This is a genomic window from Streptomyces sp. NPDC087300 (assembly GCF_044744425.1).
GTDB lineage: Bacteria > Actinomycetota > Actinomycetes > Streptomycetales > Streptomycetaceae > Streptomyces.
Genome location: NZ_JBIUYI010000001.1, coordinates 677,100 through 733,655, shown reverse-complemented (window position 1 = coordinate 733,655; position 56,556 = coordinate 677,100). Strand labels below are relative to the sequence as shown.

49 protein-coding genes (2 of these 49 running past the window's edge) are annotated in these 56,556 nt (G+C 71.2%); 16 read left to right on the top strand and 33 right to left on the bottom strand.

Features of this window, described 5'->3' with window-relative positions:
* From ACIO9J_RS03100 to ACIO9J_RS03050, 11 genes are all read right to left on the bottom strand, one after another.
* Window positions 1-171 carry the beginning of an ABC transporter ATP-binding protein gene (locus tag ACIO9J_RS03100; RefSeq protein WP_401991578.1) on the bottom strand. Its footprint begins 1,740 nt before the window's first position, so only the first 171 of its 1,911 coding nucleotides appear in the window; the start codon lies at window positions 169-171; its stop codon lies beyond the left edge, outside the window.
* The gene (locus ACIO9J_RS03095; RefSeq protein WP_401991575.1) at window positions 168-1,901 is read right to left on the bottom strand and encodes an ABC transporter ATP-binding protein; all 1,734 of its coding nucleotides are present in this window, start codon (window positions 1,899-1,901) and stop codon (window positions 168-170) included. Before ACIO9J_RS03095 ends, ACIO9J_RS03100 begins: the two co-directional genes overlap by 4 nt.
* A 61-nt stretch (window positions 1,902-1,962) precedes the next feature.
* The gene (locus ACIO9J_RS03090) at window positions 1,963-3,459 is read right to left on the bottom strand and encodes a carotenoid oxygenase family protein (protein WP_401991572.1); all 1,497 of its coding nucleotides are present in this window, start codon (window positions 3,457-3,459) and stop codon (window positions 1,963-1,965) included.
* 172 nt (window positions 3,460-3,631) lie between these two features.
* Complete coding sequence (locus tag ACIO9J_RS03085; RefSeq protein WP_401993032.1) at window positions 3,632-6,604, bottom strand: AfsR/SARP family transcriptional regulator; 2,973 nt, start codon at window positions 6,602-6,604, stop codon at window positions 3,632-3,634.
* A gap of 1,166 nt (window positions 6,605-7,770) precedes the next feature.
* Window positions 7,771-8,613: a serine protease gene (locus tag ACIO9J_RS03080; protein ID WP_401991570.1), complete on the bottom strand. Its 843-nt coding sequence runs from the start codon at window positions 8,611-8,613 to the stop codon at window positions 7,771-7,773.
* A complete protein-coding gene (locus ACIO9J_RS03075) occupies window positions 8,610-8,921 on the bottom strand; it encodes a CU044_2847 family protein (RefSeq protein WP_401991567.1) in 312 nt (103 codons plus the stop codon). The genes ACIO9J_RS03080 and ACIO9J_RS03075 overlap by 4 nt, the downstream gene beginning before the upstream one ends.
* A 131-nt stretch (window positions 8,922-9,052) precedes the next feature.
* Window positions 9,053-9,484, bottom strand: a complete 432-nt coding sequence (locus tag ACIO9J_RS03070) for a VOC family protein (RefSeq protein WP_401991564.1) — start codon at window positions 9,482-9,484, stop codon at window positions 9,053-9,055.
* Between the two features lie 41 nt (window positions 9,485-9,525).
* The gene (locus ACIO9J_RS03065) at window positions 9,526-10,341 is read right to left on the bottom strand and encodes an SAM-dependent methyltransferase (RefSeq protein WP_401991562.1); all 816 of its coding nucleotides are present in this window, start codon (window positions 10,339-10,341) and stop codon (window positions 9,526-9,528) included.
* A gap of 147 nt (window positions 10,342-10,488) precedes the next feature.
* The gene (locus ACIO9J_RS03060) at window positions 10,489-11,370 is read right to left on the bottom strand and encodes a geranyl diphosphate 2-C-methyltransferase (RefSeq protein WP_401991559.1); all 882 of its coding nucleotides are present in this window, start codon (window positions 11,368-11,370) and stop codon (window positions 10,489-10,491) included.
* 17 nt (window positions 11,371-11,387) lie between these two features.
* The gene (locus tag ACIO9J_RS03055) at window positions 11,388-12,728 is read right to left on the bottom strand and encodes a family 2 encapsulin nanocompartment cargo protein terpene cyclase (protein WP_401991556.1); all 1,341 of its coding nucleotides are present in this window, start codon (window positions 12,726-12,728) and stop codon (window positions 11,388-11,390) included.
* Window positions 12,729-12,773: 45 nt separating this feature from the next.
* Entirely contained in the window at window positions 12,774-14,186 is a 1,413-nt protein-coding gene (locus tag ACIO9J_RS03050) for a family 2B encapsulin nanocompartment shell protein (RefSeq protein ID WP_401991553.1), read from the bottom strand.
* A 433-nt stretch (window positions 14,187-14,619) separates the two neighbouring features.
* Here ACIO9J_RS03050 and ACIO9J_RS03045 point away from each other — a divergent pair, with 433 nt between their 5' ends.
* Window positions 14,620-16,086: an FAD-dependent oxidoreductase gene (locus ACIO9J_RS03045; RefSeq protein ID WP_401991551.1), complete on the top strand. Its 1,467-nt coding sequence runs from the start codon at window positions 14,620-14,622 to the stop codon at window positions 16,084-16,086.
* Window positions 16,083-16,877: an SAM-dependent methyltransferase gene (locus ACIO9J_RS03040; RefSeq protein WP_401991548.1), complete on the top strand. Its 795-nt coding sequence runs from the start codon at window positions 16,083-16,085 to the stop codon at window positions 16,875-16,877. Before ACIO9J_RS03045 ends, ACIO9J_RS03040 begins: the two co-directional genes overlap by 4 nt.
* 50 nt (window positions 16,878-16,927) lie before the next feature.
* Here ACIO9J_RS03040 and ACIO9J_RS03035 read toward each other — a convergent pair whose 3' ends face one another.
* Entirely contained in the window at window positions 16,928-17,728 is an 801-nt protein-coding gene (locus ACIO9J_RS03035; protein WP_401991545.1) for an SAM-dependent methyltransferase, read from the bottom strand.
* Window positions 17,729-17,846: 118 nt separating this feature from the next.
* Between ACIO9J_RS03035 and ACIO9J_RS03030 the strand changes: the two genes are divergently transcribed.
* A complete protein-coding gene (locus ACIO9J_RS03030) occupies window positions 17,847-18,287 on the top strand; it encodes an OsmC family protein (protein ID WP_401991542.1) in 441 nt (146 codons plus the stop codon).
* A 67-nt stretch (window positions 18,288-18,354) separates the two neighbouring features.
* Here the strand turns inward: ACIO9J_RS03030 and ACIO9J_RS03025 are convergent, their stop codons facing one another.
* The 9 genes from ACIO9J_RS03025 to ACIO9J_RS02985 form a co-directional block, all read right to left on the bottom strand.
* A complete protein-coding gene (locus ACIO9J_RS03025; RefSeq protein WP_401993030.1) occupies window positions 18,355-21,378 on the bottom strand; it encodes a family 16 glycoside hydrolase in 3,024 nt (1,007 codons plus the stop codon).
* Window positions 21,379-21,546: 168 nt separating this feature from the next.
* Complete coding sequence (locus ACIO9J_RS03020; RefSeq protein ID WP_401991539.1) at window positions 21,547-22,332, bottom strand: SAM-dependent methyltransferase; 786 nt, start codon at window positions 22,330-22,332, stop codon at window positions 21,547-21,549.
* Between the two features lie 97 nt (window positions 22,333-22,429).
* Window positions 22,430-23,563, bottom strand: coding sequence for an alpha/beta hydrolase (locus ACIO9J_RS03015; RefSeq protein WP_401991536.1), 1,134 nt, complete (start codon window positions 23,561-23,563; stop codon window positions 22,430-22,432).
* Window positions 23,564-23,721: 158 nt separating this feature from the next.
* Window positions 23,722-24,759, bottom strand: a complete 1,038-nt coding sequence (locus tag ACIO9J_RS03010; protein ID WP_401991533.1) for a sulfotransferase family protein — start codon at window positions 24,757-24,759, stop codon at window positions 23,722-23,724.
* Between the two features lie 65 nt (window positions 24,760-24,824).
* Window positions 24,825-25,604 (bottom strand): hypothetical protein, encoded by a 780-nt coding sequence (locus ACIO9J_RS03005; RefSeq protein ID WP_401991530.1) that lies wholly within the window; start codon window positions 25,602-25,604, stop codon window positions 24,825-24,827.
* A gap of 95 nt (window positions 25,605-25,699) precedes the next feature.
* Complete coding sequence (locus tag ACIO9J_RS03000; protein WP_401991528.1) at window positions 25,700-26,269, bottom strand: CGNR zinc finger domain-containing protein; 570 nt, start codon at window positions 26,267-26,269, stop codon at window positions 25,700-25,702.
* A gap of 42 nt (window positions 26,270-26,311) precedes the next feature.
* Window positions 26,312-27,991 (bottom strand): ABC-F family ATP-binding cassette domain-containing protein, encoded by a 1,680-nt coding sequence (locus ACIO9J_RS02995; protein ID WP_401993027.1) that lies wholly within the window; start codon window positions 27,989-27,991, stop codon window positions 26,312-26,314.
* Between the two features lie 102 nt (window positions 27,992-28,093).
* Window positions 28,094-29,728: a ribosomal protection-like ABC-F family protein gene (abc-f, locus tag ACIO9J_RS02990; RefSeq protein WP_401991525.1), complete on the bottom strand. Its 1,635-nt coding sequence runs from the start codon at window positions 29,726-29,728 to the stop codon at window positions 28,094-28,096.
* Between the two features lie 303 nt (window positions 29,729-30,031).
* The gene (locus ACIO9J_RS02985; protein ID WP_401991523.1) at window positions 30,032-31,264 is read right to left on the bottom strand and encodes a cytochrome P450; all 1,233 of its coding nucleotides are present in this window, start codon (window positions 31,262-31,264) and stop codon (window positions 30,032-30,034) included.
* Window positions 31,265-31,601: 337 nt separating this feature from the next.
* Here ACIO9J_RS02985 and ACIO9J_RS02980 point away from each other — a divergent pair, with 337 nt between their 5' ends.
* Window positions 31,602-32,021, top strand: a complete 420-nt coding sequence (locus tag ACIO9J_RS02980; RefSeq protein WP_401991520.1) for a cupin domain-containing protein — start codon at window positions 31,602-31,604, stop codon at window positions 32,019-32,021.
* Window positions 32,022-32,076: 55 nt separating this feature from the next.
* Here ACIO9J_RS02980 and ACIO9J_RS02975 read toward each other — a convergent pair whose 3' ends face one another.
* The 3 genes from ACIO9J_RS02975 to ACIO9J_RS02965 form a co-directional block, all read right to left on the bottom strand.
* Entirely contained in the window at window positions 32,077-32,565 is a 489-nt protein-coding gene (locus ACIO9J_RS02975; RefSeq protein ID WP_401991517.1) for an SsgA family sporulation/cell division regulator, read from the bottom strand.
* Between the two features lie 123 nt (window positions 32,566-32,688).
* Window positions 32,689-33,177, bottom strand: coding sequence for a TetR/AcrR family transcriptional regulator (locus ACIO9J_RS02970; RefSeq protein WP_401993024.1), 489 nt, complete (start codon window positions 33,175-33,177; stop codon window positions 32,689-32,691).
* Window positions 33,178-33,348: 171 nt separating this feature from the next.
* Window positions 33,349-34,431 carry an alpha/beta fold hydrolase gene (locus tag ACIO9J_RS02965; protein WP_401991514.1) on the bottom strand — a complete coding sequence of 361 codons (1,083 nt, stop codon included), beginning with the start codon at window positions 34,429-34,431 and terminating at the stop codon, window positions 33,349-33,351.
* 208 nt (window positions 34,432-34,639) lie between these two features.
* Here ACIO9J_RS02965 and ACIO9J_RS02960 point away from each other — a divergent pair, with 208 nt between their 5' ends.
* Window positions 34,640-36,082 (top strand): aldehyde dehydrogenase, encoded by a 1,443-nt coding sequence (locus tag ACIO9J_RS02960; RefSeq protein ID WP_401991511.1) that lies wholly within the window; start codon window positions 34,640-34,642, stop codon window positions 36,080-36,082.
* Window positions 36,083-36,103: 21 nt separating this feature from the next.
* On the opposite strand, the gene ACIO9J_RS02955 is transcribed toward ACIO9J_RS02960, so the two are convergent.
* Window positions 36,104-36,463: a hypothetical protein gene (locus ACIO9J_RS02955; RefSeq protein ID WP_401991508.1), complete on the bottom strand. Its 360-nt coding sequence runs from the start codon at window positions 36,461-36,463 to the stop codon at window positions 36,104-36,106.
* Window positions 36,464-36,726: 263 nt separating this feature from the next.
* Between ACIO9J_RS02955 and ACIO9J_RS02950 the strand changes: the two genes are divergently transcribed.
* On the top strand, window positions 36,727-37,695 hold the full coding sequence (locus ACIO9J_RS02950; RefSeq protein ID WP_401991505.1) for an alpha/beta fold hydrolase: 969 nt from the start codon (window positions 36,727-36,729) through the stop codon (window positions 37,693-37,695).
* A 69-nt stretch (window positions 37,696-37,764) separates the two neighbouring features.
* The gene (locus ACIO9J_RS02945) at window positions 37,765-37,962 is read left to right on the top strand and encodes a hypothetical protein (protein WP_401991502.1); all 198 of its coding nucleotides are present in this window, start codon (window positions 37,765-37,767) and stop codon (window positions 37,960-37,962) included.
* Here the strand turns inward: ACIO9J_RS02945 and ACIO9J_RS02940 are convergent.
* Window positions 37,929-38,750 (bottom strand): MBL fold metallo-hydrolase, encoded by an 822-nt coding sequence (locus ACIO9J_RS02940; RefSeq protein ID WP_401991499.1) that lies wholly within the window; start codon window positions 38,748-38,750, stop codon window positions 37,929-37,931. The genes ACIO9J_RS02945 and ACIO9J_RS02940 overlap by 34 nt on opposite strands.
* Window positions 38,751-39,236: 486 nt before the next feature.
* Here ACIO9J_RS02940 and ACIO9J_RS02935 point away from each other — a divergent pair, with 486 nt between their 5' ends.
* Entirely contained in the window at window positions 39,237-39,977 is a 741-nt protein-coding gene (locus ACIO9J_RS02935; protein ID WP_401991496.1) for an alpha/beta hydrolase, read from the top strand.
* A 288-nt stretch (window positions 39,978-40,265) separates the two neighbouring features.
* Here ACIO9J_RS02935 and ACIO9J_RS02930 read toward each other — a convergent pair whose 3' ends face one another.
* Complete coding sequence (locus tag ACIO9J_RS02930; RefSeq protein WP_401991494.1) at window positions 40,266-40,835, bottom strand: TetR/AcrR family transcriptional regulator; 570 nt, start codon at window positions 40,833-40,835, stop codon at window positions 40,266-40,268.
* Window positions 40,836-41,020: 185 nt separating this feature from the next.
* Between ACIO9J_RS02930 and ACIO9J_RS02925 the strand changes: the two genes are divergently transcribed.
* Window positions 41,021-42,442, top strand: coding sequence for an MDR family MFS transporter (locus ACIO9J_RS02925; RefSeq protein WP_401991492.1), 1,422 nt, complete (start codon window positions 41,021-41,023; stop codon window positions 42,440-42,442).
* 164 nt (window positions 42,443-42,606) lie between these two features.
* Here the strand turns inward: ACIO9J_RS02925 and ACIO9J_RS02920 are convergent, their stop codons facing one another.
* A complete protein-coding gene (locus ACIO9J_RS02920) occupies window positions 42,607-42,852 on the bottom strand; it encodes a hypothetical protein (protein WP_401991489.1) in 246 nt (81 codons plus the stop codon).
* 110 nt (window positions 42,853-42,962) lie between these two features.
* On the bottom strand, window positions 42,963-43,709 hold the full coding sequence (locus ACIO9J_RS02915; RefSeq protein ID WP_401991486.1) for an SDR family oxidoreductase: 747 nt from the start codon (window positions 43,707-43,709) through the stop codon (window positions 42,963-42,965).
* Window positions 43,710-43,886: 177 nt separating this feature from the next.
* On the opposite strand from ACIO9J_RS02915, the gene ACIO9J_RS02910 reads away from it, so the two are divergent.
* A complete protein-coding gene (locus ACIO9J_RS02910; protein ID WP_401991483.1) occupies window positions 43,887-44,375 on the top strand; it encodes an RrF2 family transcriptional regulator in 489 nt (162 codons plus the stop codon).
* 289 nt (window positions 44,376-44,664) lie between these two features.
* Window positions 44,665-45,438, top strand: a complete 774-nt coding sequence (locus ACIO9J_RS02905) for a polysaccharide deacetylase family protein (RefSeq protein ID WP_401991480.1) — start codon at window positions 44,665-44,667, stop codon at window positions 45,436-45,438.
* A 55-nt stretch (window positions 45,439-45,493) separates the two neighbouring features.
* On the opposite strand, the gene ACIO9J_RS02900 is transcribed toward ACIO9J_RS02905, so the two are convergent.
* Both ACIO9J_RS02900 and ACIO9J_RS02895 read right to left on the bottom strand, forming a co-directional pair.
* A complete protein-coding gene (locus ACIO9J_RS02900) occupies window positions 45,494-47,995 on the bottom strand; it encodes an ABC transporter permease (RefSeq protein ID WP_401991477.1) in 2,502 nt (833 codons plus the stop codon).
* A gap of 11 nt (window positions 47,996-48,006) precedes the next feature.
* A complete protein-coding gene (locus ACIO9J_RS02895) occupies window positions 48,007-48,771 on the bottom strand; it encodes an ABC transporter ATP-binding protein (protein ID WP_401991474.1) in 765 nt (254 codons plus the stop codon).
* Window positions 48,772-48,925: 154 nt separating this feature from the next.
* On the opposite strand from ACIO9J_RS02895, the gene ACIO9J_RS02890 reads away from it, so the two are divergent.
* Together ACIO9J_RS02890 and ACIO9J_RS02885 are read left to right on the top strand one after the other, a co-directional pair.
* Window positions 48,926-50,188, top strand: coding sequence for a sensor histidine kinase (locus ACIO9J_RS02890; protein WP_401991472.1), 1,263 nt, complete (start codon window positions 48,926-48,928; stop codon window positions 50,186-50,188).
* Window positions 50,185-50,832 (top strand): response regulator, encoded by a 648-nt coding sequence (locus ACIO9J_RS02885; RefSeq protein WP_401991469.1) that lies wholly within the window; start codon window positions 50,185-50,187, stop codon window positions 50,830-50,832. Before ACIO9J_RS02890 ends, ACIO9J_RS02885 begins: the two co-directional genes overlap by 4 nt.
* 25 nt (window positions 50,833-50,857) lie before the next feature.
* Here ACIO9J_RS02885 and ACIO9J_RS02880 read toward each other — a convergent pair whose 3' ends face one another.
* Window positions 50,858-51,808 (bottom strand): hypothetical protein, encoded by a 951-nt coding sequence (locus tag ACIO9J_RS02880; RefSeq protein WP_401991466.1) that lies wholly within the window; start codon window positions 51,806-51,808, stop codon window positions 50,858-50,860.
* A 290-nt stretch (window positions 51,809-52,098) separates the two neighbouring features.
* On the opposite strand from ACIO9J_RS02880, the gene ACIO9J_RS02875 reads away from it, so the two are divergent.
* The 3 genes from ACIO9J_RS02875 (at window position 52,099) to ACIO9J_RS02865 (ending at window position 55,994) form a co-directional block, all read left to right on the top strand.
* Complete coding sequence (locus ACIO9J_RS02875; protein WP_401991463.1) at window positions 52,099-52,764, top strand: alpha/beta fold hydrolase; 666 nt, start codon at window positions 52,099-52,101, stop codon at window positions 52,762-52,764.
* Between the two features lie 226 nt (window positions 52,765-52,990).
* A complete protein-coding gene (locus tag ACIO9J_RS02870) occupies window positions 52,991-54,400 on the top strand; it encodes a VCBS repeat-containing protein (protein WP_401991460.1) in 1,410 nt (469 codons plus the stop codon).
* Window positions 54,401-54,593: 193 nt separating this feature from the next.
* Entirely contained in the window at window positions 54,594-55,994 is a 1,401-nt protein-coding gene (locus tag ACIO9J_RS02865; protein WP_401991457.1) for an aminotransferase class V-fold PLP-dependent enzyme, read from the top strand.
* On the opposite strand, the gene ACIO9J_RS02860 is transcribed toward ACIO9J_RS02865, so the two are convergent.
* Window positions 55,960-56,556, bottom strand: partial view of an ABC transporter permease gene (locus tag ACIO9J_RS02860; RefSeq protein WP_401991454.1) — the end only. 1,059 nt of this gene lie beyond the right edge of the window; the window shows 597 of its 1,656 coding nt (coding positions 1,060-1,656); its start codon lies beyond the right edge, outside the window — the gene reads right to left on this strand; it ends in the stop codon at window positions 55,960-55,962. The two genes, ACIO9J_RS02865 and ACIO9J_RS02860, sit on opposite strands and share 35 nt — an antisense overlap.

Genomic DNA, 56,556 nt, shown 5'->3' with positions numbered 1-56,556 from the left:
CTTCGGACCGGCCACGTTGAGGGTGACGCTGGTCAGGCCGAGGGCCAACATGCCGTAGAACAGGCCGCGTTGTTGCCTCACCCGGGCCAGCAGGCGGCGGGCCGCGCCCTGGAAGTCCGCGGCCCGCGCCGCCGTCCGCTTCTCGGGCTCCGCCACGGACGACGCCCTCATGCGACGACTCCGTCCGGCGACTGGGAGCGCACGATCGCCCGGTACGTCGGGCTGCTCTCGCACAGTTCCTCGTGGGAGCCGGTGCCCGCGACCCGGCCGTCGTCGAGTACGACGATGCGGTCCGCGTCACGCACGCTGCTCACGCGCTGCGCCACCATGACGACGGTGGCATCGGCCGTCTCCACGGCGAGCGCCGCACGCAGCGCGGCCTCGGTGCGCTGGTCGAGCGCGGAGAACGCGTCGTCGAAGAGGTAGACGTCAGGACCGGCCACCAGCGTCCTCGCGATCGCGAGCCGCTGGCGTTGGCCGCCGGAGACGTTGCTACCGCCCTGGCTGATCGGCGCCCGCAACTGATCCGGCATCCGGGCCACGAAGTCACGGGCCTGCGCCACGTCGAGGGCCCGCCAGAGTTCGTCGTCGGAAGCGTCCGGCCTGCCGAACCTGAGGTTCGAGGCGACCGTCCCGGAGAACAGGTACGCCTTCTGCGGGACCATGCCCACGGTCCGGGTGAGGGCGGCGGGGTCGAGGTGGCGTACGTCCTGGCCGCCGACCCGCACCGTCCCCGCCGTGACGTCGAAGAGGCGCGGGACCAGTCCGAGCAGGGTGGTCTTGCCGCTGCCCGTCGGGCCGATGACCGCAGTGACCGCGCCCGGCTCCGCCGTCATGGTGAGCCCGCTCAGCACAGGTACCTCCGCGCCCGGATACCTGAGCTCCACCCCGCGCCACTCCACCCGCGCGGGCCTGGCAGGCCGGGGCGCGACGCCGACCGGTGGCCCGATCTCCGGTTCCGTGCCCAGTACGTGAGTGATGCGCTCCGCACTCACCTCCCCGCGCGGCAGCACCATGAACAGACCGGCAACGGTCAGCACGGACGTGAGGATCAGCGTGAGATAGGTGATCAGCGCGGTGAGAGCGCCGATCCGCATGCTGCCGTTCTCGATCCGTGGTGCGCTCAGCCACACCACCGCGACGCCGAACAGATTGACCGTCGTCGCGCCCAGCGGAAGGAGCAGCGTGGTCATCCGCCCCACCCGGGTCGAGATGTCGGTGAGGGTGTCGTTGGACCGTGCGAAGCGGCGCTGCTCGTAGGCGTCTCGCACGAAGGCGCGCACGACGCGCACGCCGGTGATCTGCTCCCGGAGCGTGCGCGCGACGTCGTCGACGAGCTCTTGGAGGGACCGCACCAGAGGGCGCAGCCGTCGCAAGATCAGCGCGGCCTGCACCACCAGTACGGGGACCAGGAGCAGCAGGACCGAGGAGAGCGGCACGTCCTGGCCGAGCGCCATGATCACGCCGCCCGCGCACATCAGCGGAGCGGCGACCAGCAGGGTGAGGACGGTGAGGAGGAGCGTCTGGACGTTGTGTACGTCATTGGTGGTGCGGTTGACCAGCGACGGAGTGCCGAACCTGGCCACCTGGCGTACGGACAGGCGCTGCACATGGGCGAAGACGTCCTCCCGAAGATCACGCCCCACGGCCAGCGCCGTGCGTGCCCCGAAGTGCAGGGCGCCGAGCGCGCACAGCACCTGGACCAGTGTGACGGCCAGCATCTGCCCGCCGACGCGCATGATCACCCCGGTGTCACCGCGCACCACTCCCTGGTCGATGATCACGGCGTTGAGCGCGGGCAGCCACAACAGGGCGCTGGTCTGGGCGACTTGGAGCAGTACGGTCAGCGCCACCGCCGAGCGGTAGGGCGCAAGGCGGTGTAACGCGAGTCTGATCAGCACGGAGCGAACCTACTTCGCCGTTCGCTCCGAGGCCACGGGGTGCCGGTCGGCCATGGGCCCGCTACTGGTCCGCCACCCAGCTCCCGTGGAACCCCAGCGGCACCCGTCCCGGCAGGTGCACACGGGCCAGCGGGTGTCCCGTGAAGTCCTGGGCGGAGAGGACCAGCAGGTCGGTCGCGCCGCGGTCGGGGTCGTGGACGTAGGAGAGGATGTAGCCGTCGTCCTCGTCGCGTGCGCCGCGCCGCGGCACGAACACGGGCTCGCTGGCCGCCGACCCCTTCGGGAAGCGGCACACCTGCTTGCTGTCGCGCAACATGTCGTGCTTGACCAGGCAGTTGGTGAACTTGGTGTCCGGCGGCACCCCGTCCAGGGTCTCGTACGCACGCCACATCTCCGCCGCGCTCGCCGTGTACGCGAAGCGGTGCCTGCGGGAGACGAGTGACTCGTTGACGCGGGGGAACTCCTGCGCCTGATCGTCGATTCGGGTGCTGCGCACCCGGCCCGCGCGCAGGTCGACCGTCCAGCGGTTCAGCGTCGGCGCGCCCGTCGTGGAGGGGCCGCCGTTGCCCCGCCCAGCGGCGTAGAAGGGCGCGGGCATCGAGGTGTGTTCGAGGATCAGCTCATCGCCCTGGTCGTAGGCGTTGAGCGTGTGCGAGAAGTACACCGGATCGATCTCGAACCACCGGGTGGTGCCCCCGGTGCGCGGCATGACCCCGATGCGCATCGGGTGCCGCTCGTTCCAGACGTACGGCACGATCGCACCCGCCTCGGCGGCCGCCGGGTCGAACGTGACGGGGACATCCACGATCACCACGTACTTCCGGGTGAGCGCGAAGTCGTGCATCATCGGCGCGTCCGCCACCGGGATCTTGCTGGTGCGGGCCACCCGCCCGGTCCGGTCGATCATGATGTGCCGCACGTGGTCCCACGTCGGGTAGTACGCCACCGCGTGCAACTCGTCCGCCGCCGCGTCGTACTTGGTGTGCGCGGTGAACGCGCCCTCCAGCGTGCCCCGGAAGTCGTAAGGGCGCACCGTGCCGAGTTCGCCGTCCATCTCGTACGGCAGCGGACCGCTCTCCTGGAGCGCCAGGATCCGCCCCTTGTACGGGATCACGTGCGTGTTGCACGGGAAGTCGTCCGGTGGCACCGGGCCCGGGTACGGCTCGCCGAGCTTCTTCGCCACCTGCGAGGAACGCACCCACCGGTTGCGGTACCACTCGGCGCGTCCGTCGCGCAGCCGCACCCCGTGCACCATGCCGTCGCCCAGCATCCAGTGGTGTGCCCGCGGGTCCTCCAGGCCGAGGGGGTTGGGTCCCGTGCGCAGGTAGCGGCCGTCCAGGTCGCGCGGCACGCGGCCGGTCACCCGCAGGTCGAACTCGGTCAACTCCTCGCTCACCGGGGCGAACGCGCCCTCCAGGAACGGCAGGGACGTTCCGCCGCCGCCCGCCGCGGCCCGCGCGGTGGTGGCGCCGGGCCCGAGCCCGTAGCCGCCGACCACGCTGCCCGCGGCGGCGAGCGCCGCACCCTGGAGGATTCTCCGTCGCGTATGACTGGTCATCACATCTCCCGTTCGCCGTCGGTGTCCGGCGAGGAGAGCCGGAGTGTTCGCTGGTGACGGGAACAAGCCTGCTCCGGCGGGCGGTTCGGCACAGGAGGCCTGGGGCCCGGACACGGGGTGGCGCTGACACCACCCCCGGGGCGGGGGACCGGTGAGCGCGCGGCGATGCCGGTCAGGCCCCCTCGCGCCCGCCCGGCCGGTGTCGTGTGCCCGCGCCGTGCAGATACCTCGCCGCCCTGCGGCGCAGCTCGTCCGTCTCGGCTGTGCCCGCGGAGCCGGTCCTGTCGAGCAGGGACAGCACCTCCTCCCAGCAGGCGCGGGCCCGGTCGGTGTGCCCGATGCCGTGCAGCGCGCTGCCGAGGACCGTGAGCACCCCGGCCCGGTGGCGCGTCCTCTCCGAATCGGTCAGCAGGGAGAGCGCGAGTTCCGCGTCGGACGCGGCGTCCGCGAACCGGCCCGTCGCCAGGTGCGCCTCGGCGAGCCTGTACAGGGTCTGCCCCTCCCAGATCCTGTTCCCCTGCTGTCTGAACGCCCTTAGCGCGGAGCTCAATTGGAACACCGCGTCGTCGAACTGCTCGCTCTTGGTGAGTGCGAGCCCGAGTACGTAGTGGGCGCCGGCCACGCGCTCGGTGCGGCCCGTGCGGTCGTGGATGTCGAGGGACCGGCGGGCGAGGTCGACGGCGCTCGCGGGCTTGCCGAGGGAGAGGCGGATGCGGGACAGATTGCCGAGGGCGTCGGCCTCGCCGGGCAGATTGCGCAGGGTCCGGAAGCTGCTGACGGCCTCCGCCAAGTACCGCTCACCGTCCGCGTGGCGGCCCTGGAACATCGCGATCACGCCGAGGTCGTGCACGGCCAAGCAGTGCGGCAGCGGGTCGCCGGTCCGCTCGGCGAGGCGGACGGCGCGCCGCGCCTCACCGTCCGCCTGCTCCAGGCGCCCGGCGAGCAGCAGCACACCGGCGAGCGCCGTCCTCGCCCGAGCCTCGGCCCAGGGGTCATCGCCCTCCCGGGCCGCGGCGCACGCCGCTTCGGCCACGGACTCGTACAGCCCCGGATTGGCTCCGGAGTCGGCGAGTTCCCTGGCCGCGAGGAGCAGGTCCACACCGCGGCGCGCGGAATCCGTCGGCAGGGACTGCTGCACGCAGGCCAGGACGCAGTCGGACTCGGCGTGCAGCCAGCGCCTGGCGGATGCGGCGGTGTCGAAGCGCAGGCCCTCGGTGCGCCCCGGCTGGAGGTAGGAGACGGCGGTGTCGCCGGGACGCGTGAGCGCGTACGCCCCCGAGGCCGTCATCAAGTAGAAGTCCATGAGCCGCGACAGCGAGTCGGCCCGCTCGCGCGGCGGCTGTTCGTCGCGCTCGGCACACGCCCGCGCGTACAGGCGTACCAGATCGTGATAGCGGTAGCGGCCCGGTGCCGCCGACTCCAGGAGGGACGTGTCGACCAGGGACTCCAGCAGGTCCTCCGTGGCCTCCACCGGCTGGTCGAGCATGGCGGCCGCCGCGCTCAGCGAGATGTCGGGCCCCTCGGCGAGGCCCAACAGGCGGAAGGCGCGCGCCTGTTGTGCTTCGAGCGCGCCGTAGTCCAGCTCGAAGGTCGCCTTGACCGCGAGGTCGCCCGCCTGGAGTTCGTCGAGCCTGCGCCGCTTGTCGGCGAGCTTCGCCGCGAGGGTCGAGACCGTCCACGTGCGCCGGGCCGCGAGGCGGGAGGCCGCGATGCGGATCGCCAGCGGCAGGAAGCCGCACGCCGCGACCACGTCGAGCGCCGCATGCCGCTCCGGCGTCACCCGCTCCGCACCCACGATCCTGGTGAAGAGGAGCAGCGCCTCATCGGGCGACATCACGTCCAGGTCGACGAGATGGGCCGCGGGCAGGTCCACCATCCGCCCCCGCGACGTGATCAGCGCCGCACACCCGCCGCTGCCCGGCAGCAGCGGCCTGACCTGCGCCACGTCCCGGGCGTTGTCCAGGACCACGAGGATCCGGCGGTCGGCGAGCACCGAGCGGTACAGCGCCTGGCGCTCCTCCAAGGTGTCGGGGACGCCCTGATCGGGTGTGCCGAGGGCCCGCAGGAACGCGCCGAGCACGGTCTCCGGGTCGGCTGCCCGCTCTCCCACACCCTGGAGGTCCACGTAGAGCTGACCGCCCGGGAAGAGCGCCCGTGCCTGGTGGGCCACGTGCACCGCGAGCGTCGTCTTTCCCGCCCCGCCGATGCCCGCGATCGCCGCGACGGTCAGGCCCCGGCTCTCGGCGGCCGAGAGCACCTCAAGCAGCTCGCCGACATGGGCGCTCTTGCCGGTGAAGTCGGGGACGGTGGCGGGTAGTTGTTCCGGACGCACCGTCACCGGTGCTACATGGGACGGCGGTGACGCGGGCCCTTTGAGCGTCGCGTCGGCCGTCAGGATGCGCCGCTGGAGGATCCGCAGCTCGGGCCGGGGTTCCACGCCCAGCTCGGCGGCGAGCAGCCGCCGCGTGTCGGCGTACACGGCCAGGGCCTCGGCCTGCCGGCCCGCGCGGTAGAGGGCGAGCATCAGCAGCTCCCGCAGCCGTTCCCGCAGCGGGTGCGCGGCCGTCAGCGCGGTGAGCTCCGAGACCGCCTCGACGTGGCCGCCCAGATCCAGTTCCATGTCGAGCCGCTGCTCCCGCAGTTGGAGCTGCCACTCCGTGAGCCGTGCGCGTTGCGTCTCGGCGTACGGGCCCGGCACACCGGCCAGCGGCTCTCCGTGCCACAAGGAGAGAGCCCTGTCGAGCAGTCTCTTGGCAGAGTCGAGGTCCCCCGCCGTGCGTACCTTCTCGGCCTCGGCCGCCAGGTATTCGGCGGTCGTCAAGTCCAGTGCGTCAACAGGGGAGTTGACCCTGATCGCGTAGCCGCCCGAGACGCTCGCCAGCAGTCCCGGCGGGAACATCTTGCGCAGCCGCGAGGCATAGGTGCGCACCGCCGCGAGGGCCTGCGACGGCGGGTCATCGCCCCAGATCGCCTCGATCAGCTCGGCGGCGGTCGCCACGCGCCCGTCCCGGAGCAACAGGGCGGACAGGAGCGCCCGTTGCTGCGGGGATCCGGTGGCGAGACTCTCCCCGTCGCGCCAGGCCCGCACGGGGCCCAGCACGGAGAAGCGCACCGTCTCGGTGTCCTGCTCGTGCCGCTCGGGCACCCTGGGATGCTCCTGGGCGGGGCGGCGAACGGCCGGCCCGGGAACGAGGACCGGTGCGGCCCACGGCTCGACCTTCGGCACGGTCCACGGCCGGATCGTCGGAGTGGCGGTCCGGGGGGCGGGCCCCGGGCCGGACCAGGGCGGGGTTCGCCGCTCGGCGATCCGCGCGGGCGGCTCGCCCGCCAGGTTCCCCGACCGCTCCTGGGTCCCGGCCGGTCGGGCGGCCCCGGCCGGTCGGACGTCCTCGGCCGGTACGGCGCCCCCGCCAGGACCGGACGCGGCCCGCACCACGCTCCGCGCGTCCCCGATCCTGCGCACGGGCCCCAGCACCTGCGCCGCCTCGAACTCGGTGCCCGCGAGCGTACGCAGCGACGACAGCGACTGCGGATGGCGCGTGCCCAGCGTCGCCGACGTCTTCTGCGCCACCACGGCCAGGACGTCGGCGGCCCGCTCCATCCGGTCCCGTGCGCCCGCCGAACGCGCCGACTCGAACTCGGCCGACGCCAGCGCCACCACGGCCGCGAGCGACCGGGGATGGCCCTCGCCCAGGAGTCGCACCAACTGGCGTACGACCTGTTCCAACGGGCCGAGCAGTTCGTCCGCCTCGGCGGTCGAACCCTGCTGCCGCACCCCTTCGACCAGGACCGTGAGCGCCAGGAGCCGTACGTTCAGGAGGGCTTCCGTGCCTTCCTCGTCGCTCACCATGTCCAGGGCGTGCCGGGCCGCGGGCACCGCCTCCTCGTGGTCGCCCTTGCGCATCTTGACGGCGGCCAGATTCGCCAGCGTACGGGCGGCGGCGACGCCGGTCCGCGCGCGTGAGCCGGGGGCGTGGTCGAACGACAGGAGCACCGAAGCCGCCGCGAGCTTCCCTCGGTTCGCCAGCGTGACGGCGAGCTGATTGCGCACGGCACTGTCCAGGTCCCGCAGTTCTGGATCCCCGAGCGCCCGTGCCGACACCTGGTCCACCAGCGCGGACGACGCGTCCCCGAGGCCCAGCGCGTCGAGCAGGGCGGTGAGGTACGCGAAGTGCTTGCCCGCGGCGGGCGCGAACAGCGCGCGCGGGTCGGCGCGCAGCCCGTCGAGCGCGATGGTCAGCCCGGCCGCACCCGCGGACCCACCGGCGAGGGCGCTCTCCGCCCGGGAAATGGCCTCCTGCCAGGAGCCGGTCACCCGCCACCCCCTCCGAAGTCGTTCTCGATGGCCCGCCGGGCCGCGATGAACTTCAGCTCCGCGATCTGCGTCGGATCCAGCTCACCGGAGTCGGCCCACTGCTGGAGCCGGTGGAACCACTCCTCGACCTTGGCGCCGCTGGTGACGGCGACGGGTTCCACCACGCCGCCCACCTCTTCCACGCCCGCCCCCTGCGGACGCAGGACGTCGATCAGGTGGTTGAGCTGGAGGTGGTCGAAGCGGGACACGGCCTCCGCGATGGTCGCGGCGAACAGGACGTTGGCCGCGCGCCGTCCGTCCGCGCGGTCCAGGCCCTGTTCGAGCAGGATGCCCACGACGACCGGCTCCTGCTCCGCGGCACACTCCACCGGGCCGCCGGAGTACCCCGAGTAGTCGCCGAGCACCTGATCCACCGTCAATTGCAGTGCCTCGATGGCCGCACCGCCCTGGCAGGCGTAGTCGTCGGACTGGGCGTCGATGTTCCCGCGCAGCTTCGCCTCGTCGAGGGCCGGCCGGTAGGGACCCTCCCAGCGGCCGCCGACGAGCGCGCGCCCCGCCTTCCTGATCATGCTGAGCGGTACGTAGTGCGCCGCCCCGATCTCTATCAGCGCCAGATCGGCGCTGTCGTCCTGCCGGCACACCCGGCCGTCGATCCGGCTGCCGTCGGCCAGGACGATGTGTACGCTCCCGTCGGGCGTGCTCAGGCCCCGCAGGCAGTGCAGCGCGGTGAGGATGTAACGCGGCGTCAGCAGGAAGCCACCGCCGAGACGTTGCCGCGCCTGGTACAGATCGACCCAGTAGTCGGGGATCGTGCCGTAGTCGGGGATCGGGCTCGTCATGGCGTACCGGAAGTCCGCTCCACGGTGAGCGTGACCTCGAACGACGCCTCGGCCGACGCCTTGGAGAGGATCACTCCGGCCTCGGCCGCGAGCGTCAGACCGAAGGTGACCTCCATGCTGGAGACCTGCCAGCCGTCCCGGGCCGGGGCCTGCGTGAGGGCCTGCTGCGCGATGCCCGCGGCCTGCACGATCGCCTCCTCGACCTCGGCGGAGCGGTCGGCGAGCGGCGACGTCGTCCGGGTCCTGGCGGCGATCTGCCGGTTGCCGCCGGCGTCGAGCGCCACCGTCTCCACCCTGACCCGAGTCATGTGCTGTGTCGCCCCTGTATGTGCTTGCCGCGCGCGGCAGTTGAGTGATCCGGCCGGCGGACCGACCCCCATGAAAGCTTGTACGCCATTTCGGCGGCAAGAGTTCCCGGAAAGCGGGCCCGGTCCTCCGGTCAGGGCGCGAAGACCTGGGAGTCGTCGGCGAAGGCCTTGAACTCCAGTGCGTTGCCCGCCGGATCGAGCAGGAACATCGTGTGCTGCTCGCCGGTCTGCCCCGCGAAGCGGACGTAGGGCTCGATGACGAACTCGGTCCCCGCCGCGCGCAGCCGCCCGGCGAGCTCCTCGAAGACGGGGACGGTCAGGATCAGCCCGAAGTGCGGTACGGGGACGTCGTGTCCGTCGACCGGATTGTGGACGCGCCGGGCGCGCTCGGGTGCGAGGTGCGTGACGAACTGGTGGCCGTGCAGGTTCCAGTCGATCCAGGTCTCCGCGCTGCGGCCCTGCGGCAGGCCGAGGACGCCGCCGTAGAAGCGGCGCGCCGCTTCGAGGTCGTCGACCGGCACCGCCAGGTGGAACCGGGGTATCGGAGAGTCGGGAACGCTCATGACGTTGTCCTTCCTGTCGGTGCGGCGGAGCGGTAGTACGCCTAGCGCTTGCGTCCGACCCCGCCGAACATCGCCACCTCGTCCGGCTCCCCGTCCGCGGTGTCCTGCGCACGCCAGCGCGAGCAGGAGACCACGCCGGGGTCGAGGAGGTCCAGACCGTCGAAGAAGCGGGTGACCTGCTCGGGGGTGCGCTGGTTCAGCCTCGGGGTGCCGTTCTCGTTCCAGAACGCCACGGCCGCGTCGACGTCCGGCATGGCCGGGCTCGTGATGGTGTGCGACAGCACGAGATGGCTGCCGGAGGGCAGCGCGTCGAGCAGCCTGCGCACCACGCCGTAGGGGTCCTCGTCGTCGCCGACGAAGATGACCACACCGAGCAGGACGAGCGCGACGGGCTGGGTGAAGTCCAGTGTCCCCGCGGCCTGTTCCAGGATCTGCGGCACGTCGCGCAGATCGGCGTCGATGTAGTCGGTCCTGCCCTCGGGCGTGCTGGTGAGAAGGGCCTGGGCGTGGCGCAGGACGAGCGGGTCGTTGTCGACGTAGACGACCCTGGCGTCCGGCGCGGTGCGCTGCGCGACCTCATGGGTGTTGTCGACCGTGGGCAGGCCCGTGCCGATGTCCAGGAACTGGCGGATGCCCGCGTCGGCGGTGAGATGGCGCACCGCGCGCCCCAGGAAGGCCCGGTCGGCGAGGGCGTAGTCGACGATGCCCGGGTGGAGTCTGCGGATCTGCTCGCCCGCGGCCTCGTCGACGGGGTAGTTGTCCTTGCCGCCCAGCCAGTAGTTCCAGATCCGCGCCGTGTGCGCCCGGCTGGTGTCGATCCGGCCGAGGTCTCCGCCGCCGTACGCCTCGCTCGTCATGGGCCTTCTCCCGCCGTCCGTCGATCACGCTCGCGGCACTCACCCTAGTGCTCGGCGCCCGGCGGTTTCGGCGGGTCGGCCCCAACGGCCCTACGGGGAGGGCCCGTTCCTCGCGGAGCGGGCCCTCCCCATCGGCGGGACCGGACGTCAGACCCGGTCGGCCGCGATCAGCAGGTACTGGAACGAACCGTCCTTGTAGGAGTTGATGAACGCCTCCTCGATCCCCGTGACCAGCGAGGACGTGGCCCGCAGCTCCCAGTAGGGCAGCGTGTCGGGGGTGAGGTCGACGACGGCCTGCGGCACGAGGCGGTTGTCGGCCATGGCGCGCAGATACTCACGGCGCGAGTGGATGTTGCACTCGAAGTGCGCGTTGATCTGGGAGACCCACTTCGAGGGCTGGCCGTAACGCGGGTTCCAGCAACCGGTGATGGTCACATAGCGGCCACCGACCTTGAGGATGCGGGAGTGCTCGGCGAACAGGTCCTGGAGGTCGACGTACATGCTCGACTCGTTGTTCCACGAGCCCGCGGCCTTGCCGGTCTCGAAGGGCGTGGCGAGCATGTTGCAGACGCGGGCCCGGACGTGGTCCTGGATGCGGAGTTCCTGGGCGCGCCGGTTGGCGAACTCGGCCTGCTTGGCCGAGAGCGTGACACCTTCGACGGAGCATCCGAAGCGCTGGTGCGCCATGACCATCGAGCCGCCGCGCCCGCAGCCCGCGTCCACCAGGGTGTCGTCGCCGCCGATGTCACCGAGGTGTCCGAGCAGGCACTCGGCCTGCGCCGACTCCAGCCTGTGGAGCTCGGCGATGAGCTTCTTCTCGCTCTCGCTGTCCTCGGGGTCGCCGAGGGCGGTGCGGTCGACCTCACCGATGCCGTAGTGGTGGTGGTAGAGACCGTCGACATCGCCGAGACGCAGGTTCACGGGCCTGGCCTCCCCGTCCCAGTAGCGGGCGATGTCCCCCTGATAGGGCGTCGCGGGACCGGGGATGCGCACGGGGGCGTCGGTGGCGGTGAGTTCGGTGCTGGTCACAGATGAGTCCATTCTTCCTACCAGAAGTCGGGCAGGCTGTAGCGATAGGTGTTGGTGCGGTGCCAGTGGTGGTTGCCGTCGACCCATGCGGCGACGCCGCGCAGGAAGCGCTGCACGTTCGGCAGGGGGCAGTCGGCGGCCAGGGCCGCGGCTTCGGTCTCGAAGTCGTGCATGAGGTCGTTGTGGACCTCGACCGACTTCAGATAGGCGTCCCGGTCGGAGAGGCCCTCTCGTTCGGCGATCACGACGGGCAGGTTCAGGTGCCGGCCGGGGGCGTCGAGTTCCTTGGTGTAGGAGTAGAGGTCGTTGACGATGGTCGTCGCGTTTCCCGCGAGTGCGATGACCTTCTGCATGTCCGGTCGGGCGTGCAGGTCCGCGGGCAGTTCGTAGCCGCCCACGGTGTCGGTGATGGTCGGGCAGGGGCGGAAGTTGTTGAACTGGCGCATCGCCAGGTACTCCCACACCTCGGGCACCCGGTCCTCCTGGGCCCAGGAGGCCTCGGCGAGATAGCCGAGGTGCAGCCGGGCCATGTCGTGCCTGAACCGGTCGGCCTGGGCGGGGCTCGCCGCCTGGAGCAGGTACTCCATGGCGGAGCGGTAGGCGCGCCGCGGCGCGTCCGAGTACAGCGACTCGGCCCACTGCGGCTGGTACTCCCGCGTGGTGTACAGCGGGTCGAGGGCGGTGTGCGCGAGGAGCAGGCGTTCGCCGAGACCTACGGGTGAGCCGCCGTGGTCCTCGCAGTAGCAGTCGTCCACCGCGTTCTCGGCCACCATCAGGCGGGTGGCGATCATCAGGTGGTCGATCGTGGGCGCGTCCGGATGGCAGCCGACCATGTAGCGGCCCACGGAGAAGCCGTCGAACTGCTCCTCCCAGTCGTCGGGATACAGGGAAACCTCGTCCAGCGCCCAGGACTTGATCCTCCGGCTGATCTCCTCGACCCGCACGGGGTCGGGTTCGGGCACCGGGTGGTGGTAGAGGCCCGGGATGGGCTTGCCCTCGGCGGCCGAGGGTTCGGTGGTCGCCGGGAGTTCCGCGGGCTGCGGCTCCTCCCGCAGACTCAGCCGCAACCCCGCGGTCCCCAGTCCGGTGGGGCCCCGCAGGATCCGGTCCAGGTCTGCCTCGGGTGCCGGCGCCCCGGCCTGGGCGGGCACGGACGGCGTGGGCAGCTCGGGCGGCTCGGGCGGCTCGGGCACGAGAAGTGCGGGTGGTTCCGGTACCGCGGGCGCACTGGGCGCGCCGCCGGTCACGGCCTTGATGTCGCAGGCGCGGGCCACGGCGTCGGTGAGGACGTCGGTCCCGAAGCGGGCTGCCGTCTCGGGCAGGCTCGACTGCGGTGGTGTCGGCTCAGGCGCGGACATCGATGGCTCCTCGGCACCGTGGGGGAGTTGGGCGGCGGCCATCCGCTACCTGGGCCAGCGGGCGATCTGCACGTTCTCCAGCACGCCGACCGCGTCCGGCACGAGGATGGCGGCGGAGTAGTAGGTGCTGACGAGGTAGGAGGTGATCGCCTGCTCGTTGAGGCCCATGAAGCGGACCGAGAGCCCCGGCTCGTACTCGTCGGGGAGGCCGGTCTGGTGGAGACCGATGACGCCTTGGTTCTCCTCGCCGGTACGCATGCAGAGGATCGAGCTGGTCTTCTCCTCCGTGATCGGGATCTTGCCGCACGGCAGAATCGGTACGCCACGCCAGGCGGGGACCTGCTGGCCACCGAGGTCGACGTGGTCCGGGTAGATCCCGCGCGCGTTGAACTCGCGGCCGATCGCCGCGATCGTCTTGGGGTGCGCGAGGAAGAACTTGGAGCCGCGGCGCCGGCAGAGCAGCTCGTCCAGGTCGTCCGGCGTGGGCGGCCCCGAGTGCGGCTGGAGCCGCTGCTTGAAGTCGGCGTTGTGCAGCAGGCCGAACTCCCTGTTGTTGACCAGCTCGTGCTCCTGGCGCTCGCGCAACGCCTCGATGGTGAGCCTGAGTTGCTCCTTGGTCTGGTTCATCGGCCCGTTGTAGAGATCGGCGACCCTGGTGTGGATCCGCAGGATGGTCTGCGCGACCGAGAGCTCGTACTCGCGCGGCTTGAGCTCGTAGTCGACGAACGCGCCGGGCAGCGCGTGCTCGCCGGTGTGGCCCGCGGACATCGCGATCTCCGCCTCGCCCCGGTGGTTCTGCCGGCGCTGGGAGCGTGCGGCGAACTCCTCGAGGTGCTCGCGCAGGCCCGGGGCCGTGGACCGTACGGCGGCGAAGTCGGCGCGCGACAGGGTGAGCAGGGTGCCCGAGGTCTCCGCGGTGGCGGTCTGCTCCCACCGGGCGTCCTCGTCGAGGAGCGTGTGCTCGCCGAACTGGTCGCCGTCGGCGAGTACGTCCAGGTCGACCTCGTCGCCGTAACCGCCCACGGACTTCTGGCTGATGCGGCCGTGGGCGATCAGATGGAGCTGGTCCGCGGGCGCGCCGCGCTCGACCAGCGTCTCACCGGCGCGGAAGTCGCGCTGCACGCACCGGTCCGCGATGGCGGTGAGGACGTCCACGTCGTCGAAGCCGCGCAGCAGGGCCAGTTCACCGAGCTCACGCGGGATCACCCGGACCGTGGCACCGTCCTGGACGAACTCCACGGTCCCGTCGCCGACGGTGTACGACAGCCGGCGGTTCACCCGGTACGCGCCGCCCTTGGTCTCCACCCAGGGGAGCATCCGCAGCAGCCAGCGAGAGGTGATCTCCTGCATCTGCGGGGCGGATTTGGTGGTGGTGGCGAGGTTGCGGGCCGCCGCCGTGCCCAGGCTGGATTGCCGGGGAGGTTCCAGTCGCGCTTCCGGGCTCGAGTCAACAGTCATCGGGCGAGCTCTCCTTGCTCAGGGCGTGCGCGTATATGTGTGTTATGGGTCAACGGAAAGAAAAGGGGCATCCGAGCGGGAATCCGTCCAGATCCAGGGGGACACTAGTGGCCGAGCCACCCTCGAAGCCCAGGAAAACGGGTGACATTAACTCGATACGATGATCGCGACTCCGCGATGTTTGCCCGGGTACCGACGGGATTCAGCCGTTGACGGGCGGCGCGGTCGGGGCGGAATGGGCGGGCGGGGGCGGCCTCACACGGTCACCTGCCGGTGTACGCGGCGCGACGACGGGTGTACGGGGCGCGACGGACCGCGCGGCGCGCCGTCACAAACGCGACAGAACCCGGTCGAGCCACGGAACGGCAGGGGCGATACTCCGTGGCGCACGCTGTAGCGGCGGGGAGCCGAACGCGGAGGAACGGGACCGGTCATGGCCAAGATCCAGCACAGTTCGTCCCCCGGCACCCGCTGGGGCCGGGCCGTCGTCATCGGCGGCGGTTACGCGGGGCTCGTCACGGCGAGAGTCCTCGCCGACCACTTCACCGAGGTGCTCCTCCTGGAGCGCGACCCGGTCGACTCCGGCACCGGGGTGCACCCGCACGTTCCGCAGGGCTACCACGCCCACGCGCTGCTGGCCCGGGGAGGCGACGCCCTCGAGGGCCTCTTCCCCGGCCTCCGCGCCGAACTCGCGGAGCTGGGTGCGCCCGTCTTCGACTACGGCGAGCGGATCAACTTCCTGCTGCCGACCGGCTATGCGCCGTCCGCCACGGTCGGTGTCTCCGTGCAGACCTTCACCCGGGACGAGCTCGAACGCCGCCTGCGCCAGCGGGTGTTGGCGCTGCCCTCCGTACGCCTGCTCGCGGCGACCCGCTGCGAGACGGTGACGTCGAGCGCCCCCGGCAGGCTCGACCGGGTCCGCTACCGGACGGTCGGCGCGGATGAAGGGGCGACGGAGAGCGGCGAAACTACCGAAGCCACGGAAGTCACCCAGGCCACGGAAGCCACCCAAGCCGCCGATGCCACTGCCGCCGAGGCCACAGAGGTCACCGCCGACCTGGTCGTCGACGCCTCCGGCCGAGCCACGAAGGTCGACGGCTGGCTCCGGGACGCGCGGCTCCCGGTGTCCGCCAAGTCCCTGATCAAAGCGAAGATCACCTACACCTCCGCGTGCTACGAACGCCCGCCGGGGGACCGGCAGGATTTTGACGTCGCCTACCAGATGGCCTTCGCGCCCGGGGTGCCGCGCGGCGGGGTGATCCTCGCGGTGGAACGGCACCGCTGGATGTGCTCGCTGTTCGGCGTCGACGCCCATGTGCCGCCCACCGACGACGACGGCTACCTCGACTTCGCGCAGAGCCTCGGCAACCCGCGCCTCGCCGAACAGATCAAGCGCGGCACCCGGCAGGGGGAGATCCACCGTTACACCAACCCCGGCGACGAGTGGCGCCTGCACCACAAGAACACCCGCTGGCCCGAACGCCTGATCGCGGTCGGCGACGCGCTCTGCGTCTTCAACCCGGTGTACGGACAGGGGCTGACGGTCGCGGCGCTCGAAGCGCAACTGCTCGACGGGCTGTTGCGGCGGCGCAGGGCCGACGGATCAGGGCTCGACGGCCTCAGCCGCACCTACCTGCGCGGTGCGGCCCAGGTCATCCAGGTCCCCTGGACCATGGCCACCAGCTCCGACCTCATGTGGTCCCCCGAAGGCCAGCCGCTCTCCGCCCGCTTCGCCCACTGGTACAACCGGCACGTCTTCGCACTCGCGGTGCACGACACGGACGTCTGGGCGCGCTTCGTCCGCGTACTCAACATGACGGCCCCGCCGACGCTGCTGTTCCGGCCACGGGTGCTGGCAAGGGTCCTGGGACGCGCGCTCTCATCGAAGTCATCGAAATGAGCGAACCGGCTCACATCGACGGGATAGACACTTCGGTTCCGCACAGCGCACGCGTCTGGAACTACTGGCTGGGCGGAAAGGACCATTACGAGGCCGATCGGGCGGCAGGAGACGCGTACAAGGACACGTTCCCCCTGATCGTCCCCATGGCCAGAGAGTCACGCGATGTACTGCGACGCACCGTCGGCTGGATGACCGGACAGGGCATCAAGCAGTTCCTCGATGTGGGCGCGGGCCTGCCCACGGCCAACAACACCCACGAGATCGCCCAGCGCGTCGTGCCCGACGCCCGCGTCGTCTACGTGGACCACGACCCGCTGGTGCTGTCGCACGTCGACACGCTGCTGCGCAGCACGCCCGAAGGCGCCACGGACTACCTGCTGGCGGACATGCGCGACACCGCCACCGTCCTCCGGGGCGCGGCCAGGACCTTGGACATGTCCCGGCCTATCGGCCTGGTCATCAACGATGTGCTGGGCCACATCGAGCCTTGGGAGGACGTCCTGACGCTGGTGCGCGGGCTGACGGCCGGTCTCCCTTCGGGCAGCTACGCCGCGCTGAGCCACGCCGACGCCGATGACGAACTCCACCGCAGCGTGCAGGAGGAGTACAACAACTCCGGCGCCATTCCGTACGTGCTGCGCGGGCCGGAGCAGACCATCCGCCTCTTCGACGGCCTGGAGCTGACCGACCCCGGCTTCGTGCCGTGGCCGCGGTGGAAGCCCGACGCGGCCATGCCCGGATCGCTTACCGTCCGAGCCGGCTGGGTCGGCGTGGCGCGGGTTCCCTGACCTCACCCGCAGGGAACCCCGGACCCCGGCCGGGGCCCGCCCGCCCCGGCTCACGGCTTGCGGGCGACCCCGACATACAGCGGGATCTGTTCCCGGCAGGTCTCCGTGCCGGGGACGGGGTGCCACTGGGTGGAGACGGTGATTCCCGGCTCGCACAGGTCGAGTGCGTGGAAGAAGGCGGCGAACTCCTCGCGGGATCGCGCCCGCACGGAGTCGGGGCCCCGGCGATAGATCGCGTCGATGCGCTCCCAGATGGCGGGTTCGAAGTCGGACGTGACGTGCGACAGCACGAGGTAGCTCCCCGGGGCCAGGGACGCGACGAGCTCGTCGACGATGCGGTAGGGGTCGTGGGGACCTGAGACGAACTGGAGCACGGAGACGATCGACAGCGCGACGGGCCGCTGGAAATCCAGGTGCTCCCGGGCGAACGCGAGGATCTCGCGAGGCTTCTTGAGGTCGGCGTGGAGGTACTCGGTGCGGCCCTGCGGTGTGCCGCCGAGCAGGGCCCGCGCATGCCGCAGGACCAGCGGGTCACGGTCCGCGTACACGACGCGTGCGCTCGGAATGATCTCCTGTACGACCTGGTGGAGATTCGGCTCGGTGGGGATTCCCGTCCCGATGTCCAGGAACTGATCGATCCTTTCCAGCGCCATGTACCGCGAGGCCCGGTGCATGAACGCCCGGTTCGACCGGGCGGTCTCCCTGACGTGCGGAAAGATCTCCCGGATGTCCTCGCCGGCCTTCCGGTCGGGAGGGTAGTGGTCCTTGCCGCCGAGGAAGTAGTCGTAGATACGGGCTGAATGCGGGGTGCCGGTATCCATCTCGTCGGCACCGAATCCCTGTTCCCTCACGCCAGTCCTCCCATGCGGTACGTCATCACACGGACGTCAGATCGTGCTCGACCCAACACCTGACACGCGCCGGACCGGCCTCCGCGGCGCCGGGCCCGCCCCTGGTTACCGTTCCGGCATGGCCGACTACCGTATCGAGACCGTACGCAACGGCGAACGCGACTGGACCGCCCGCAACGACCGCGGTGCCGAGGTCCGGATCGCCGCCGCCGACAATCCTGACGCCCAGCCCTCCTTCACCCCCGTCGAACTCCTCCTCGCCGCGCTCGGCGGCTGTGGCGGGCTCGTCGTGGACCGCATCGCCCGCACCGTCGAACACGACGGGCTGCGCATCGTCGTGGACTCGTTGGCCAGGCCCGAGGACGAAGGCCGCGTCGGCGTCCTCAGGGTCGCCTACGAGATCGACCTGCCCGAGGGCGAGGACAAGGCCGGGGAGACGCTGGAGCGCGCCATCCGGCTGACCCACGAGAAGTACTGCACGGTCAGCCGCACCGTCGAACACGGGGCGCGCGTCGAGGCGCGCGGACCCGACGGGAGCACGCTCTTCGCCGCCCGATGACCGGGGCACCCCTGCCGACGGACGCCACGCCGTCGGCAGGGGACCGGCCGGAGCCGGGAAGCGTCGGTCAGGACAGCGGCTCCACCCACACATCGCGGAAGCGGACCTTGTTGCCGTGGTCCTGGAGGCGGATCGCGCCGGCCGCGGCGGACTCCGGGTCGCCCGCGCCCGTCGGCCCGTCGACGGCCACGTCGTCGTGGACCTTCCGGCCGTTCCACACCACCGTGACCCTGGCGTCCGACGTCTTCTTCCCCGCCCCGTCGAACCGCGCGGCGCGGAAGGTGATGTCGTACGTCTGCCAGGTCTCCGGCGCCGTGGACGCGTTGAGGTCGGCGGCCTTCTTCTGGTAGATCGCCCCCGCCTCGTTGTTCGCGAGCTTCTCCACGCCGTACGAGTCCAGGATCTGCACCTCGTACCGCTCCTGGAGGTAGACCCCGCTGTTGCCGCGGTCCTGCCCGGTGACGTCGTCCGGGAGCTTCGGCACCCGGAACTCGACGTGCAGCTTGAAGTCGCCGAAGTGCCGCTTGGTGCGCAGATCGCCGCAGCAGACCTCCATCGACTTCTCCGCGGTGTGCGGCCACTCGGCGCTGCGCCCGTCGGAGTGCTGCCAGGCGGTCGAGACGCTGCCGCCCGAGAACAGGTCGATCCGGGCACCGGGTCGGGTGACGTCCAGCGCGTCGAGGTTCACATGACCGGTGTCGCCGGGCCCGACCGCGTACGTGATCGTGTTGTGGCCCTTGCGCAGGTCGAGCCGCTCGGTCTTGGTGGACCAGCGTTTCCACTCGTCGGTGGACGGCAGACTCGTCCGCCGCGCGGCGCCGCCGTTGACGCTGACCCCGATCGTCTTGGTGCCGGGCGCCGGATGCGGGCCGTTCGCGTAGCGCAGGCCCACGTCGTACGCGCCCTTCTTGTCGACCACGACGTCGAAGGACGCCTTGGCGCCCTGCGCGCCGAAGCCGTCCACGAACCCGCCGCCGGTGAATCCGGCGTGCTCGGTGGCGATGCCCGCGCCGCCGGAGAGCCGGGCGGACTCGGCGTCATACGTGGTCACGGGCTCCGGCGGCCCCGGCTTGGCGTTCAGCGTGTACCAGGCCTCGGTGGACCACAGCTGCTCGCCGCCTACGGCCGAGAACGGGCGGGGCGAACGGACGTGCACCACCCGGTCCGACTTCAGTCCGGGGATGGTCAGCCGCACCTTGCGGCGGTCCTCGGAGAGCGTCGCGGCCGCCACCGGCAGCGACTCCTCGTCGACCTTCGGACCGCCGTAGGCGGGCGTCGGCACATAGCGCCACTGCTCGACGGAGTACGCGCCCTTGGTCAGCTTGGCCGCGGTCTCCTCCGACAGGGGCTTGGTGTAGGTGAGTTCGAAGCCGTCGCGGGTGGCGCGCATCGTCTTGATGTCGAAGGCCGTCGTGCCGTTCGGCGTCAGTTTCTGGAGGCCGAAGCGGAGCTTGCCCGCCTGGCCCCAGTTGCCGTCGGCACCGAGTCCGCCGGTGTAGATCGCGCCGTCGGGCCCCTCGCTGATTCGGGTGATGCCCGACTCCAGGCCTTGCGTGTGCCGGAACACCGCGCCCTGGTACTCGCCGCCGACCTTCTCCAGATCGGCCCGCTGGAGCCCGCCGTACGTGACGTCTCCGAAGACCATCTGCCCGGCGAACGGGCCCTTCTTCAAGCGCATCGGCGTACTGGGCGAGTTGGCGATCTCGTTCTGCGGCAGCCAGAGCGCCGGCTTGGTGACGGGCTCGTCGTCGTACGGTCCTCGCGGGTTCATGCGGTGGTTGAAGAACCGGTCCTGTTTGACGTGCACCAGCTTGGACGCGGGCAGCCAGCCGCCCTGGTTGTCCGCCACGAACAGATCGCCGCCGGGACCGCGCCCGATGCCGTTCGGGGTGCGCAGGCCACCGGCCAGGTAACTCACCTTCCCCGTCGCCTTGTTGACCTTGATGGTCGTGCCGCGGTTCGGCGCGGGCTGGGGATCGGTGGTGGCGCCGCCGTAGTTGATGGCGACGGAGAGGTTCAGATAGAAGTCGCCCTTGTCGTAGAGCAGTCCGAAGGCGAACTCGTGAAAGTTGCCGCCGTACGGCCACTCGGCGATCTTCCGCTTCTGGTCGGCGACGTCGTCACCGTTCGTGTCGTTCAACTCGGTGAGCTGGTGCTTCTCCGACACGTACAGCTTTCCGTCCACGTACTTGATGCCCATCGGCTCCTTGAGCCCGTCGGCGATCTTCTCGTACGTGACCTTGTCGGGCCCGGTGTCACCGGTGACGTGGTCGAGGAGGTACACCTCGCCCTTCGTCTCCGTGCTGCCGCCCCAGGTGGAGATCGCGAGCCGCCCGTCGGGCAGCCAGTCCATCGCGGTCACCTGCGGTTCGAAGCCCTTGGGGCGCAGGTCGGTCAGGTCGTACCCGGGGTTGACGTCGGTGAGCGGCAGGCCGTCGCCGGGGGTGTCGAGCGTTCCCTCGCACTCCTTGCGGCCCGGCGCCGTGACCCGTACGACGTCGGAGTCCGTGCTGAGCACGGAGTTGGGCACGGTGCTGAACCCGTCCGCCCCCGGCGGCTTCCACTGGAGGGTGACCTGCTGGTCGCCGCCAGCGTCGAAGTGGTCGATGCGCAGCGGCTGGTAGCCGGCGGTCAGCGTGACCGAGCCGTCCTTGGGTTCGGCGCCGTGCAGCCCGTCGTGGTCGATGACGCGCCGGTCGCCGAGGAAGAGCCGCGAGCCGTCGTCGCTGATCAGCCGGAAGTCGTACGAACCGGCTGCGGGCACGTTCAGGTTGCCGGTGATCTGCGAGACGAAGTTGTCGTCGAACCCGAAGCCCTCGGTCGACTTCCAGTCGGCGGCCGGGATCAGCTTGTCGACGTTGGGGGTCTGCGCGGGCTTGAGGTCGCAGAGCTTCTTGAGGGGGGTCCGGACGTCGAACACCCGTAAGGTGACGCCGGGTTCCTGCGGCGGCAGATCGGCGAAGGGTTTCGGACCGCCCTCGGCGGACGCGGCGCCGGCGGGCGTGAGGAGCCCGCCGCAGAGGAGGGCGGCGAGAAGCACTCCGGTGGACCCGGTGGATCTTCGGCCTCTGCGGCGGGGCGGGCCTGACATCGGCCTGGGACGTGGCTTCACTCTTCCTCCTGCGTGGTTCCGGGATTCCGGCATGGGTTACGCAGATCTCTGTGGCAAAGCGACGCTCAGCGTAGGGATGACCCCGGAGCGCGTCCATACTTTGTCCTCAGAAAGGAAGAACTGAGGTGGGCCGGGTGCGGCGCCGGACTACGGAACGCGCGCGACGCCCACGTAGAAGCCGCTCAACTCCTCGACGGGCGCGGGCGATTCCTTGTACCACTTGGTCGCGGTGACCAGACCCGGGTCGAGCAGTTCGAGCCCCTCGAAGAACGGCTCGACCTCCGCGCGCGTCCGCATCCGCAGCGGGATCTCGCCCTTGCGGTACGTGGTCGTCACCGACTTCACCAGGTGCGGGTGCTCGTCGGTGGTGCCGTGCGAGAACATCAGGTAACTGCCCGGGGGCAGCGCGTCGACCAGCGTCCGCGTCAGGGCGTAGGGGTTCTCCTCGTCCGTGATGAAGTGCATCAGGGCGATCATCGAGAGCGCGACGGGACGCGAGAAGTCCAGGAACGCACGGGCGTGTTCGAGGATCGCGTCCGGCCTGCGCACATCGGCCTCGATGTAGTCGGTGGCGCCTTCGGGACTGCTGACGAGCAGCGCCTCCGCGTGCCGCAGCACGATGGGATCGTTGTCGGCGTAGGCGATCCGCGCGGACGGCACGATGCCCTGCACGATCTGGTGCAGATTCGGCTCGGTCGGGATGCCCGTCCCGACGTCCAGGAACTGATCGATCCCGTTGCCCGCGAGCCAGGCCGCCGCCCGGTGCATGAAGGCCCGGTTGCGCATGGCGTTGAGCCGGGCCTCCCGCGGCAGCTTCTCCGCCACTTCCTGGTCGACCGGATAGTTGTCCTTGCCGCCGAGCAACCAGTCGTACACGCGCGCCGGATGCGCCCTGCTGGTATCGATACGGCTTCCGGAGGACTGTGACGTCATGCGTGACTCCAGCGTGTGCGCGGCAGCGGGCCAGGCGATTATGTCATTGGCCTGAACTTCGCGGTGCGTGGCCGCCCGTGCGGGGCGGCCACGTGTCTCACTGCTCCTGCCGCCAGCCCGTGCTGTCCGGGCACGTCGTGGACGCGGTGCCGAAGGCGAACGTGAGGAAATGCTTCAGCGCCGGGGTCCAGGTCTTGAACTCGTGCCCGTCGGGCCCCGAGCAGTACAGGTGGGAGACGTTCTGACGCTTCAGGATCTGGTGGAAGTCGTTGTTCCAGGCGTACGGGTCCTCGGCGCGACCGCTGTAGAGGGCCATCTTGCCGCCGTACGACCGGTAGGCGGCGGGACGCGTCTCGGCGACCTGGGCGGGGTTGAGATTCGGCCAGGTGGACTGCGATCCGAAGACGAGTTCGGTGCGCTGCGACGCGTTGGGGTTGCCGGGGAAGAGGTACTTCCAGAAGTTCCCGACGTCGGCGCCCGCGCCGTGCCACCAGAAGCGGGCCCCGTAGACGGTGGTGCCGCTGTTGATGATCGACTGGTGGTCGGCGCGACGGAGGTCCGTGCCGCCGGAGAAGGAGCCCACGGCGCTGAACACGTCGGGGTGCTGCGCCGCGTACTTCAGCGCGCCGAACCCGCCCATGGACATGCCCGCGACGGCGCGCTTGCCGGACGTGGCGAAGTGCGCGTCGATCCAGGGAACCAACTGCTTGATGTGGAAGGTCTCCCACTGCGGTGTGAAGTTGCCGTACGTGTAGCCCGGCCAGTCGGAGTAGAAGCCGACCTTGCCGCCCTCGGGCATCACCACGATGCCCTTGAAGCCGGCTTCCCTGACGCTCCGGGTGATGTCACCGCCGCCGCTGGACCACTGCTCGTAGTCGGCGGCCCCGCCGTGCAGGAGGTAGAGCACCGGATATCTGCTCGACGGGTCGTAGTCGGCGGGCAGGTGGACGCGCACCCGGACCGGTTTGCGCACCGGGTCGATCTGCGGCGCGCCAGGGCCGCGGGCGGTGAAGAGGGCGGCCGAGGTGAACTCCGCCTCACAGACCAGGCCGTCGGGGGACGGCTTCCAGTACTGCATGTCCAGGCCGTTCGAGTCTCCCGACCCGATGTCGGGACAACTGACCGCGGCCGCCGCCGAAGCGGTGGGCGCGGTCAGCCCGACGAAGGCAAGGCCGACCCCCAACGTGGCGGCCGCCAGCCAGGACTTGATGGTGGATACGGACCGACGCATGGTTCCCCAATCGGTTCGACGCTCATGGAGGTGCCGCGCCGTCGAGTGGGGGACCGACCGGTCGCGCGCAGGTGGGCCCTGACGCTATCCCCGCCGTCGCGCCACCGCGTACAGCGGCGGTTGGACATTGGCTACCGCGCTGGTTTACCCGGCCGGGCTCAGGCCCGCTCCGCCAGCGCTCGCGTGCCAGGAGCGCAGCTCTCCGAGAGTTCGTCGAACGCGGCGGGCGCCAACTGTCTGGCCGCGGATCCCCTTCTGCTGCCGTCGAGTTGGGCGCACGCGTCGTCCAGCCACCGGGGGACGGGCTCGACCCCGATGAAGGCGGCGAGGCGGGTCAGTTCCTCGCGGGGCCCGTCGAGCAGGTCCTCGTAGCCGAGCATCGTGCCCTGTCCGGCGGGCAGGGATTCGATGAACCGGGCCCCGTCGACGACGAGTTCGGACCACAGGTCACCGAACCTGCGCAGCGGGAAGTCCCGGTCGCGTACGAGAGCGGGGTCGAAACTGTCGGCGAGCAGGGGCGCGAGCTCCGGCGGCAGCGAACTCACATGTTCGGCCGTCAGATCGGCGAAGTCCTCCACGCCCGCGCGTTCCTTGATCTCACGGATCAACGTGATCGTGCGGTATCCGATGTGACGGCTCATGGACAGCGCACAGTCGGGACCGTCCCGGTGCAGATGCACGAACTTCGCGTACGGGAAGGTCTCCCGCAGCCCCGGCGCCCAGCCCGTCGAGTAGCCGGAGCGCTCGACGACGGCGGTGCGCCCGAACCGCGCGCCGAGCAGCGCGAAGAGCGCCTCGTGGTGCTCCGCGGCGGTGCGTTCCGGCCAGTCGACGACCACCGCGTTGAGCTCGTCGAGCAAGGCGTCGGGGTCGTCGGTCAGGTGGGGCAGCACCATCAGGGAGAGCGCGGGAACGCCGGTGGTCTCCGCCGCGTACCGCCCCGGGCGCAGCGGGTACAGGAACTCGGGCATCAGGAGCCCGCTGCGGAGCATGCTCGCGAAGTACGGGGTGGGCCGGAACAGCGCCTGCCAGAACTCCGCGCCCGACAACCGGCCCGGGGGGAAGGCCGCGTCGCCGACCGATGCCATGTACTCGTTGAGGCTCAGTACGTCGGGGTGGGTGTTGAGGATGCGGGACAGCGCGGTGGAGCCGCTGCGGCCCGTACCGATGACGAAGGTCAGGCTGCGCAAGGTCACTCTCCGGGGGCACGTGGCGGGTGGTCGGGTGTTCCGGGGGCTTGCCGCACCAACCTCGGCCGGCCTCAGCCCGCGTCGGCCGACTCCGCGACGCCCTGCGGCCGCACGTCCTTCGGCTGCACGACGCCCGTCGGCTGCACGACGGTGTACATGACCGAGCGCTGCTGCTTGTGGCGCTGGATGCGGCCCTTGGCCACCAGGGATTCCAGCGTGTTGCGCACCACCTGCGGCGTGGGGTTGCGGCTCGGGTGCTTCTCCAGGAGCTCGTCGCGGAGCTCCTTGGCCAGCCTCGGTTCGGTGTAGGCGGCGAGCAGCTCCAACAGCACCTCTCCGAGCAGGGGTTGGCGCGAAATCGGCTGCGCGCTGCTCTTCACGGTCTTCGTGGAGCTCTTCGCAGCGCTCCGCGTGCCGCTCTTCGGCGCGGTCTTCTTGTCGCCGCTCTTGCTGATGCTCTTGCCTGCGCTCTTGGCGGTGGTCTTTCCGGTCGCCTTGGCCGTGGTCTTGGGCGCTTTGACGCTCGCGGGCGAAGTCGCCTCCGATGCCTGCGATGCCGAGGACCGCGTGCCGGACGCCGCATCGGCCGCCGCCGTGGCCCCGTTCGCGCTTCGCCGCTTCGCTTTCGCGACCTCGGGCTCCTCCTGCGCCTGCTCAGGCAGACGCGAGGCATCCGCGAAACCCTCGTACCGCTCCGCGAGGTTGAGCATGTCCGTGAGGAGGTTCTCCTCCTGCTTGAGAAGCTCGATCCGCTTCGCCAGTTCTTCCTGGCGCCTACGGTTCTCCGTCAGATCCGACGCGACCTGTTCCACGTACCGCGACCGGAGCTTGGCGGCTGACTGGCTGCTCACAACCGTTCACTCCCTCGATAAGAATGTGCTGCGCATGGTACCCACGCCGAGGGGCCCGCGCCGACGGAGAACGGTTTGTCGAACATGTGCACTCTTCACACATGTGAGCGCGCCGTGACGGGAGACGTCTTCTTGCGCGCCCGGTAGGCGGCGGCCTTGATCTTGTTGCCGCAGGATTCCATGCCGCACCACTGGCGCCGCATGCCGCGGGAGCGGTCGATGTAGACGCGCGTGCACTCGGGGTTCCCGCACTCCTTGAGGAGCGGGACGTCCTGTCCGCCGAGCAGCTCGACGGCCTGCCGGGCGACCGTCGCGAGGGCCTGCCCCGGTGTCGCCTCGTTGTGCCGCCCGGCCATGGAGAGCTGCGGCGTCACCGGGGTCTCGCGCGCCGCGCCGTTGAGCACGGCGAGCGCCTGGCGGTCGAACTCCTCGCCGAGGCGGCGGTTGGTGAGGAGGAGGTAGAGCGCCTCGCGCACGGTCGTCGCCGCCCGGACGTCCGCGTCGTCACCGGGTGTGATCGCGTCCACGAGCCCGGACTCCAGATACCAGGCGTTGAGCCGCTCCGGCGTCACGAACATCTCGAACCGGGCCGAGCGCCGCGCGCGCAGCGTGGCCGCGAAGTCGAGGGCCGGGTGTCCACACACGAAAACATGGTCGAGATTCACATCACCATCCTGACAGGTGACCGTCGAGGAGGGCAATGAGAGTCACCTGCCCGCGGCGACGGCTCCCTCCCGCCGGGTGTCTCCCCGTTCGAGCCGGATCTCGCGCCCCTGCCACCGTCGCCGGAGCCAGCGGTCGTGGCTCGCGACGACGATCGCGCCGGAGCCCGTCGACAGGGCGTCCTCCAGCTCGTCGCACAGTCGAGGGGAGAGATGGTTGGTGGGCTCGTCGAGCAGCAGCAACTGCGGCGGACGGGCCACGAGCAGGGCAAGCGCGAGCCGGCGCCGCTGCCCGACGGACAGCAGGCCCACGGGTTTGTCCAGGTCGGCGGCTTCCAGCAGACCAAGCGAGGTCAGCGGTACCTCCTCGGCCCGCGCCGGTCCGAGCGACAGCGCATAGGTGTCACGGGCCGTCCGGTCGGCGCGGTCGAACACGGTGTCCTGGGTGAGCAGCCCCACCGTGAGGCGACGCAGCCCGCGGACCTCGCCCTCGGCCGCGAGCTCCCCGGCGAGCACGGCGAGCAGCGTCGACTTGCCCGCGCCGTTGCCGCCGGTGACCAGCAGCCGGTCGGTCGCCGACACGTCGAGTCGGTCCAGCGACAGGCGACCGGGAACCCGTACGTCCCGCAGGGCGACCAGCGGCTGCGGACCGGCCGCGGCCCCCTCCACGTCCACCTCTGTCTCCGCGGTCAGCGCCCCCGCCGCGAACCGCAGCGGCCGGGGCGGCTCGGTGACCTGCGCGCGCTCCAGCTCATCGAGGCGGCGTGTGGCGTTGCGGACCCGGCGGGAGATCTGGCTCTGCACCCGGCCGGCCCGGTGGCCGTAGCCCATCTTCTCGTTGTCGCGCGGCCCCCGGTCCGGCGCGACCCGGTGCGCGGTCACACCCGCCGAGCGGCGCAGCGCTTCCAACTCCTCCTGCTCATCGGCGTACCGCCGCTCCCAGCGGTCCCGCTCGGCCCGCTTCTCGCCCAGGTAGGCGCTGTAGTTGCCGCCGTACCTGACCGGCCCCTCCACCGCCGGGTCGAGGTCGACGAGGTCGGTGCAGACGGCGTCGAGGAACGCCCGGTCGTGGCTGGCGGCCACCACGGTTCCCGGCAGGCCGCGGATCTGGTCCTCCAGGAAGGCGGCGGCGCCGTCGTCGAGGTGGTTGGTCGGCTCGTCGAGGAGCAGCGCCGAAGGCCGCCGTACGAGCAGCGCGGCCAGGGCGAGCCTGCCGCGCTGCCCGCCGGAGAGCGAGCCGAGCGTGCGGTCGTGCCCGAGCGCACCGAGGCCGAGTCCTTCGAGGACGAGGGCCGCGCGCCGGTCGGCGTCCCAGGACTCGCGGTCCTGGGCCCGCTCCAGACGGCTGCCGTAGGTGTCGAGGAGTTCCCGGTGACCGGGGGAGTCCTCGGGGATCCGCGCGAGTTCCTCGCCGAGCCGCGCCAGTTCGGCGAGGTCCTCGCGCGCCTCGCGCAGCGCGTCGTCGAGTACGACGGCGATGGTCGACGCGGTGTCGAACGGCATCTCCTGAGGGAGGAAGCCGAGATCGGAGGGCCGGGTGACGCTGCCCGCTTCGGGTGTGTCGGCGCCCGCGAGCACCCGCAGCAGGGTGGACTTGCCGACGCCGTTCTCGCCGATCAGGCCGATGCGGTGGCCGGGGGACGCGGTGAGGGAGACGCCGTCGATGACGCGTCGGCCGCCGAGGGTGCGGACGACGTCATGGGCGAGGAGAGCGGCCTTGAGCACGGGAATGTCCGTCCTGGGCACGGGAGTCCCCGTGCCACGTGTTCGGTGGTGGGCCCGCCGGGCGCAGGGCCTCGGGCGCGGGCCACGTCACACGTCGACGGCTCACACCTCGGGCCCCCCGGTCTCCTTGAGCGTCCCGTCGGCCAGGCGCAGCCAGCGGTTCACCCCGATCTCGGCGAGGAACTTCTCGTCGTGGCTGATCACGATGAAAGCACCCCGGTAGGAGTCGAGCGCACTCTCCAACTGGCCCGCGCTGACCAGGTCGAGGTTGTTGGTCGGCTCGTCGAGCAGGAGCAGCTGCGGGGCGGGTTCGGCGCACAGGACGCAGGCCAGCGTGGCGCGCAGCCGCTCGCCGCCGGAGAGCACCCGTACGGGGAGGTGGGCCCGTGCGCCCCGGAAGAGGAAGCGGGCGAGCAGGTTCATCCGCTCCGCCTCGGGCCGCTCGGGGGCGAACGCGGCGAAGTTCTCCGCCACGGTGCGGTCCAGGTCGAGCAGGTCAAGGCGCTGCGAGAGATAGGCGATCCGGCCTTCGCCGCGTTTGATCTCCCCGCTGTCCTGGGCGAGTTCACCGGTGATCAGCCGCAACAGTGTCGTCTTTCCGGCGCCGTTGGGACCGGTCAGCGCGATGCGCTCGGGGCCGCGCACGGTCAGGTCGACACCGTCCTCGGCGAACACGGCCCGTCCCGCGTGGTGGACCTGAAGTCCTTCGCCGATGAAGAGATTTCGCCCGGCGGGCACCTGTGTGTCGGGCAGGTCGAGGGTGATGCGCTGTTCGTCGCGCAGCGCGCGCCCCGCCTCGTCGAGCCGGGCCTTGGCCTCGCTGACCCGGGTCGCGTGCATCTGTCCGGCCCGGCCCGCCGACTCCTGCGCGCCGCGTTTCATGTTGCCGGCGAAGATGCGGGGGAGCCCGGCGCTCTTGAGGTTGCGGGCGGCGTTGCTCTGGCGCCGTTCGGCGCGTTCGCGGGCCTGCTGCATCTCGCGCTTCTCGCGCTTCAGCTCCTGCTCGGCGTTGCGGATGTTCTTCTCCGCGACCTCCTGTTCGGCCCGCACGGCCTCCTCGTACTCGGTGAAGTTGCCTCCATAGAGGCGCAGTTCGTCGCTGTTGAGCTCGGCGATGCGCTCCATGCGGTCGAGCAGCGCACGGTCGTGGCTGACCAGGAGCAGACAGCCGGTGAAGTCCGAGAGGACGTCGTAGAGCTGGTGCCTGGCCTCCAGGTCGAGGTTGTTGGTCGGCTCGTCGAGGAGCAGCACGTCGGGGCGCTTGAGCAACTGGGCGGCGAGGCCCAGGGAGACGACCTGGCCGCCGCTGAGCGTGCTCAGGCGCCGGTCGAGGGCGAGACCGGCCAGGCCGAGCCGGTCGAGCTGGGCACGGGTGCGCTCCTCGATGTCCCAGTCGTCGCCGATGACGGCGAAGTGCTCCTCGCTCACGTCACCGGACTCGACGGTGTCGAGTGCGCGGATCACCGCGGCGACACCGAGCACCTCGGCGACCGTGAGATCGCCGGTCAGGGGGAGGCTCTGCGGGAGGTAGCCGAGCGTGCCGCCGACCGTCAACGAGCCGGTGGCGGGCTTGAGTTCACCGGCGATCAGCTTGAGCAGCGTGCTCTTGCCGGAGCCGTTGGGCGCGACGAGGCCGGTACGGCCGGGCGCCACCGCGAAGGACAGGTCGTGGAAGACGGGAGTGTCGTCGGGCCAGGCGAAGGAGACGTTCGAGCAGACGATGGCGGCATCGGACATGGAGGTGACCTCGATGGAGTACGGGCAGACAGAGCTCTGCCCTGGGCAGCGTGGGAAAGGGGGGTACGACGAAGGCGGCCACGGCAGCAGCACCCATGCGGCGCCGACCGACGGCCGTCAGATCCGGATCTCATCCGGAGATGTCGTCTTCACCCACCACGTCTGCTGCTCCTCGATCAAATGGGCCAGGTCACTCGCAGCGTAGCAGGTGTCTCGGGCCGCGCAGGGCGCCGCTGCCCGTACGCCGCCGACCACTTCATACGTGTGAGCACCGGCATCGGCGCCGCGCGGCCACGACGGCCGTCAGTCGATGCGGTAGCGCACCGGCAGGGACAGCACGCCGCGGATGATCCCGGAACCGATCCAGTCGAGCGAGTCCAGCGGGGCGGCCGGCTCCAGTTCGCGCACACGGGAGAGCAGGACGCGCAGGGCGATGGTCGTCTCCAGCCGGGCGAGCGGCGCGCCGAGGCAGTGGTGGACGCCGTGTCCGAAGGCCAGATGACGGGAGCCCTGCCGGGTCACGTCGAGCCCCTCCGGCGCGCGGCCGTCCGGCTGTGGTGCGTCGTGCCCGGCCGAGCCGAGCGCGACGACGACCATGCTCCCCCGGGGGATCGACACCCCGCCCAGCTCCAGGTCGCGCGCGGCGTAGCGGCTCGTCGAGCGCTCGACGGAGGTGTCGTGGCGCAGGAACTCCTCGACCGCGCCGGGCAGCAGCTCCGGCCGTTCGCGCAACAGCCGCAGCTGGTCCGGGTGCCGCAGCAGCGCGAGCACGGAGTTGCCCAGGAGATTCACCGTGCTCTCGTGGCCCGCGACGACCAGCATCATGGCGGTGCCGACCAGTTCCTCCTCCGAGAGCCGGCCGTCCTCCTGGTCGCGCACGGCCACCAGAGCGGACAGCAGATCGTCCTGGGGACGGCGGCGTTTCTCCGCGACCAGCTCGGCGAGCAGCCCGTGCAACGAGGCGAGCGCCGGGCGGTGTTCGGGCGATGCCACCTGGAGCGCCTGCGCCGACCAGCGGCGGAAGTCCAGGTGATACTCGGGCGGGATACCGAGGAGTTCGGCGATGACCGTGGCGGGCAGCGGGGCGTTGAACGCCTCGACGAGGTCGAGTTCGCCCGACGGGGGCATCGCGTCGATCAGGTCGTGGGCGATCCGTTCGGTGCGCGGAGCCATGTCGCTCGTACGACGCGGGGTGAACGCCGCCGAGGCGAGGCCCCGAAGACGGGTGTGCTCGGGCGGATCGGCCTCCATCATCTGCGCGCCGAGCCCGACCGAGGGCTTGTTGAGGACATAACCGGCGGCGGCCAGGGCCTCCGCGGCGGGGGTGGCGTCCTTGCGCAGGTCGGGATGGGTCAGCACCTCCCTGGCCAGGTCGTAGCCGACGACCACCCAGCCCTTCAGGCCGAGAGGGAACTCGGCGGGGTGGAGGGGGCCGAGTTCCCTGAGCCTCGCGTACCGCGCGGGCGCGTCGGCCTTGAACGAGGGGTCGATGACCACCGTGCGGTCCTGCTGCGGGCACTGCTCGTGCGGGCTCATGCGTGTCTCCCGTCGGTCGGAGTGTCGACCTGTGAACGAACGAGGGTCCCTTGCGGGTTCGCCCTGTCGCCCCGCGGTTCGGGGAACGCGCTTCGGCTCGGTGGCGTGGACGTCCGCCCCGTCCGGGGGGCACACGTGTGAGGTAGCGGCGATGCGTGGTGAGGGTTCGCTTCAAGATACGTGTGAGTTGGCCGAGTTCGGTCTTGTGGGTGTCTGCGGGGCGCGGTTGCCTGGGGGAGACACACGGTGGCCGTGCCTCGCCGCGCCCTCGGTCTCGCCTTCGCGTGGTCCGGCCGTGCCGTTCTCCGTATCCCTCGTCCTTCAAAGCCCGGGAGCCATGATGATCGACCGACGCCATCTCCTCCGCACCGGTGGCGGCGCCGCGGCCGGTGCGCTCGGCGCGGCCGCCCTGTCGGCGACCAGCGCCAACGCGCAGTCCCAGCAGTCCACCGAGTCCGTCGCGGACCTCGCGGCCCGGCGCACCGGGGACCGCGATCCCACCGGCGGTGTCACGCGCACCCTCCTCCAGGAACACCCGTCGCCGGCCGAGGGATGGGAAGCCGTACAGACCCTCGTCCAGATCCCACGGCACAAGGAATCGGGACGGCACAGCCATCCCGGCGTCGAGGTCGGCTACATCATGCGCGGCGACGTCCTGATGAAGTTCGACGACGGGCCGCCCCTGCGCCTGCGCACCGGTGACCCGTTCTTCATCCCGGAGGGCGCGATCCACAACGCGTCAACGTCGGCAAGGTGACGACGATGATGCTCTCCACCTATGTCGTCGACGAGACGAAGCCCCTGGTGACCACCTACTGATCGAGCCCCGGCACATCGGGCCGTGCCCGCCGGTCGTCGAGCAGCTCCGCGGTCGTGGTGTCCCAGTCGATCGCGGAGAGCTCCTGACCGGCGGGCACGAGCGTGTAGGTGTGCGCCAACCACTCCGCGAGGGGCGGCGCGGGTAACGCGAACAGTGCTGCCATGTCGCCGGATGCCAGCTGCAGCCACGCGGTCGCCCGGCCGGTCGCCGCCGTCGGCCACATCTGCACGTCGCCGTGACCGCTCCTCACGTACAGACCCTGCCGCAACAGGTCCCGCGCGATGCGCCACAGCACGCGCGGACCGCCCCGCACATCGAGAGCCACGTCCACGACCAAGGGCGTCCCGGGATCGAAAGCGAACTCGGCCCTGACCGTCTGACGGGCCGAGAGGCCGAGGACGCGCTCGATGTCCAAGGCGAGGCGCGGGTGTTCCCGCCGTTCCGGTCGTCCGTCCTGGAGGTCTGGTCGGTGGCCGCTCATGACACGTGAATCCTTTACCTGGGGCGGAAGTCGGGGCCGCGAGGCGTGCGCCCCGAGTTCTTCGTCTGCCCGGCAGGGCTCCGCAACGTGTGTCGGCACGACGTGTGCCAAGAGCGACGTGTGTCAGGACGCGCCGAGCCCGTGGAGCAGGGTGTCGACGACGACGTCGGCCGCCTGACCGGGACCGAGCTCGGGCAGCTGTCGCGACACCAGATGCATGAGCTGGGGCAGGAGCGCACCGGCCCACCCCTCGGGCTGACCGCCGCGCAGCAGGCCCTCGTCGGTGGCCCGCCGGAGGAAGGCGTCGACCTCCTGGACGGAGGCGTTCCTGCGTCGGCGGACGGCGTCGTCGGTGAGCATGCGGGCGAGGTCGACGGGCCAGGTGCGGTTGACGGTGATGATGTTCTCGACGTAGCGGTGCAGGGCGACGGCGATGGGCGCCTCGCGCAACCGGGCGTCCTCGATGGCCTCTTCGACGGCTGAGAGACGGGCTTCGTAGATGGCGGTGAGGAGGTCGTCGCGCGAGGCGAAGCGCCGGTAGACGGTGCGCCGGTCCACGCCCGCCTCGGCGGCGATGCTCGCGATGCTCGCGCCGGGATCGGTGGCGAGCATGCGGGCTCCGGTGGTCAGGACGGCTTCCAGGTTGCGCGCTGCGTCGGCTCTCACCCGGCCGAGTCTAGTCAGATGTGTTGCGCATGGCCCGTCAGCCACCACCAACATGTGACGGACAGGCTCATAACTGCCTCACAGAGATGGTGGTTGAGGAGCCGTCATGGGGCTGTTTCAGTGCCTGGCCCCCAGGCGGTCCGCGTCGACGACCGCCTGGGCGAAGGCGGTGGGTGCCTCCTGCGGCAGGTTGTGCCCGACGTCGGCGATCGTGCGGTGCTCGTACGGCCCGGTGAAGTGCTTGCGGTAGCCCGCACCGTCGCCGGGCGGGGTGAAGGGGTCGAGGGCGGCGTCCAGCGTGAGGGTGGGGACGTGGATGTCGGGCTGCGCGGCGAGCAGCTTCTCGTAGCGGTCGTAGCGGGGCTCGCCCTCGACGAGACCGATGCGCCAGCGGTAGTTGAACAGGACGATGGCGGCGTAGTCCGGGTTGCGGAAGGCCTGGGCGGTGCGCGCGAAGGTGGCGTCGTCGAAGTCCCAGCCGGGGGAGACGAGGGTCCACACGTAGCGGCACAGGGCGATGCGGTCGTGCGGGTCCTCCATGGTCTTCTTGCCGCGTTCGGTGGCGAAGTACCACTGGTACCACCAGTTGTGCTCGACGGCCGGGGCGGCGGGCTCCGCCTGCGCCTTGACGTCGGTGATGAGGTAACCGCTCGCGGAGACTAGGGACTTGACGCGCTCGGGCCACAGGGCCGCGATGATGTCCGCGGTCCGCGAGCCCCAGTCGAAACCTGCGAGGACCGCCTTGTGGATCTTGAGCGCGTCCATCAGGGCGATGATGTCGAGGGCGACGGCCGACTGCTCGGCGGTACGCGGGGTGTGGCTCGACAGGAAACGTGTGCTCCCGTGGCCGCGCAGGTAGGGCACGACGACGCGGTAGCCCAGGCCGGCGAGGGCCGGTGCGACGTCGACGAAGCTGTGGATGTCGTACGGCCAGCCGTGCAGCAGCAGGACGACCGGGCCGTGGGCGGGGCCCAGGTCCGCGTAGTGGATGTCGAGCACGCCCGCCCTGACGTGCTTCATCTCTGGGAACGACGTGTGGGTTCCCGGGACGACGTGGGGGACGGTGAGGGAGGCGGCGGGCGCGGGGCCGCCGCTCGGTCCTGACGCGGCGGACGCCTGGGCGGGTGGTCCGGACAGCGGTAAGGCGGCAGCTCCGGTGCCCAGTCCCACGGCCTTGCTGAAGGTACGCCTCTTGAGCATCTTGATCCTCCGTCATACGTGTTCGGCGTGGTGACTTTTGCACAGTGCACGTCACCGGTCAAGGTGGTGACGTGCCTTCCGTGTCGCACCCGTGGGCACGACACGTCTCGCTGTCTCGCTGCTGAGCTTAAGTGCTACATTGATGTGACAGTTAGAGATGCGGCAAGGCAATCGAAGCGGACAGATTTCACGGGAAGAGAGACAGCGCATGATCACCTATCCCCGGCTCTTCATCGGTGGCTCCTGGGTCGAGCCGAGCGATCCTGGGCTGCTCGACATCGCCTCGCCGCACGACCGGTCGGTGATCGGCCGCGCCGCGCAGGCGCAGCGCGTGGACGTCGACCGGGCGGTGTCCGCGGCGCGGGCGTCCTTCGAGGACGGCGCCTGGCGGCTCGCTCCGCCGGCCGAACGGATCGCGGTCCTGCGGCGGTTCGACGCGCTGCGCGAGGAGAGCGCCGGGCGCATCGCCGACCTGATCTCGCTGGAGAGCGGCTCGGCGGGGTGGTTCACGCGCGCCGGACAGCCCGGCCTGACCCGGCAGGCGAACGCCTACCTCAAGGCCGCCGAGGAATTCGGCTGGGAGGAGACGCTCGCGCCCTCCGACCCGGCGTCCCCGGTGCGCAGCGTGGTGCGCCGTGAAGCCGTGGGCGTCGTGGCCGCGGTGATCCCGTGGAACTCGCCTTTCTCCTCGGCGACTTCGAAGATCATCCCGGCCCTGGTGGCGGGCAACTCCGTGGTTCTCAAGGTGTCTCCGGAGAACTCGCTGAGCATGGGCCTGCTGGCCGAGCTGCTGGAGCGGGCGGGGCTGCCCGCGGGCGTGATCAGTGTCCTGCCCGCGGACCGGGAGACGAGTGAGTACCTGGTGTCGCACCGGGAGGTCGACAAGATCGCCTTCACGGGCTCCACGCGGGCGGGCCGCCGTATCGCCTCGATCGCGGGCGAGCAGCTCAAGAGGGTCAGCCTCGAACTGGGCGGCAAGTCCGCCGCGATCATCCTCCCCGACGCCGACATCGAACAGGCGGTGGCGGGCGTGAAGTTCGGGTCCCTGCTCAACAATGGGCAGTCGTGCATCGCCCAGACCAGGATCCTCGCCCCGCGCGCCCGGTACGAGGAGATCGTGGCCGCGCTCGCGGATCTGGTGGCGTCGCTCAAGGTCGGCGACCCCGGTGACCCGGACACCTTCATCGGCCCGATGATCAGTCCAGGACAGCAGCAACGCGTGCGCGACTGCATCCAGTTGGGCATCGACGAGGGGGCCCGCGTGGTCACCGGCGGCCCGCAGCTCCCCGACGGCCTGGAGAAGGGCAACTACGTCACCCCCACCGTCTTCGCCGACGTCGACAACTCCATGCGCGTCGCGCAGGAGGAGATCTTCGGCCCGGTCCTCGTCGTCATCGCCTACGACGACGAGGACGATGCCGTCCGCATCGCCAACGCATCTGAGTACGGCCTCTCCGGCGGCGTCTGGTCCGCCGACGAGGAGCGCGCCCTCGCGGTCGCCCGCCGCGTCCGCACCGGCACCGTCATGGTCAACGGTGCCTCCATCGGCTTCGACGGCCCCTTCGGTGGCTTCAAGGCCAGCGGCATCGGGCGCGAGTACGGCGCGGTGGGCCTCGGCACCTACACCGAGTACAAGACCATCACGGTGTGAGGGGTCACCCGTGGCGGTTCGCTATGCCGGGACGACCCGGTAACTGCGCGCCGCGTAGGGGAGGTTGGACTGCGCGAGCGAGCCGCTCGCCCAGGAGGTGGCGCCGGTGCAGCCGGCTCCCGGATACACCACGACGGACGCGGACCCGGAGGCGATCTGGACCGAGCGGGCCGGCGTCGACAAGGTGTGACACGTGCCGACGTCGCCGAGGTCGACCGGCGTCACCGTCCCCGCGCCCTGCGTGCCCGAGTAGAGATACGCACCTTCCTGTAGCGGAGGCCAGTCGGCGGCGCTCGCCGCGCCCGCCGTGAGGCCGGTCAGCGCCACGGCCAGGCCGCCGGCGACGAGGGTGCTTCGGAGTCTGGTCCCGGGTGTGAACATGTGACCACCTTTGTGGTGTGTGAGGGACGGGTGTGACGAGGTCGGTGCCGGATTCTTGCATCGTCAACCATGTGCCCGGGAGGGGAAATCCAGTCACACGTGCGTGCCGTGACGGGACATGTCCCGACGTTCCCGGGATCTGTCCGCCCCCTTGACGAAGGTGTCTTACACCGCGACGCTAGTCACCGGTTAGAACGGTGACGTACGGTGGATGCGTGCAGGGTTCTCGTACGCCGTTCCTGGATCGAACGCGAGGAAGCGACATGGTCAGCTGGCCGGGACCGCCCCAGGGCGAGCACCCCTCTTCTGATGCCGGGCGGTCCCCGTCCGGTCTGGGGCCTGTCCGCCAGGCCCGTACCGACGTACTGGACATCGCCTACCACGACGTCGGCCCGGCCCACGGCGAGCCGGTGATCCTGCTGCACGGCTGGCCGTTCAGCCCCGTCGGCGCCTACGCCGAGGTCGCGCCCGTGCTCGCCCGGCACGGATACCGGTGCTACGTCCCCTACTCGCGCGGCCACGGACGCACCCGCTTCCTGCGTGCGGACACCCCGCGGTCCGGCCAGCAGGCGGCACTCGGCGCCGACCTCGTCGCGTTCATGGACGCGCTGCGCATCCCCCGCGCCCTGTTCGCCGGATACGACTGGGGAGGGCGGGCCGCTGACGTCGCCGCGGCGCTGTGGCCCGAGCGCTGCACGGGACTCGTCTCAGGGAACGGCTATCTGATCCAGAACCTCGCCGTGGCGCAGCAGCCCCTGGCTCCCGCGCTGGAGGAGGGCTACTGGTACTTCTTCTACTTCCTGACCGAGCGCGGACGCGAAGGACTTGAGCGGGACAGGGAGGGGCTCGCCCGTGTCGTATGGCGCCGGAACTCGCCCGAATGGCGTTTCACCGAGGCGGAGTTCGCGCGGACGGCGCCGGTGTGGACCAACCCCGACTACGTAGACGTGGTGATCCACAGTTACCGGCACCGCCTGGCCGCAGCCCCCGGCGACCCCCGCTATGCGGCACTGGAGCGGAGGCTCCTCGACCAGCCGAAGATCGCCGTGCCCACGGTCACGCTGGACGGACAGGCCGACGGCGTCAACCCGCCGACCGACGGCAGAGGGCACGCCGCGCACTTCGCGGGCCCCTGGACCCACCACGTCGTCCCGGGCGCCGGGCACAACCTCCCCCAGGAGCGGCCGGGGCCGTTCACCGACGCGATCCTCGAAGCCGCCGCCTTGGGCTGACCGCCGGCCGCCCCCCCCATGCGAACGCACTCCACACAGGACTGACCGAAGACGAAAGGGATATCGGCCATGAACAAGGAACTCACCGGAGGCGACGCCGCCGTGGCGGCACGGCACGAGCGCTACGGCCAACTCCCCGACCGCATCCGCTTCGAGGACATGACCGAGGAGGTCGAGGCGGGACGCGGCGACGGCGGGAGCGCCTCCTACGTACCGGAAGGCTCCTGGAAGTACTACTCCTGCCTGGCGCTCGACCTGGGGCTGTGAGAAGCGGAGGGCCCGTCGACGGAGACGGAGAAGACGGCGCCGGGGGCGGCGTGGTCGACCTGTCCTCCGAACCGGGCCGATGCACGCGCCACCGCCTGCTCCGGGGTGAGGGACCGGCCGACATGGGTGACGATCAGCCGCCCCGTCTTGGCTGCGGCTGCCGCGTCCCCGGCCTCCTCGGGCGTGTGGTGCACCGGTTCGCCCTCGGCCGGCGCCTCCGTGCTCTCGGCCTCACACAACAGCACGTCGCACCCCTCGGCGAGCTCCGTGAGGTTGGCGCACGGTGCGGTGTCCCCGGAGTAGACGAGCGACCGGCCCCCGGCCTCGACGCGCAGTGCGAAGGCGGGCATCCCGTGCGCCACCGCCCGGCTGGTCAGGGCGAGTTCACCCACGCGCGCCCGATGCCCGTCGTAGAGCTCATGCACGGCGAAGGCTGACTCGACCGGGCTGCGGTCCGGGCCGTTGGTGAGGAAGTGCGCCAGCCGGTCGGCCGTGCCCGGCGGGCCGTACAGGGGGATCGGCGCGGCCAGCTCGATGTCCGCGTACAGCGCCGCGAAATAGGCGGTGAGCAGGTCCGCCGAGTGATCGGCATGGAGATGCGAGATCCATATCGCGTCCACCTCGTCGAGTCGGAGGTGCCGCTGTAGTTGGGCCAGGGCCCCGCTGCCCGCGTCCACCCAGATCCGGGCGCCGCCGCCGGACACCAGATAGCCGGAGCAGGGATTGTCCACGCTCGCGTAGGGCGTCGCGCTGCCCAGGACGGTCAGACGGAGAGGTTCGCTGATCATTTCGGGAGTGTAGGGCCGGTTCCGGCGAGATCCGGCCCGGTCGACTGGGCACCGCGTAAATCGCCGTCGAGTTCTGCTGCGCCTGCGGCTACGCGGCCCTTGGCAGCCGACTGCGGCGGCTGGGGATGACGCGACGCGTGCGGGGGCGGCTCGACGTGGTGACCGGGGTGGCCGTGCTGGGGCTCGCCGGTTGGCTGGCCACGGAGCAGCGCTGAGGTGTGACCGTTGGCGCACCGCCGTACGCGGGTTCGGGAGGTGTCGTCGGTACGTCGCGGTCGATGTCCGTGGTGCCTGGCTGCGGGAACCCGCAATAAACCGTTTGCCGTACGAGGGTGCACCACTGTTAGATTCGCCGAAGCCGTGCGAGAGAGCGAGGAGGTGGTACCCGTGAACACAGTACTGACGTGGGTGCTCTCCTCTGGGGTCACGGTCGGGCGGTAGGTCGTCCGGGAGCGCCGTTCATGCGCTCTTCCGAAAGGCACGACCATGCAATTCACTTCCGAGCGACGTCTCGACGACGGCGTCTTCGAACGCCACTTCACCCTCGGTGAGATCCCCGGCATCCTGTGGATGCCCGAAACCGCGTCCGCCTCCGCACCCGTACCACTCATTCTGCTCGGCCATCCCACGCTGGGGCTGGGCAAGATGTATCCCCGGCTGGCGGCCCGTGCCCGGCACTCCGCGGCGGAGGGCTTCGCCACGGCCACCATCGAGCTCCCCGGAAGCGGCGAGCGGCCCAGTTGGCCCGCCCTCGATCAGGCCCGTGCCGATCTGCGTCAGGCCATGCGGGCCGGCGAACCGGTCACCGACGAGATGGTCGACGCCCTCGTCCTCCCGCTGGTGGACAAGGCGGTCCCGGAATGGCAGGCGGCGCTGGACGCCTTCTTGTCGCTGCCCGAGATCGGCGGTCCGGTCGCGTACTCGGGGGGAGTGATCTCCATCGGCATCCGGCTTGCCGTGGTCGAGCCGCGCATCGTGGCCGCCGGTCTGTTCGCGGGGAGTCTTGTGCCGCGCGTCATGTTCGAGGAAGCCCGGCAGGTCACCATCCCGCTGCACGTCCTGTTGCAGTGGGACGACGAAGGCAACGACCGGCAGGCGTCCCTGGATCTGTTCGACGCCTTCGGCTCCAAGGAGAAGACGCTGAACGCCAACATGGGCGGTCACACCGGCGTCCCGCAGTCCGCGGGGGACGCCGCGGCGGCCTTCTTCACCCGGCACCTGAAGTGAGACCGGTCCGCCACACCTGAGGCGTCGCTCCCCTCGGTGCCCGCGAGCGTCGGGAAATGAACGACATCCAGGCAGCGCATCCGCCCCGGCAGGGAAGGCGGATGTGCTGCCTCGCTTGCCCGTGGCACGGGTTCAGCCGAGGGTGCTGCGAAGCCGCATGCGGCGGCTTCCTTCTGACGCCGTCCCCGAAAACTGCGACACAAAGGCGCACGGGAGCGAGAAGTGGTCCGCGAGCGCAAGCCGTCGCGCGGCTCGGGACGGCTGCTCCGTGATCCGGCGCACCAGGGATCAGCGCAGCAGCGGCAGCAGCATCGTGTCGACGATCTCCTCCAGGACCTGGTCGGGCGCCGGGGCGAAGGTGACGAGGATTTCCTGGCGGAGCAGGTCGAAGGGGAGGGACATGATGCGCTCGGTGAGGCGGTCCGCCTTGATCTCGCCGCGTTCGACGGCGCGGTCGTAGAGCTCGGCGAGCCCGCCGGTCGACTGCCCGCGTGCCGTGGCGAGGAGCTCGCCGGGGCTGGTGCCGGTCTCCTGGTAGTAGCCCGCCAAGTGCATGTTCATGACGGTGATGAAGGGGACGCGGGTGGAGTTGATCTCCCGCATGAGGGTGAGGACGTCCTCGCGCAGGCTTCCCGTGTCGGGCACGTCGATGCGGGACCGCTCCAGCGTGTGGACGATGGTCGCCCGGACCAGCTCGTCGCGGTTGGCCCAGCGGCGGTAGAGCACGGGCGGGCTGGTGCCCGCGCGCTTGACGACGGCGTCCATGGTGAACCTGGCGTAGCCGTGCTCCGCGAGCTCTTCCCAGGCCGCGTCGAGGAGCGCCTTCTCCAGTGCCGCGCCGCGGCGTCGCTCGGCCATGCGTATCTCCCTTAGATAGATTTGCCTTTCTTATCTTAGCGCTCTACCGTGACCGTCGTAAGATAGATCGGCCTATCTTAAGGCGGCTGCCCATGCGTACTCACCCTTCTTCCGACGTCCCTGACGCTCCTGACGCCCCTGACGCGGCTCGGGGCCCCGATCGTGTGGACCCCGCCGTACGGCGCATGGCGATCACCCTCATCGTCGGCGCGCTCGCCGTCGTCTTCGACACCACCATCGTGAGCGTCGCGCTGAACGACCTGTCCAAGGACCTGGACACCCCGCTGGCCACGATCCAGTGGGTGAGCACCGGCTATCTGCTCGCCGTCTTCGTCTCCATCCCGCTCGCCGGATGGGCGCAGTCACGGTTCGGCGGCAGGCGGCTGTGGATCGCGGCGCTCGGCGGGTTCCTGGTCGGCTCGGTCCTCAGCGCGCTGGCGTGGAGCGCGGCCAGCCTCATCGCCTTCCGCGTCGTACAGGGCATCGCGGGCGGCATCATGATGCCGCTCACGGTCACGCTGCTCATGCAGGCCGCCAAGGGCCGCGCCATCGGCAAGGTCATGGCGATCATCACCGTGCCCACCGCGCTCGGCCCGATCCTGGGCCCGGTCCTCGGCGGTGTCATCCTGCATCTGGCCGACTGGCGCTGGATGTTCTTCGTGAACATCCCCTTCTGCGCCGTCGGCGCCTTCCTCGCCTGGCGCGACCTGCCCGACGACCGGCCCGCGCCCGAGGGCCCCCGCGCCCGGCTGGACGTCGTCGGCCTGCTCCTGCTCTGCCCGGGTGTCGCCGCCCTCATCTACGGCCTCTCCCGCGTCGGTGACGGGACGGGATTCGTCAGTGCCGCCGTCCTCGTCCCGCTGCTCGGCGGACTCGCCCTGGTCGGCGGCTTCACCGCCTGGGCGCTCACCCGTACCACCGGCGCCCTGGTCGACGTGCGGCTCTTCCGGCATCGCGCGGTGGGCTCGTCCGCCACCCTGATCTTCCTGGGCGGCATCTCCCTGTTCGGATCGATGATGCTGCTGCCGCTGTACTTTCAGCAGGTACGCGGCGAGGACGCGCTCGGCGCCGGACTGCTGCTCATCCCGCAGGGCGTCGGGGCGCTGGTCGCGCGGGGCCTGGCGGGCAGGTACGCCGATCGCGTCGGTCCGCGCCGTGTCTCCCTCGTCGCCTTCTCCTTCGTCACCGTGGCCACCGTGCCGTTCGCCTTCGTCACGGCCGACACCGGTGAACTCCTGCTCATGGCCGCGCTGTTCGTCCGCGGCGTCGCCCTGGGCGCCGCGATGATCGCGCCGATGGGCGCGGCGTACGTCGGCCTCCGGCACGAGGAGATCCCCGACGCCAGCATCATCACCCGCGTCGCCCAGCAGATCGGCGGGTCGGTCGGCATCGCCGCCCTCACCGTCGTGCTCCAGCACTCCGCGGGCGGCGGGCACACCCCGGGCGCCCTGGCCGACGGCTTCGGCACCGCCTTCTGGTGGTCGACGGCGCTGACCGCGGCGGCCGTCCCGCTCTGCCTGCTGCTGCCCGGCGCGCCCCGGCGGCCCGAGCCCAACGAGGCCGACGCCCGTGACCTCCCCGACCGGCCCACCAAGGAGTACGCGTGACGATCGCCCCGCGCGTCTTCGGCGAGTGAGGTCTGAGGCATCCGGACCGGCCCGTGACGCCTACGTGGACGACGCGCTCCGCAAGGAGTGGCGGGCCACGCCGCGTTGGCGGCGGCGTGGTGGGACCTGGTCGACTGATCGTGGAGCGCCCGGCGGCCCGGAGGTCAGCCGGTGCCCCTGGGCCAGTACTCGTCGCCGAGTACGACGAGGCCGAGGGTGCCTGCCTCGAAATCCGGCCACGCGGCCACCGCCCTACTGCTCTGCGGCCCGGGGACCGCCTCGGCAGGTGCGATGCCGCTGCCGCGCGGCCACGGATCCTCGCCCGCGATGGCCGTGCCCGCCGCGAGAGCGAGGGCGCAGCCCGCGGTGACGGTGACGGTGACTACGGCTGAGCGGATGGTCCTGCGCATGATGCCCCCGTGCTGGTCGACAGCGGTTTCGCCACCATGCCCGAGCGCGGCGCCCGCGGGGAACCGGCGCGGACGGTGTCCGCCCGAACTGCACAAGCGGGGCCCCGGCGTCAGCCCTTGAGGGTCGTGGCGAGCCACTCCTCGTAGTGGGTGGGGGCCAGGCGGGCGTCGGGGCCCGGGGTCAGGACGCTGCCGGGGGCGGCGGCGAACATGCCCGCGTGCGCGTCGGTGATGACGGGGCGTTCGTCCTCGCGGGCGGCCAGGGTGAGGCGGCCGAGCTCGTCCAGCGTGAAGGCGTCGGGGCCCGCCACCTCCAGGATCCCGTTGAGCGGCGGCGCGGAGGCGACGTCGGCGAGGGCGGCGACGACCTCCGCGCTCGCGATCGGCTGGACCGGGGTCGCGGGCAGCCGGACCGCCTTGTCGTCGGCAGTCATGGAGATCACGGAGTCCATGAACTCGAAGAACTGGGTGGCGCGCACGATCGAGTACGGCGTGGGGCCGCCGCGGAGCAGCTCCTCCTGGAGGGTCTTCGCGCGGTAGTAGTCGAGGCCGGGCACCTGGTCGACGCCGACGATCGACAGGGCGACCTGATGGCGTACGCCCGCACGCTCGCCCGCGCTGAGCAGATTGCCGACGGTGGTGCGGAAGAACGCGAGGGACTGCTCGTCGAACGTGGGGGAGTTGCTCACGTTGACGACCGTGTGGGCGCCGTCGAGCGCCTCGTCGAGACCGGCGCCGGTGAGCAGGTCGAGCCCCGATGACAGCGAAGCGGCGACCACGTCGTGGCCCGCGTCCCTGAGCCTGGTGACGAGCTGGGAGCCGATGAGACCGGTGCCGCCGATGACGGTGATCTTCATGGTGTGCCTTCCTTCGTGAGCCGGGCCGTGGGCCGGTCCTGGCGGTGGGCGGGGCCGTGAGCTGGGCGCGTCCCCCGGGGCGCAAACTCGGACACCTGATATCCGAGATAGTACTCGGATACCCTGTGTCCGAGTCAAAGCGACTTTCGGACAGGGGTGTCACGGCGGGGAGGCTGTATGAAGATGTCGGGCGGCGTGGAATGGGCGCTGCACTGCTGCGTGGTGCTGACCGCGGCGAGCGAGCCCGTGCCGGCCGCCCGCCTCGCGCAGCTGCACGAGGTGTCGCCGAGCTATCTGGCCAAGCAGTTGCAGGCCCTTTCCCGGGCGGGCCTGGTGCGCTCCGTCCAGGGCAAGACGGGCGGCTATGTCCTGACGAAGGAGGCCGGGGACATCACGCTGCTCGACGTGGTGCGGGCCGTCGACGGCGACAATCCGGCCTTCGTCTGCACCGAGATCCGTCAGCGTGGCCCGTTCGCGACGCCGCCGGAGCAGTGCGCCAAGCAGTGCCCCATCGCCCGTGCGATGGGCGCGGCCGAGGACGCGTGGCGGGCGTCGCTCGCCGCCGTCACCATCGCCGACCTCGCCGCATCGGTGGAGAGCGACAACGGTCCCGAGGCGCTCCCCGGCATCGGATCCTGGCTCACCGAGGCGCCCCGCTCGGCCTGAGCCGATCCGCGCGCCCGTCGCGCCGGGTCGTCGCGGCGAGGGCTGCCGTCATCGCTTCCTGACCGTGTGTCACCACCCCGTTCCCGACGTGCGCTTTGACGCCGGGTCAGCCACCGGCACCCTTCCCGTGGCTCGGTCGGGGCCGCGGATCGCGGCGAGTTGTCCGTGATCTTTCCCGGAATTGTCCGTGATCTGTAACGGAGGGATCCCCCGGCCCCCTTTCCTCGTCCTGCCAGGTGGCCGCACGGCGGCCGGAGATCGGCGAGGGACTGCGCGAAAAGGGGCGGGCATGGCACGGCACAGCGGTGGGCGGGGCTGGTACGGCAAGGTGATCGGGGCAGCGGTCGGGGTGACGATGCTCGCCACCGGTGCCTCGGTGTGGACCGCGCAGGCCGGTGACGCCGACGACGCGGGACCGGAGGCGACCGCCCCCGCAGCGCCGGGCGGCGACGTCAAGAAGGTCTCCCCGACCATCGCGCACGCCTCGGAGGCGGGGAAGCGCGGCGTCAACATCACCATCGACGACGGCCCCGACCCCAAGTGGACCCCGCTGATGCTCGATCTGCTGCGGCAGTACGACGTGAAGGCGACCTTCTGCATGGTGGGCACGCAGGCGGAGGCCCACCCGGACGTCGTCAAGAAGGTCGTCGCGGCAGGGCACCGGCTGTGCGACCACACGGTGTCGCACAACACCGCCATGGACAAGGACACCGAGGCCTACCAGTCGAAGCAGATACTCGACGCCGAACGCATGATCACCAAGGCGTCCGGGGGCGTACGGCCCATGTACTACCGGGCGCCCGGCGGCGCGTTCACCCCCTACAGCCGCAAGCTCGCCGCTTCGCGCGGCATGCGCCCGCTGGGCTGGAACGTGGACACCAAGGACTTCGAACGCCCCGGCACGGACGCCATCGTCGCCACGGTCGAGCGCGAGCTGCCCAACGGGCCGACGCTCCTCTTCCACGACGCGGGCGGCGACCGCACCCAGACCGTCGAGGCCCTGCGCCGCATCCTGCCCCGGCTCAAGGAGCAGGGGTACACCTTCGGCTTCCCGGTGCGCTGAGCCCACTTCGTGCGCTGAGCCCTCCTCGTGCGCTGAGCACACCACCCGTGCCCGCTCACTCGCCGCCGATCGCCGCCAACACGTCCGTGTTCGCGGCCCGTCGGGCCGGCCACATCGCCGCGAGCACGGCGGCCACGGTGATCCCGACGAGGGCGACGCCGATCGTGACGTACGGCATCGAGAAGTCCCACAGCCGCTGGCCGAACATGGCGTGCTGCATCACGGCGCCCGCCGGAACACCCACGGCCACTCCCAGGAGCGCGCCGAAGAGGGAGATCGCGATCGACTCCGACCTGATCATCCGGCGTACGAGCAGTCGTCTGGCGCCCACCGCGCGGATCACCCCGATCTCACGGGTGCGCTCCATGACGGAGAGCACCAGCGTGTTGATGACACCGAACACCGCGATGAGGATCGCCACACCGAACATGACGTACATCAGCGTGAAGGCGAACCGCTGCTCGTCCACGCCCTGTTGGACAAGACCCTCGCGATCCGTGATCGACACGTCGGGGCGGTCGCGGAACGCCGCCTCGATGTTCGCGCGCGCCTTGTCCGGGTCGGCCCCCGACGCGTACAGGAGGCTGATCCGGTCGCGCAGCGCCCGCGGCGCCTTCGCCGCGTCGAGGAAGATGCTCGCCTGGAGTTCCGTGGCGTCGTAGATGCCGACGACGGGCTGGGTGACCGACGTCCTGTCGTCCAGCTTCAGCGTGAGTTCGTCGCCCACGCCGAGGTTCAGCATGTCGGCCTGGTTCTTCGAGACGACCACGCCCCGGGTCAGATCGGCGCTGCCCTCGGTGATGTCGGGCGTGAGCACCGTCTTCAGCGCCGCCGGTTCGATCGCGGAGATCCGCCGCTCGGTCCTGCCGCCCGCGTAGGTCAGCCCGGCCAGCACGTCGCGGCTCGCGGCGACGTGGTCGACACCCGGCAGCTCGCGGACCCGGTCCGCCTCCGTCGGGGTGAGGGTCGACCCGCCACCCGCCGCCGACTGCAACACGGTGGTCGTGAGGGGCACATTGCTGCGCGTCGTGGAGGCGATCAGATCGGAGAAGGACGCGCTGAGCGTGCCGAACGCGCACACCAGGCCGAGCCCGACGGTGATGGCGGTCGCGGTGCCCGCCGTGCGCCGCGGGTCCCCGGCCGCGCCGCGCAGGCCGAGCCGTACGGCGGGGCCGCTCCGTCCGCCGAGCACCTTGGTGGCGGCGCGCAGCACCTGCCCGGCGAAGAAGGGGGCCAGCAGGATCACGCCGACGACACCGAGGAACGCGCTGACCAGCGCGACGACGCGCAGCATGTTGGACGAGCTCGGGTCGGCCGTGGCGACGACCAGCGCCGTCGAGAGGGCCAGGAAGCCCGCGCCCATGACGTTCCTGCGCCGCGCGGACTCACGCGGGACGACCGCGTCGGTGCGCAGGGCGGCCACCGGAGGCACGGCGGCGGCGCGGCGCGCCGAGTTGTACGCGGCGAGGACCGTCACCAGCACCGCGACGCCGAAGCCCAGCAGGATCGCGACCGGCCTGACGGTGAACTCGATGTCGTCGTCGGGCCGCATCACGTCGATCAGCAACGGTCCGATCGCGACACCGGCCAGCGAACCGATGGCGCCGCCGCCGACGCCGAGCACGGCCGCCTCCACGATGATCGCGCCCCGCACCTGCCGCCTGCGCGCGCCCACGGCACGCAGCAGCGCGAACTGCCGGGTGCGCTGGACGACCAGCAGGGAGAAGGTGTTGGCGATGACGAACATGCCGACCAGCAGCGCGACGGCGGCGAACGGCAAGGTCGTGAGCCGCAGGTCGGCCGCCCGGTCGTCGGACTGCGCGGCCGCGGCATCGGCGAGCGCCTCGCCCGTCGCCACCGGGTAGTCGGCCGGCACCGCGCGGCGCACGGTGTCCGCGAGCGCGGCGGGGTCGGTCCCCGACGCGGCCGTCAACTCCACGCGGTGGAAGCGCGGACCGAGGAGCTTCGCGGCGGTGACGTCGTCGTAGGCCACCACCGGAACGGCGTCGGACGCCCCGTCCGAATCGGTCTCCGCCTCGGGACCCAGGCGGTGGTACGTGAAGAGCGCGGTCACCTCGGCGTGCTCCGAGCGGCCGCCGGACAGCAGGACGCGCACGGTGTCGCCCACCGAGTAACCGGCCTTGTCGGCATCGGACTTGTTGAGCGCGACCTGGCCCTCGCCGCGGGGTGCCTCACCCTTGTCGACGGTGAAGCGCGTCTCGCTGCTCCAGTTGGTGCCCGCCCGGTCGAGGACCGTGGTCGCCTTGGTCAGTTTGCCGTCGTGCCCGACGAGGCCGGCCCGCCCGACGAGCACGCCGCCGGCCTCGGCGACGCCCGGAAGTTTCGCGAGACGGTCGCGGTCGGCCGCGCCGAACACCGGGGCCTTGCCGGGACTCTGCACCGCGACCCCGACGTCGTCCCGCGTCTCGCGCGGGGCGAGCGTCGCCGCGATGGAGTCGCTCACCACCCAGCTGCCGACCGTCGCGGTGACGCCGAGGGCGATGGCCACGAGCGTCATCACCACGCGGCCCTTGTGCGCGAGGAGATCGCGCAGCATGGTCCTCAGCATCAGGCCACGGACCCTTCGAAGGACTTCATGCGTTCCAGGACGCCGTCCGCGGTCGGCGCGAGGATCTCGTCGACGAGCGCGCCGTCCTTGAGGAAGAGCACCCGGTCGGCGAAGGCGGCGGCGCCGGGCTCGTGCGTCACCATCACCACGGTCTGACCGAGGTCGTCCACGCTCTGCCGGAGGAACCGGAGCAGCTCCGCGGACGCGGTGGAGTCCAGCGCGCCGGTCGGCTCGTCGGCGAACACCACGTCAGGCCGCGTCACCAGGGCCCGCGCGCAGGCGACCCGTTGCTGCTGGCCGCCGGACAGCTGGCCGGGGCGGTGGTGCAGCCGGTCCCCGAGGGCCACCGCGGTGACGACCCTGTCCAGCGCGTCCATGTCGGGCTTGCGCCCGGCGAGGTCGAACGGCAGCAGGATGTTCTCCAGCGCGGTGAGCGTGGGCAGCAGGTTGAACGCCTGGAACACGAAGCCGACGCGGTCCCTGCGCAGATCGGTCAGCGCGTTGTCGCTCAGCCCGGTCAGCTCGGTGTCCCCGATCCACACCGAGCCCTCGTCGGCCTTGTCGAGACCCGCGACGCAGTGCATCAGCGTCGACTTCCCCGAGCCCGATGGGCCCATGATGGCGGTGAACTCCTGGCGTGTGAAACGCACGTCGACGCCCGCGAGAGCGGTCACCCGCGCGTCCCCTGACCCGTAGTGCTTGCCGAGCCCCGAGGCGCGGACCGCCGCTGTCGTCGTTCCCGAGCTGCGTGCCTTGTCTGTCATGACGGTGAGTGTGCGAGCGCGGACGCCTCCGCCGCGTCGCAGGAAAGTCCACGGTCAGGCCCCACTTAAGTCACGGGGGCGCTCAGCTTTCGTCGGGGTCGGGTACGGACGTGGGGCTGAGGACCGGTCTCCCGGGCGCCCTTACGCTCGGTGTGTGACACGACGTACGCCGAAGGACCCCGGGCCCGCAGCACGCGCACACCTGCGCCGATGCCTTGACCGCTGGGGACCGGCCCTGCTCTCGGTGTTGCTGGCGGTCGGCGCGTTCCTCCCTGTCGACAGCCGCCCGCTCCTCTCCGCATCGGGGGAGTCGGAGCACACGTCGTGGCCCGCGCTGATCCCGCCCGTGCTCATCGCGGTCGCCTCCGTGGTCGCCGTCCGGGTCCTGCCCGACGTGCGCTGGCCGGTCGTCGCGGTCGGCAGTGCCGCATGGGTGCTCGCCTCCGTCCCGGCCACGCTGTGCGTCGCGTCGTACGTCGTCGGCTCGACCGTGCGCCGACCGCGCCGGCAGATGACGTACGTGGCGGCGGGCGCTGCGGTCACGGTGCTGCCGACGGTCGTGGGCCTGGCCGTCGGGCTGTCGGGGTTCGTCTGGGGGGACCTGCTCTCCTCGCTGGGCGGTGCCGGTCTCTTCGTCTGGCTGCCCTTCGCCCTCGGGCTGTGGAACAGGGCGCGCAGGGACGTGCTGGAGACCCTGCACGAGCGGGCGGAACAGCTGGAGCGGGAGCAGGCGGCCCGCGCGGAACAGGCGCGCCTCCAGGAACGCGCCAGGATCGCCAGGGACATGCACGACGTGGTCGCCCACCGGGTGTCCCTGATGGTGCTGCACGCCGGTGCCCTGGAGGTCAACGCGAAGGACGAGGGGACCGCGCTCGGGGCGGAGCTCATCCGGACCACGGGACGGGAGGCCTTGAGTCAACTCAGGGACGTCATCGGTGTGTTGAAGGCCGCGGACGGCGAAGGCGTCGCCCTGGGGCCGCAGCCCACGCTGGTGGACCTGGAGCGGCTGCTCGACCAGTCACGGGCCGCGGGCATGACCGTCCGCAGACGCGACGAAGGCACCCCGCAACGGCTGCCCACCCTCCTGGAACACGCCGCGTACCGCGTGGTCCAGGAAGCCCTCACCAATGTGCACAAGCACGCCGGATCGGCCGGCACCGAGGTCGTCGTCCGCTACCACGACCGCGCGCTGGAGATCGCCGTGCACAACGAAGTCCCCTCGCGATCCGTGGAGTCGCTCCCCGGCAGCGGCATGGGACTGGTCGGCCTGCGCGAACGCGTCGAGCTGCTCGACGGCGAGTTCACCGCGCGGCCGAGGGTGGGCGGCGGCTTCTCGGTGCGGGCGCGACTGCCCCTTCCCCGGCCCGACGACACACCGGCGCACGACACCCCGCACGCCATGGAGGAACAGAAATGATCCGGGTCCTGATCGTCGACGACGAAGCGCTGGTGCGGGCCGGGCTGCGCATGATCCTGGCACCGGCCGACGGCATCGAGGTGGTCGCGGAGGCGGGCGACGGGGCCGAGGCGGTCACGGCGGTCGCAAGCTACCGCCCCGACGTCGTCCTCATGGACGTACGCATGCCCGGCATGGACGGACTGACCGCGCTCAAGGAACTGCGCCGCTCGCACAACGCCCCCGGCGTCATCATGCTGACCACCTTCGACCTCGACGACTACGTGCACACCGCGCTGCGCGACGGCGCGGCCGGGTTCCTCCTCAAGGACACCTCGCCGCGCGATCTCGCCGCCGCCGTGCGGACGGTCGACGAGGGCAGCGCGATGCTCACCCCGCGGATCACCAAGCGGCTGATCGACCGGTTCGCCGGACTGGAATCGGGGGAGTCCGCGAACGCGCGTGCGAGGCTCGCGGTGCTCACCGACCGCGAGGAGGAAGTGGTCCGCGCCGTGGCCAGGGGCCTCTCCAACGCCGAGATCGGCCGTGCGCTCGCCATGAGCGAGGGCACGGTGAAGTCCCATGTGAGCCGCGCCCTGGCCAAGCTCGGGCTCGCCAACCGGGTCCAGGTGGCGCTGCTCGTGCGCGACGCGGGGATGAGCTGAGGCCGGACCCGGCGCGGCGGGCTGCTCAGGCGGTGCAGTTCTTCTGGGCGTCCACGCGGACCTTTCGGCCGGTGAACTCCTCCAGGACGGCGATGTTCTCCGGGGCGTAGTTCGTCGCGGTGATCTTGTCGGCGTCCTTGCTGCCCAGCTTGCCGGTGTACGGCGCGGACTTCTCCAACCAGTAGGCGGTGCGCAGGAATTGGGTCAGGACCAGGTCGCGCAGCTTGGGCTCGGCCTTGATCTGCGCCCAGTACGTGGGGTGCTTGTCCTTCGCCACGCGCAGATAGAGCAGCAGGTACCGCAGGTTGGTGGCGGCGATGTCGCGGGCGTTACTGGCGCCGACGCCCTTGATGTACTCCTGGAGGACGGTGACCGCGGGCAGTCCGGTCAGCCCGGCGTTCTGCTCCGCGAGGACGCCCTGGAGTCGGTAGGACCCCTGCGTCGCGTCGCGCAGATAGATGTCGTCCATGGAGGAGCTGAGCTTGTCCTTGATCAGCGGCAGGATCTCCTTGCGCGGGAAGCCGCCGTGCACGGGCACCGTGAGCGCCTGCTGACCGCCGTTGATCCACGCCGCGATGCTGACGTCCCACCGGGTGCGGGACGGGTCGAGGTCCCACATGTGGGTCTCCTCGTGGATCGCCACCATCATCGACTCGGCGAACCCGTCGAAGCTCCGCTTGTCCACGAACTGGTCCCAGTACTGGTCGCCGGCCTGGGCGATCGCCAGCGCCTCCCCGCTGGGCCAGCGGCGCTTGTACATGGCCTGGAGGGTCCGCATCCAGTTCGAGGAGTTGAAGGAGGCCTTGAGGTCGCTGAGATCGGCGTTCGGCTGCGACGGTTCGTCGTAGCAGTAGGGCTCGGGGGCCGCGGCCTGTGCGGGACCGTCAGGCGCGGGGGCGGCGGCGACCGCGGTGCCCGAGCCGAGGGCCAGGACAAGACATGCGGTCAGGAGGCGGGCGGAGAGTCTGCGGCTCACGAGGACCCCTTCTCGAAGCGATCGCGCGGAGGGCGGCCGGCGACGGGAGCGGCACCCCCGTCGCCGACGGGCGACGGAAGCGGCACCTCGTCGCCACCGGGCGAGGGAAGCGATGCCTCGTCGCCACCGTGCGACGGGAGCGGCACCCTCCCGTCGCCCGCCCGTGGCGGGCAACCGCACCGCCCGTCGCCCGCCAAGCAACGTATTGCCCCAGGGACCCCCTGCCTAATGTCATGTACCCATAACATCGGGGTAGGGGTTCCCGGCCCGGACGGACCGGGACGGACTAGGTGGGACAGGGACGCCCGGACGTCAGGGGGCGACCGGGCAGGAACGTGGCATCGGCGGCCGAGGAAGTGTCCGCCGTCGCCGATGCGCTGGGCATCGGCGGGTTCGCGGTGATGGGCCACTCCGGCGGCGGTCCGCACGCACTGGCCTGCGGCGCGCTGCTGCCGGAGCGCGTGGTCGGCGTGGTCGGCGTGTCCGGGCTCGCGCCGTTCGGCGCCGAGGGGCTCGACTGGTTCGCGGGCATGAACGAATCCGGTGCCGCGTCGCTGCGCGCCGCGTCGGAGGGCCGCCTGGCGAAGGAGACCCACGAGTCGTCCGCCGCCTACGACCCGGCGATGTTCACCGCGGCGGACCATGCCGCGCTCGCCGCCGAGTGGTCCTGGTTCGGCGCCGTCGTCGGTCCCGCCATGGCGGCGGGTCCCGGCGGGCTGATCGACGACGACCTGGCCTACGTCTCCCCGTGGGGCTTCGACCCCGGGCGGGTGAGCGCACCCGTCCTCCTGCTGCACGGAGCGCAGGACCGGGTCGTGCCCAGCGCGCACAGCCAGTGGCTCGCGCGCCACTGCCCCACGGCGGAACTGCGGGTACGCCCGGCGGACGGCCACATCTCCGTGCTCGACGCCGGTGCCGACGCGCTGGACTGGCTCGTGGAGCACCGCGCCCGCTGATGCCCGCGGTGGGCGCCCGCGGTGGCGCCCGAGACGGAGGCCCGAGGTGGACGCCCGTGACGTCACGATTTCCCCTCCCGTCTCGTGCGACCTCTCCTGTCCCGTGCAACCTTTCGAGTCGCATGCGTGTCTTGCCGTCGATCAGGTCCTTGGGACCGGGGACCGATCCCCGCCTGCCGTGAGTGGGGCGGGGGAGTCGGCCCACTCCATCGACAGAGAAGGGCCCATGCACTACCGCCTCCGTACCGCCCCCGCCGTGGCCGTCGCTCTCGCAGCCGGCCTGCTCGCCGCCACCTCCGCCCATGCCGCGCCCGCCACTTCGCCCGGCGGACCGAGCGACGTGAACGGGGACGGTTACGGCGACCTCGTCACCGCGTCCGAGGCCGGTGTCTCGGGCGTACCGCGCGCGGGCGCGATCGTCGTGAACACCGGCTCGGTCGACGGAATCTCGGCGGGCCGCGTCCAGATCGTCACGCAGAACTCGGCCGGAGTCCCCGGTGCCGCCGAGGAGAACGACATGTTCGGATCGGCGCTCGCGACCGGTGACCTGAACGGTGACGGCTACACCGACGTCGTCGCGGGCACCCCGCACGAGACGGTCGACGGCGACGCGGACGGCGGCACCGTGGCCGTCCTGTGGGGTGCGAAGTCCGGGCTCTCCGGTGGTACGACGCTCGCCGATCCCGCGCCCGCCGCGCACGACCTCTTCGGCAACCGCCTCGCCGTCGGCGACTTCGACGGCGACGGACGGCCCGAGCTGGCCGTCGGCACCGGCGGCGACGACGTATGGATCTTCGACGGCGTGACGAAGACGGGCGCCGCGGGCCACCGCGAGCTGAGCACCGACATCGCGCCCGACGGCTCCGACTACTACCGCGCCCTGACGGCGGGGGACTTCGACGGTGACGGCAAGGACGACCTGGTCGTCGGTGGCCGCTACGACGAGGACGGCAGCTTCGACGGCGCCTCGCTCGTCTACCCCGGCGCGTCCGGCACCGCCACGGTCCTGCCGGACGAGGCCCACGCGGCCGCCACGGGGGACTTCGACGGCGACGGCAAGGACGACCTGATCGTCGGCTCGCCCGACGCCAACACGGTCACCGCCTACGCGGGTGGCGCCGAAGGCCTGACGACGTCCCGGCGGCGCACCCTCACCCAGGACAGCCCCGGCGTGCCGGGCGTCACCGAGTCCGAGGACGCCTTCGGCGAGGCCGTCGCGGCGGGCGACGTGGACGGCGACGGCTTCGACGACGTGGCGGTGGGCGTCGAGTTCGAGACCGTCGACTCGGTGGCCAACACGGGCGAGGTCGTCGTCCTGCGCGGCTCGGCCGACGGCCTCACCGGCACCGGATCGCAGGTGGTCCACCAGGGGAGTGCGGGGGTGCCCGGCGCGAACGAGCCGTACGACCGCTTCGGCTCCGCCGTGCGCCTGACCGACACCAACCGCGACGGCCGCGCCGACCTGGCCGCCGCCGCGCCCATGGAGAACACGAGCAACGGCGCGCTGTGGAGCCTGCGCGGTGCGGCCGACGGGATCAGCTCCTCGCACGCGGTGAGCTTCTCGGCGGCGACCGCGGGGCTCTCCAAGGAGCCGTACACCTACTTCGGCCGGTCGATGCCGACGAGCGCGTACTGATCCGAACGCGTACTGATCCTGACGTGTGCCGGTGCGGACGCACCGGCACACGTCACCCGGTGCGGTCTGGACAGCCGTGCGCCGATGGCAGACCCTGCGGACAGGCGCGCTCGCTCCACGCGCGTCGTGCGGGCGGGGTGCCCGGCGGGATCCATGGGATCGCGGCCCCGACCGCCGGGACGGGGGGTGGCAGATGACGGTGGACCGCAAGGATGCCGCGTTCTTCGAACGGCTGCGCGCCGAGGAGTTCGGGTATCTCGACGAGACCGGACAGGTCTATCTCGACCACACCGGCACCGCGCCGGTGCCACGCGGCCTCGCCAGGGCGCAGGCCGCGCGCCTCGGTGCCCAGGCGTACGGCAATCCGCACACCGAGAGCCCCGCGTCCGCCGCGTCGACCGCGCTCGTGGAGGAGGCCAGGCTCCGGGTCCTGAGGTTCCTCGACGCCGACCCGGCCGAGTACACGGTGGTGTTCACGGCGAACGCCTCGCAGGCCGTCAAGCTGGTCGCCGAGGCCTATCCGTTCCGCAGGGGCCAGGGCGCGCTGCTGCTCACGCAGGACAACCACAACTCCGTCAACGGCGTACGGGAGTTCGCCAGGGCCGCACGCGCGAAGGTGGGCCTCGTCCCGTTCAAGGGAGACGAACTGCGCGTCTCCGGTGCGGCGTTACGCAGGGCGCTCACCGGCCGGCACCGGGGGCTCTTCTGCTATCCGGCGCAGAGCAACTTCACCGGCGTACGGCATCCGCTGGAGTGGGTGGCCGGGGCGCGGGCGGCCGGCTGGGACACGCTCCTGGACGCGGCGGCGTACCTGCCGACCGGAAAGCTGTCACTGCGCAAGGTGCCCGCGGACTTCGTGGTCGCCAGCTGGTACAAGGTCTTCGGCTACCCGTCGGGCGTGGGCAGCCTGGTGGCCCGGCGCGACGCGCTCGCCCGGCTGCGCAGGCCCTGGTTCGCGGGCGGCACCATCCAGGTGGTCAGCTCCCGGGCGCACTGGCACCGCATGGCGCAGGCACCCGCGGCCTTCGAGGACGGCACGCCCGACTTCCACGCCATACCCCAGATCACGGCCGGACTCGACTGGTACGACGAGGTGGGCGCCGACGCGGTGGCCGAGCACGTCACCGTGCTGACCGGGCGTCTCCTGAAGGCACTGGCCGGACTCCGGCACCCGGACGGCAGGCCGCTGGTCCGCGTCTACGGCCCGCGCGGCACCGAGGCGCGCGGCGGCACGGTCGCGCTGAACGTCCTGGACGGCCGGGGCAGGGTCGTCGACGAGCGGATCGTGGCCCGCGAGTGCGCGGCGGCGGGCATCTCGGTACGCACCGGGTGCTTCTGCAATCCGGGCGCGGGCGAGGAGGCCTTCGCCATAGCGCCGCGCATGTTGCGGCGCACGGGTCCGGGGCGGTGGCGCGCCGAGACCATCGACGGGTACATCCAGCGCCTCGGCCTGCCGTCCGGCGGCGCCGTGCGCGTCTCGCCCGGCATCGCGAACGTGGCGTCGGACATCGACAGGTTCGTCGACTTCCTGCACGCCACCTTCGCCGCCGCCACGCCCTTCAGGGGCGAACTGGCGCCGCGTCTGACGTGCTGAGCCGGTGCGCCGACGTCGGACAGCGCCGCCGCAGCACCAGCCAGGCGGCGGTGAGCAGCACGACGGCGCACCCGGCGAGGATCACCCAGCCCACCCACGCCGGGTGGCCGAAGCTGTCCCCGTAGGAGCCGAGCAGCGTCCGGCCCTCCGCGCTGCCGCCCCGCCACAGCGTCTCCAGATCGGCGCCGGAGCCGAGGGCCTCGAACGCCCACCGGTTGGTCATCGCGAAGCTGATCCAGCGCCCGCCCGCCGCCATGTCAGGCACCGGCACGAACGCCCCCGAGAAGAGCACCTGGGGAAAGCAGAGCAACGGCAGCACCAGGGCGGCCTGGCTCGGCTCCGAGACGAGCGCCGAACAGCACAGGCCGAGCGCGAGCGCGGCGAACGAGGCGAGCGCCGTCGTCGCGAACAGTGAGGCGTGGACGGCCGGTTCGGCCGCGGGCAGTCGGTCGAGGGCGCGCAGCACCACGAGCAGCAGCGCGTCGGCGAGCAGCAGGACGGGGCCGAGGACGGTGAGCTTGGCCAGCAGATACGGCCACAGCCGCAGCACGGTCCTGCGCTC

What these genes read in the sequence shown, in the direction of transcription:
- ACIO9J_RS03090 (WP_401991572.1), bottom strand. Translation starts at nt 3,459, where the DNA reads ATGACCAGTCATACGCGACGGAGAATCCTCCAGGGTGCGGCGCTCGCC.
- ACIO9J_RS03080 (WP_401991570.1), bottom strand. Translation starts at nt 8,613, where the DNA reads ATGACGAGCCCGATCCCCGACTACGGCACGATCCCCGACTACTGGGTC.
- ACIO9J_RS03075 (WP_401991567.1), bottom strand. Translation starts at nt 8,921, where the DNA reads ATGACTCGGGTCAGGGTGGAGACGGTGGCGCTCGACGCCGGCGGCAAC.
- ACIO9J_RS03070 (WP_401991564.1), bottom strand. Translation starts at nt 9,484, where the DNA reads ATGAGCGTTCCCGACTCTCCGATACCCCGGTTCCACCTGGCGGTGCCG.
- ACIO9J_RS03065 (WP_401991562.1), bottom strand. Translation starts at nt 10,341, where the DNA reads ATGACGAGCGAGGCGTACGGCGGCGGAGACCTCGGCCGGATCGACACC.
- ACIO9J_RS03055 (WP_401991556.1), bottom strand. Translation starts at nt 12,728, where the DNA reads ATGTCCGCGCCTGAGCCGACACCACCGCAGTCGAGCCTGCCCGAGACG.
- ACIO9J_RS03050 (WP_401991553.1), bottom strand. Translation starts at nt 14,186, where the DNA reads ATGACTGTTGACTCGAGCCCGGAAGCGCGACTGGAACCTCCCCGGCAA.
- ACIO9J_RS03045 (WP_401991551.1), top strand. Translation starts at nt 14,620, where the DNA reads ATGGCCAAGATCCAGCACAGTTCGTCCCCCGGCACCCGCTGGGGCCGG.
- ACIO9J_RS03040 (WP_401991548.1), top strand. Translation starts at nt 16,083, where the DNA reads ATGAGCGAACCGGCTCACATCGACGGGATAGACACTTCGGTTCCGCAC.
- ACIO9J_RS03030 (WP_401991542.1), top strand. Translation starts at nt 17,847, where the DNA reads ATGGCCGACTACCGTATCGAGACCGTACGCAACGGCGAACGCGACTGG.
- ACIO9J_RS03025 (WP_401993030.1), bottom strand. Translation starts at nt 21,378, where the DNA reads ATGTCAGGCCCGCCCCGCCGCAGAGGCCGAAGATCCACCGGGTCCACC.
- ACIO9J_RS03020 (WP_401991539.1), bottom strand. Translation starts at nt 22,332, where the DNA reads ATGACGTCACAGTCCTCCGGAAGCCGTATCGATACCAGCAGGGCGCAT.
- ACIO9J_RS03015 (WP_401991536.1), bottom strand. Translation starts at nt 23,563, where the DNA reads ATGCGTCGGTCCGTATCCACCATCAAGTCCTGGCTGGCGGCCGCCACG.
- abc-f (WP_401991525.1), bottom strand. Translation starts at nt 29,728, where the DNA reads ATGTCCGATGCCGCCATCGTCTGCTCGAACGTCTCCTTCGCCTGGCCC.
- ACIO9J_RS02985 (WP_401991523.1), bottom strand. Translation starts at nt 31,264, where the DNA reads ATGAGCCCGCACGAGCAGTGCCCGCAGCAGGACCGCACGGTGGTCATC.
- ACIO9J_RS02980 (WP_401991520.1), top strand. Translation starts at nt 31,602, where the DNA reads ATGATGATCGACCGACGCCATCTCCTCCGCACCGGTGGCGGCGCCGCG.
- ACIO9J_RS02975 (WP_401991517.1), bottom strand. Translation starts at nt 32,565, where the DNA reads ATGAGCGGCCACCGACCAGACCTCCAGGACGGACGACCGGAACGGCGG.
- ACIO9J_RS02970 (WP_401993024.1), bottom strand. Translation starts at nt 33,177, where the DNA reads ATGCTCGCCACCGATCCCGGCGCGAGCATCGCGAGCATCGCCGCCGAG.
- ACIO9J_RS02965 (WP_401991514.1), bottom strand. Translation starts at nt 34,431, where the DNA reads ATGCTCAAGAGGCGTACCTTCAGCAAGGCCGTGGGACTGGGCACCGGA.
- ACIO9J_RS02960 (WP_401991511.1), top strand. Translation starts at nt 34,640, where the DNA reads ATGATCACCTATCCCCGGCTCTTCATCGGTGGCTCCTGGGTCGAGCCG.
- ACIO9J_RS02955 (WP_401991508.1), bottom strand. Translation starts at nt 36,463, where the DNA reads ATGTTCACACCCGGGACCAGACTCCGAAGCACCCTCGTCGCCGGCGGC.
- ACIO9J_RS02950 (WP_401991505.1), top strand. Translation starts at nt 36,727, where the DNA reads ATGGTCAGCTGGCCGGGACCGCCCCAGGGCGAGCACCCCTCTTCTGAT.
- ACIO9J_RS02945 (WP_401991502.1), top strand. Translation starts at nt 37,765, where the DNA reads ATGAACAAGGAACTCACCGGAGGCGACGCCGCCGTGGCGGCACGGCAC.
- ACIO9J_RS02940 (WP_401991499.1), bottom strand. Translation starts at nt 38,750, where the DNA reads ATGATCAGCGAACCTCTCCGTCTGACCGTCCTGGGCAGCGCGACGCCC.
- ACIO9J_RS02935 (WP_401991496.1), top strand. Translation starts at nt 39,237, where the DNA reads ATGCAATTCACTTCCGAGCGACGTCTCGACGACGGCGTCTTCGAACGC.
- ACIO9J_RS02930 (WP_401991494.1), bottom strand. Translation starts at nt 40,835, where the DNA reads ATGGCCGAGCGACGCCGCGGCGCGGCACTGGAGAAGGCGCTCCTCGAC.
- ACIO9J_RS02925 (WP_401991492.1), top strand. Translation starts at nt 41,021, where the DNA reads ATGGCGATCACCCTCATCGTCGGCGCGCTCGCCGTCGTCTTCGACACC.
- ACIO9J_RS02920 (WP_401991489.1), bottom strand. Translation starts at nt 42,852, where the DNA reads ATGCGCAGGACCATCCGCTCAGCCGTAGTCACCGTCACCGTCACCGCG.
- ACIO9J_RS02915 (WP_401991486.1), bottom strand. Translation starts at nt 43,709, where the DNA reads ATGAAGATCACCGTCATCGGCGGCACCGGTCTCATCGGCTCCCAGCTC.
- ACIO9J_RS02910 (WP_401991483.1), top strand. Translation starts at nt 43,887, where the DNA reads ATGAAGATGTCGGGCGGCGTGGAATGGGCGCTGCACTGCTGCGTGGTG.
- ACIO9J_RS02905 (WP_401991480.1), top strand. Translation starts at nt 44,665, where the DNA reads ATGGCACGGCACAGCGGTGGGCGGGGCTGGTACGGCAAGGTGATCGGG.
- ACIO9J_RS02900 (WP_401991477.1), bottom strand. Translation starts at nt 47,995, where the DNA reads ATGCTGCGCGATCTCCTCGCGCACAAGGGCCGCGTGGTGATGACGCTC.
- ACIO9J_RS02895 (WP_401991474.1), bottom strand. Translation starts at nt 48,771, where the DNA reads ATGACAGACAAGGCACGCAGCTCGGGAACGACGACAGCGGCGGTCCGC.
- ACIO9J_RS02885 (WP_401991469.1), top strand. Translation starts at nt 50,185, where the DNA reads ATGATCCGGGTCCTGATCGTCGACGACGAAGCGCTGGTGCGGGCCGGG.
- ACIO9J_RS02870 (WP_401991460.1), top strand. Translation starts at nt 52,991, where the DNA reads ATGCACTACCGCCTCCGTACCGCCCCCGCCGTGGCCGTCGCTCTCGCA.
- ACIO9J_RS02865 (WP_401991457.1), top strand. Translation starts at nt 54,594, where the DNA reads ATGACGGTGGACCGCAAGGATGCCGCGTTCTTCGAACGGCTGCGCGCC.